This window comes from Desulfovibrio sp. UIB00 (assembly GCF_022508225.1).
In the GTDB taxonomy this organism is placed as follows: domain Bacteria; phylum Desulfobacterota; class Desulfovibrionia; order Desulfovibrionales; family Desulfovibrionaceae; genus Desulfovibrio.
Genome location: NZ_JAETXJ010000001.1, coordinates 460392 through 516748, shown reverse-complemented (window position 1 = coordinate 516748; position 56357 = coordinate 460392). Strand labels below are relative to the sequence as shown.

Here is a 56357-nt window from a genome sequence, read left to right as displayed (position 1 = left end):
CAGAGCCGCCAGCCCGTCTTCACGCCCGCCGTTGGGCGTCTGGGCCATTATTTTGCCAGTGGAGGGGTTCTCCACCTCAATCATTGCAAAGCCTGTAGGGGAAACCAATTTGCCGTTGATGAATTGTTGGTATGTACGCATGGTTGCTCCTTGGTTTGGGCAAGCATAGGCACACATGGCAGCAAAGGTAAAGATACTCCCTTTTTTACGTATTCAGCAAACACGCATGACCGCAAGGCGGGACCAGCCGTGCAACGGCTCCCACACCTTGCGGCCATGTGCAACAGACGCCACACAGGCGCTACGCTGTACGCGATTTTACATGCGCGAAATCACGGCCAATGCACCGTCCATAAAGTGCTGGTCAACATCCTCGATGGCGCCCTTGTCACAGGCCTGCGCAAGGGCAGGATCAATGGGCAGGCGGGCAAGCACCTTCAGGCCGTGCCGCTGGGCCACCGCATCAATATGGCTCTCACCGAATATATTGTATTCCTTATTGTTATCCGGGCATTTGAAATATGAATAGTTCTCCACCAACCCAAGGATGGGAATATCCATCTGGCGCGCCATATCAATGGCTTTCTGCACGATCATGCTCACCAGCTCCTGCGGCGAGGTCACAACCACAATGCCGTCCACCGGCAGGGACTGGAACACGGTCAGCGGCACATCGCCCGTTCCTGGAGGCATATCCACAAACATGTAATCCACATCGCGCCAGACCACATCCGACCAGAACTGCTTGACAGCGCCAGCAATGATAGGGCCGCGCCAGAGCACGGCATCGGAATCGCCGGGCAGCAGCAGGTTCATGGACATGATGTCCACCCCGCCCTTGCTGCGCTCGGGCACAAGGCCATCGCCCTCAACATGGGCCTTGCCCGTCAGGCCGAACACACGCGGAATGGAAGGGCCGGTGATGTCCGCATCCAGGATGGCGCAGTGTTTGCCCTGCTTAGTCAGAGCTACCGCCAGCAGGGATGTGACCAGCGACTTGCCCACGCCGCCCTTGCCGCTGACAATGCCTATAACCTTGCCAACGCGACTTTTGGGGTGCGGCTTGACGCGAAAATCCACCTGCGCATCCTGCCCCTCGCTTCGCTCGTTGCACTGCTCGCCGCAGGAACCGCACTGATGATTGCAATCACTCATGATTCTTTGCCCTCTCAAGATGAACTGCTTTCAGAAGCATTTTTTCAGACAAATTGGCCTTGCCTGATTTTTTGTTATTGACATATATCGTAAACACACATACTCCTGTTTATGACATATGTCAATAACAACAACTCAAGGAGGGCAATATGCCTCGTTTCGATCACACAGGGCCGGAGGGCAACGGTTCGCGCACAGGGCGCGGTATGGGCAAGTGCGGCGGCAAGTCCGCCCGCGCGGCAGGTCGCGGCATGGGCGCTACGTCCGATGCAGGCCAGACCGCAGATCAAGGAATGGACGCAAGCCAGAATATGGGCCAGAGCATGGGACGGAGCATGGGGCAAGGCCGCTGCTGCCGCCACGGACAACGACACGGCAACAGGGGCGGCAACTGCGCCATGAACGGGCAGGAAGCAGGCCAGGGCACAGGCCGTGGCGAAGGGCGTGGTATGGGTCGCGGCATGGGCCGTGGAATGCAGCAGGGCAACGGCCCCGCAGGTCAGGCCGAAAGCTGCGGCGCAGGCCCTGCGGCAGGCAGTGACGCGGCGGGCAATAACGGCTAAAGTACCCGCATATGAATGAGCAAGGCCGCCCGGCCAGTGTGCGCAGTTTGAACGCGCATTGCCGGACGGCCCAAAGAGGATTGCATGCCAAGACCAAAAAAATGGCGCAAAGTCTGCTGTTTGCCTGAAAACTGCAATTTTGGGCCGCTGCCGGGATTTGGCCAGAGCGCTCCGCAAGCGCGGCAGGAAGTCATCATGACCGTGGATGAATATGAGGCCGTGCGCCTCATTGATCTTGAGGGCATGAATCAGGAGGCCTGCGCTGAAAAAATGCGCATTGCCCGCACCACCGTACAGAGCATCTATGCGGAAGCTCGCAAAAAACTGGCAGACTCGCTGGTGAACGGCAAACTGTTGCGCATTGAAGGCGGGGATTATGAGCTGTGCGACGGGCACGGCACACGCTGCGGCGTGGGCGGCTGCCATAGACGGCGCGGAGGCGGCGGCTTTGGGCAATAATTATGCTGCACCAGACCAGCGCAATCTGCCTGTCGACACGGTAAAACATCTCTGAGGTCGCAGACGCGGCCTGCAAAGGGCATTGCACCCGCAGGTTCACGCACGGCCCGTGCCGCAACGCAGTATTATCCTACGGGCGCATCAGCAAAAAAAATCAGGCTTCTTCACTCTTGCACACGTCCACCCACACGCCGCCCGTGATCCGCTCCAGCTCCGCCAGGGTGAGCTTGGCGGCATTGTTGGGCGCGCCCGCAGCCGGATACACAGGATCATAGCGCCTGAGGCTTTCGTCCAGATACACGGCAACGCCCTCGGGCAGGGCAAAGGGGCAGACGCCACCCATGGGATGCCCCACCTGGGCCTCCAGATCTTCAGGCTTGATAAAACGGGCCTTGGCGTGAAAGGAGTCCTTGAACTTGCGGTTATCCAGCCGGGCCGTGCCCATGACCACCAACACCATCGGTGCGTCGTTGACGCTGATGGAGAGGCTCTTGGCAATGCGCCCCGGCTCGCAGCCAATGGCCTGAGCCGCCAGATCAACGGTGGCGCTTGAAACTTCAAACTCCCGGTATGCCTCTTCAAGTCCGTGACGGGCCAAAAACTCCCGCACTGCATCAACGCGCATTTCTTTCCCTTATTTTTGCTGCAACGCGGGGCTTCTGCCGCGCGCCGCAGGCTTTATCAGCGGCGCACCACAAGGGCAATGCCCGCCAGCACCAACACCAGCCCAAGCATTCTGCGCCAGTCAAAAGGGATGGCATTGAGGCCGAACCAGCCGTTGTGGTCAATAATGGCCGCCATAACAAGGTTGCCAAAAATCATGGCGACCAGCGTAGCCAGCACGCCAATACGCGGCGCGGCCAGGGTTGTGCTCACAACCATGAACGCGCCCAGCACCCCGCCAGCCCACTGCCATACAGGGGTTTCAAATACGCGGAACACATTGCCCCGCCCCATCAGCAGCACAGGGACAGCCAGAAAAACCGCGCCGATGGCAAAAGAAATAAGCCCGCTTTCCAGCAGCCCCACCGTGCGGCTCAAGGCCGCGTTGATGGGAGGTTGCAGGGCCACAATACAGCCCGCAAATACCACCAGCGCAATGTAGTACATGCCGCCTCCCTGATCAGGCCGTTTCCTCCGCCGAAGCCGCCTCGCGCAAAAAGGGCGTGTGCGTAACAGCCATGAGGATACCCTCCGGGCTGAGGAATCTGGTGACGGTCTGCCCCCATGGTTCTTCCTTCAGCCGGAGGAGCAGCTCATAGCCGTTCTGCTCAAGAATGCGCGTGGCGGAAACAATATCTTCCACATCAAGCTCTAGCCAGGCCTGCGGCACAGGCAGACGCTCCGGCCAGACCTCCTCGCCAAAGCAGGAGAGCGCGGCCTTTTCCAGCGGCCAGAGGGCGAAATGTTTTACGCCCTCCAGACACTGGGAATGCCAATAGCCTTCGTAACCTTCTTCATGGCGCAGGGGCAGACCCAGCACCTTTCTGTACAGCTTGCCGCTTGCGTCAGGGTCGGCCACTACCGGGCCGAAACCAGCCACAAACAGAACCCGTATACCATCAGGAAGCTTGTTCTGCATGGTTTACTCCCGGTTTACAGCCCGTTGGGGGCATCTGCCGCAGGGGCGGCCTGACGCTTAAGCCAGAATGCCTTCGGGCAGGGGGCCGAACACGGCCTCATACCGCTGACGGAAAACTTCCGGCGAATACTCGTGTTCCTGCGTGCCCATTTTTTCAAGGCAGAAGCTGGCGCTCACAGAGCCGAGCTTGGCGGCTTCGGGCATGGAAAGCCCGTGCAGCAGGCCCTTGAGCAGGCCCGCGCGGTGCGCGTCACCCGCGCCTGTGGGGTCGAGGATCTGACGGGGAGGTACCGCAGGAATGCGCGTTTCTGTGCCGTCTGCGCCGCGCACCAGCGCGCCGTCCGCACCGAGAGTAGTCACAAGCCACAAGGTGCGGCCCACCAGCTCGTCCTCGCTCTTGCCCGTGGCCTTGCAGATCATGTTCAGTTCATAGTCGTTGGTGATGCAGGCAAAGGAGCCTTCAATGGCTGCCAGCAGATCGTTGCCGGTGAGCACGGGCAACTGCTGGCCGGGGTCGAAAATATAGGGAACGCCCTTTTCGCGGTAAAATCCGGGCAGGCGGCGCATGTCTTCCACATTGCCGGGGGAGATAATGGCAATGTCCTTGTCCGCATCAATGGCGGGGAAGCTGTAGTCGGCAGGGAGGCTCATGGCGCCGGGATAAAAACCGGTGATCTGGTTGCTGTTGAGGTCGGTGGTGATGTAGCACAGGGCGGTAAAAATTTCTTCCGCCCGACGGATGCCTTCCAGCGGCAGCCCCATATTTTCCAGCACAATGGCGTAAGGGCCAAAGTCGCGCCCTGCGGCGGCGACAATGGTGGGCTTTTCGCCAAGCAGGGCCAGAGAATAGGCAATATTGCCCGCGCAACCGCCGCGCCGTTCATCCATGCCGTCCACCATGAAGCTCACGTTGATCATGTGCAGCTTGTCCATCAGGATGTGATCCTGAAAACTGCCGGGGAAGGTCATGATACGGTCAAAAGCCAGTGATCCTGAAACATAGATGGACATAGTTTCCTCTTGATGACGTGACGGATGAAGGTTGGTCAGGCCGTGGGCGGCAGACTGTTTTCTGTAATCCAGCGCAAAAAAGGCTGATGGCCGTCTGCAATGGGCATGGCGACCACGCAGGGAACTTCATAACTGTGCAGGGCGCGCACCTTTGCCATAAAACACGGCAATGCGGCTTCGCTCACCTGGGCCACCAGCAGGCATTCCTCGGCTTCGTGCACCTCGCCCTTCCAACGGTAAACCGACTGCGCGCCGGGCACAATGTTGACCCCGGCTGCCAGCCGCAGGCGCACCAGCTCGTGCGCGAGCGTCAGCGATTCTTCCTGGGTGGGCGTGGTCATATAGACCAGAAAAACCTTGCTGATTTCCTCATGTTCCATGAAGGCATGCTACACGTAGCTGGGGAAAAAACAAACCCTGCACCCATAGCGCAATACTGTGGCCAAACGGGGGCGGCACTGGCTCCAGTGCAAAGAACTATGTCATGCTCATTGCCAGTGCTCTTGCTTGCGGGCATGCGCGCCCTGTGGCATAAAGAGACATGAGCGTAAAATCATCCCCACAGGCAACGGCCCGGAACGTTCTTGCCGCCCTGCAAAAACGCTATCCGCACCCGCGCACCCATCTGGACGCCCAAAATGCATGGGAACTGCTGGTAGCCACCGTGCTGGCGGCACAGTGCACAGATGCCAGGGTGAATACCGTTACGCCGGAGCTGTTCCGCCGCTGGCCCACCCCTGCCGCCCTGGCAGAGGCCCCGCTGGAAGAACTGGAAAGCGTCATCCGGCCCACAGGATTTTTTCACAGCAAGGCCAAAAATCTGCTGGGGGCAGCGCGGCGTGTGCGTGATGTTTTTGACGGGCAGATTCCCAAAAGCATTGAAGACCTCGTCACCATCCCCGGCGTTGCCCGCAAAACAGCTAATGTGGTGCTGTTTGGAGCATACGGCATCAACGAGGGCCTTGCGGTTGATACGCATGTAAAACGCATTGCCTACCGCCTGGGACTGACGGACGAAACCGACCCCATACCTATTGAGCGCGACCTCATGAAACTTTTTCCGCGCGAGGAATGGGGAGATGTGAACCACCGCATGGTCTGGTTTGGGCGCGAAGTGTGCGATGCGCGCAAACCCCTGTGCGACACGTGCGAAATGCTGAGCTTCTGCCCCCGGCGTGAACCGCCCAAGGCAGCCAAGCCCGCTAGGGGCCGCAAATAGGTTTTTGAACAAAGGCCTTAAGGGAATGCATATCCTGCCGATACATCTCAACAGCGGTTCCCGTAAACGGAGCACACGATATCGGTGGAAAGCCACGCCTTCCGCAGCACAGGATGGAAAGCCATGTCGCAAAACAGCTTGCTGAACGTTAGCAATAACGAACTCGAAATTATTGAATTTATCATTGATGAAAAGCAGCCGGACGGCAAGGTTTACAGCGGGCATTACGGCATCAACGTTGCCAAGGTGCTTGAAATCATCCGACTGCCCAATATCACCAGTGTGCCCAGCAAGTGCGACCCTTCGGTGCTTGGCACGTTCAATTTGCGCGGCAGGGTGCTGCCCATATTGAACCTTGCCGCATGGCTGGGCAAAGAAATGGCCACGGAAGAAAACACCAAGGTCATTGTCACCGAATTCAGCGGCGTGCAGGCGGCGTTTATGGTCTCTTCCGTCACCAGCATCCACCGCATGACCTGGGATCGCATTGAACCGCCGAACCAGTACGTGCAGACATACTCGCGCGAAAGCATCACGGGCGTTCTGCGTATTCAGGATCGCGTGCTTTTTATTCTGGACATGGAAAAAATTCTCGCCAGCCTCGACAGCACGCTGGACATGTCGCAGGTTGAGGTGGACACCTCCCCCGTTGAAGGCGCCGGACAGTTCCACCTGCTGGTGGCTGACGATTCAAGCTCTCTGCGTAACGTCATGCAGTCATCGCTGGAAAAATCGGGTTTTCAGGTCACGGCTGTGGGCAGCGGGCGCGCCGCTTGGGATTTTTTGATGCGCACCCGTGAGGAAGCTCAGGCCAAGGGCAAGGAACTCACGGATGTGGTGCATCTGGTTATTTCCGACATTGAAATGCCGGAAATGGACGGACACATGCTCACGGCAAAAATTCGTGAAACCCCCGGCCTCAGCACTCTGCCCATCATCCTGTTCTCTTCGCTCATCACCGATGCGCTGTATGAAAAAGGCGTCAAGGTGGGGGCAGACAGGCAGGTTTCCAAGCCGGACCTCCCTGGCCTGAACAAGATCATACGCGAAGTTATTTCAGAAAAACTGAACAAATAAAAGGCCGGAGCAACCTTGCTCCAACCAGCTCACGCTCAAATTTGCCAGCGCCGCAGGAACATATCCTGCGGCGCTTTTTATATAAATGATGTCTATGCCCTGTGCACCGAGGCAAAACTCCGCTCAATACCCTTGTTATAGTGGATGCTCGGATATCCAAACAGCACGACCACGCCCTCGCGGCTTTTGCAGCGGATGCCATGCCGTTTGCGAAAACGCGCAGCGCTGCCGCCCCACTGCAACAAAGGATGTATGGAACCTATCATGCAGGTGCCAAGGCCCAAAGCCTCGCCCGCCAGCATGGCAAGGGATGCGGCCACCAGCGGATCAGCTGGGTCTGCCCAGGGCGAACCGTAAAAATATATTGCCAGAGGCGCATCATAGGTAACAATATTTTTTCCCGCATCCATTGAAGACGTGAACGCCGCCAGCGCAGGCTTCACAAAATTGCGGAACAGCCCGTCATTGGCCTTGCCCCAGAATGGGCGCATGAACGCGAGAAACCAGGGGGCAGTGAGCCAGCCAAGAGTTTTGAGGTGTGCGCAAAAATCACTGGCGAAGGCGCGGTTTTTCTCCCGGCTGTCCAGCACAAGCACATTGACGTCTGAGGGTGGTACGCCCATGGGCGCAGTACGGGCTGCGTCAAGGATGCGTTCAACCAGCTCCGGCTCCACCTCGGCGGGCATGAATTCGCGCGCACTTCTGCGCCGCCGCAGCAGGGCGTAATACGCAGCAAAACTCGCGGTGCTGCCCCTGGGCGGCAAGGCAAACATATTTTCCGGCCCAAGCGCCCGGCCCTGCACGGTTATGGCCCCGGCTGGGCATACAGCCATGCAATGACCGCAACCCACGCAGCCAAAAAGAGGTTGGGGGGCACGACTGGCCTTGCCGCCTTCAAGCCGCAGGCCAAAATCCTTGCACACGGCAACGCACTGGCCGCAGCCAGTGCAGAGTGCTGTTTCTATGCAGACTGTGGCCGCGCTTTGCGTGCGCGATGTGGGAATAGCCATAATGTCCCCTTGCAGCATTGATAGGAGATGCGTCACAGTAGTACGCAGGACAGAACGCTTCAAGCAAACCATACCGGGAGCCTTTCAGTGCAGGCATTACATAGCAGCCATTCCAGGCTGACCGCCCCAATCATTCCGCACTCTTGCCCTCCGGGCGTCAGCAGCGTGACGAAATATTTGGCAACTTTTTTGCAAATTGATCAGCATGGATGTTTATAACTACGATCCGGCCAGCGTGCTCAGCCTGCTGCTCACCATGATGCGCGTCAGCATAGTCATGTTCATGCTGCCCATTTTTTCCACCAACAACATCCCTACGCAGGTCAAGGCGGCCATAACCATCGTCTTTTGCCTGGGCGTATGGCCGCACCTCACGCTCCCAGCCACCGCACTGCCTGCGCATCCCTTTGACGTGGCGCTCATGATGCTGGGAGAAATGGTGCTGGGTCTGGTACTTGGCATGGCCGTCAATTTTCTGTTTATGGGCATTCAGGCGGGCGGTGAGCTGCTGGGCTTTCAGATGGGCTTTACCATGATCAACTTTGCCGATCCGCTCACCGGCAACCAGACGGGCGTCACGGCATTTTTTCTGTGGATGGTGTCCCTGCTCGTTTTTCTGAGCCTTGACGGGCATTTGTATATGATCAAGGGATTTGCGGCCTCATTTGACCTTGTGCCGCCGGGAGGGCTGTTTCTCGGGCCAGTGGTGCTGCGCCAGGTTCTGCACCTGGCCTCGCAGATGTTTGTGCTGGCCTTGCAGATCGCAGCCCCGGTCATGGTGGCCCTGTTCATGGTTGAAGTGTCGCTGGGCCTCATGGCCCGCACCTCGCCGCAGATACCCATTATGGAATTTGGCTTCCCCATCAAGGTGATGGTGGGGTTTTTCTTTCTGGGGCTGCTCATGGTCATCATGTCTGACCGCATCGCATCCTTTGTGCAGGGGCTGGACGGCCTGTTCATCAACCTGCTGCGGTCCATGAGTCCCCTGTACCAGTAAGCCTCAGACAAAAATCGAAGCAAGTCCCCCTGCTTCTCCTGTCGCCCCTATCCCAAAAATTGTCAGTGCAGAAGGCCCCAGTGACGCAGCCAGCCCCCCATCAGTTCCGGCGGCATGCAGGCTAGTTCTTTTTTCTGAAAAGAAAGCACCCGCAGCCGTACTTCTGTTGCTGCGCTTCCGCTTCTGAGGCATGCGCAATGAATTCTCCCCTGTCGGTGACAAGCGCGAATTCCTCAAGACACAGGGGACCAAAGGCCTCTAACACCGAGCTATATGTGTAGATACGGTGGGCGTTGTAGTGAATTTTTGCCACCCCGCCGATGGGAACAGCAAAGAGCAGACGCCCCCCCTTGCCAAGAACACGCATCAGTTCGCGCATGGCTGTAATATCCCCCTGCGGGGAAAAAGGATCGCCGTAGCGCTCAAGGCCAATATGCTCCACAACGTGCATGCACGACAGGGAATCCACACTTTCGTCAGCAAAGGGGAGGCTGGTAAGGTCGGCCCGCTTGCAGCGCAGGTTGCCAAGGGTAAGTGGGGCAGGGCGATAGTCGTAAAACGTGATGGGCACAAAGGCCGACGCAATAGACACAAAATAGAGGCTCGAAGAAATGTCTATATGGCTTGCAGGCCGCGTGCGAGCAAGGACGCGTGCCGCCCATGCCGTATGGTAGATATAATGAGCGTCAAAGGGGGTCGTGCCCTGCGCGTCATTCAGGCAGGGGTGCAGATCTTCCTTGCGACAGAGGAAACGCCCGCCATCTTGCAGCTGCTCCGCCACTTCCAGAAACCGCAGAAGAAACCTTTCTTTCAGCGCCATTTCTTCACTTTTCACACATCCCCCAGTATCTCTGATTGTTGCCGCAAAAAAACATGCGAAAGCAGGGTGCGCGCCCGTTATTCTACCGGGCACATATGCCAGCCTTCCACTCGCATGCATTCTCCCGGGATGGGGCTTTTGCCGCCACGCCACTTGCTGGGCATGATGACGGTTTTATTCTCCGCCCGCTGCGAAAGCCAGGCTCCCCACCAGCTCAGCGAAGAGTTTGAGATGATGAAGTGTTTACACTGCGTCATCAAAAAGAGATCCCCGGCGACATTGTCGTTGTCGTTGGCATCCACATAAACAAAATCGTAGGGAAGATCGGCGAAGGCTTTTTTTGTCCACTCCATGCCGTTGGAAAAAACAAAAAAAGTTGGCTTTGGCTGCAACGCCGCTGCCAGAATTTTGAAGGCGCGTTCAAAATACCGCACGGTGAGCACCTCATGCATCGAGCCGATGTAATCGCCGCGTCGTACGTGCACGGCTACCGGCATTGGTGCGGCATGTATGGTTTGCAGCATGGCCTGATTGCTCTCTTGCACCGCTGGCGTAAACACATAGGCCTCGCGGATTTCTTTTTCCGCGCTGGTTACATACTGCGCATTGACATAATAGCCGCCGAGGTACGTGGGCTGTTTTAAGGCAAGGATATCAGGATCAAAATTGCAAATACTGTCGGGATAGCGATTGAGAGCTATATGAAAGAACAGACGTTCATTTTCAGAAGGAAAGCGCAGATTGATATTGGCAAAAACGCGGTTAAGGATAAAAAGCCTGTTTTCGACCCCGCGTATATCTTTGCCGTAATGGCGAAACCAGGACAAATCGTGTTTTACCGTAAAGGAACTGTGCTTCCCCACAGCCAACGAAAGGGCGTATTGCCACATTTGACTGCCCAGGCCACCGTCCACCTTCACAAGCGCCATACGCTGGATAGCGGCTACATCGATCGAAAAAGACATTGCGGCTCCTTTATGCGCAATCACCGTGAGTTGCAGGGATAAGCATGGATGCAGTCAAAAAAGCTATCAGCCCTGCCATACCGACAGATCACCTTCCTCAATCAGAGCCGGTCCGCATGCGGTTCTGCACAGGCCTACCGGTTGTCAAACTGATGCCGCTGCACGCATAGAGCCACGTCTGCAAATGATACTGGCGTCTTGCGCACCAGAATGACGGCGGTATCGGCCTGCTCAACCACGTCAAAATATTCAAGCAGCACATGATAATACTCGCGGGGCGTAAAATCGTGCACCATGATCAGCGGAGTTTTCTCCCCGGTGCGCAGCAGCAGCTGCAAGGCGCAGGCAACCCGGAACCTTCCGTCCACAAGCACAAAATCCAGACCTGAGGCGTCAACGGCGTCCCATATGACCTGATGGTAGTTAAGCCACGCCACGTCAGGCTCATGCGACAGAGGAAACCCCCATTCGCCCGTAGCCCCTATCTCCACATGAAAGGGGCACCAGCGCCGCGCCTTGGCCCATTCCCGCAGAGTGCTGTTGCCCAGCAGCATGCGGTTTATCCACTCTCGATCAGATTCAACGCTGATCAGCTGCCGTATGCCTTTTTCTGCAAAAAAGGCCGAGCTTCCGCCAGCCCCGAATTCGAGAATGCAGCCATCCGGCGTATATTTGTCCATGAGGGCCACTTCGGCTTCGCTCATCTGGGGCTGCAGGCCTTCCTGGGGAGGAAGAGTGGTATCCATCTATTACCTCATTGCGCACGGTTGCGGCAGACGCCATGACTTGTTCTGGCCCGTGAGGTCCATCGGAGCAGCCCCGTCATTGCTGACAATTCCACTTTTGCAGCCGCCACATGTGGGGCTGTGCCAGATGAGGACTGCGCTGCATGGCGGCCTCCAGCCGATCACGCAACAGGGCATTGAACAGATCAGACGAAAAAAGTTTTCTGGTTGCGTTGGCCATGCGCAGGGTGACAGCCCAATCCACAAGCCCAGACATATCTTCAGCGGTTTCAACTGGGACGCCGCCATACAGATGGCGGTGATGCATCATCAGGCGGTTGCCAGGCGCAACACCCAGCGCCTGGAATACCTGCATCTGCGCCCTGAAGGCATATTGCGCCTGCTCTGTGCTGCGGGCCGTGGAAATCTGTGCGTCATGCCTGCGATAAAACCCGAGCACATCATCCACATTGGCAAAAGCCATCTGCGGATGACGCAGAAATATCCTGAGGTAAAGCTCGTAATCCAGAGCGCAGACCATTTTTTCAGAATACTGTATGCCGAGGCGGGAAAAAAGATCCCCGTCAAAGGTCACAAAAGGATGCGCCATCGGCGCTTTGAAGAGCAAGTTGGCCTTGATGTTTTCTGAATCAAGCGGCAGCCTGAAAAGCCCGCCCTCACCAGATGGCAGAAAGGCCACAAAATGACACCCACAGATACCAATATCGGGGTTTGCCTGCATGATCTGAAGCTGCTTTTCCAGGCGCTGTGGAGCGCAGATGTCGTCCGCGTCCATGTGCGCCCAGTACCGTCCCCGGCACTGGGACATAAGCCGGTTGAGACTGCGCGCGATGCCCTGCCCCTCCGTATTGCGCAATACCTGCACGCGCGGGTCCTGCACGCCCATCATGACATCGTAGGTTTTGTCGGTGGAGCCGTCATCCAGCATGAGCAGTTCAAAATCGTCAACCGTCTGCTCAAGCATGGAGCGCATGGCCTGTTCCACGTACTCCTGCACATTGCGGCCTGCCGCAAAAAAAGACACCAGCGGTCTGCTGCTATGGATCGGGCATGGCGCGCCCGCGACATCCTCGCCCTGTAGATCCGGCATTATTCCCCCTGAAAAGACGCAAGGCCGCAAAGGCACTCTTTTCCGCCTACTCTTTCATGCAATCTCGATACCAGCGCTGGTCCACAAGTTTGCTTTTCAGAAAAAGCGCCGCTTCAGACAACCAGCTTCAGACGCGCAGTGCATGGGGCACTTCGGAAGGCCCAGCCTGGGGGGGGACATGCCCCATTCTGCTGGACGAGGGTATCCGGCAGTAACAAACCGGATACCCTCGCCGTTCAAATCGTCCCAGGCACTCGTGGCAAAACTGCCCGGTGCGCGAAGTTTTGACTATAAAACGCCTGTTAGCCCATAGCCCGTTGCAGTCGGGCAAGGGTTTCCTGCTTGCCCAGAAAGGCCATGATTTCATTGAGGTGCGAGCCGCCCATAAAGCCCATGAGAGCCGTGCGCAGGGGCGGGGCCACTTCCTTGAACTTCAGCCCGTTGTCGGCAACATAGGCATTGAGCGCGGCCTCGAGAGCCTCAGCTGTAAAAGGCTCACACGCGGCAAAAACAGCCGAGAGGGCCTGCAAGTGCGCCTTGCCCGCATCGGTAAAATGCTTGGCCGTGTCCTTTTCCACATAGCTGAGTTCTGCGGCAGGCACCACCAGCGGGCGAAAGGCCTCGCCCAGCGCCTTGAGGTTGTTGGCCCGCTCGCGGAACATGGCGCACAAGGGCTCAAGCTTTTCCTGCGGCAGTGTGCCAAGCCCGGCCTCTTCCACAAAGGGCGCAACCAGCGCCGCCAGTTCTGGCAAGGGCAGCTCACGCATAAAATGGGCATTGCACCATTCCAGCTTGGCCGGATCAAAGGCCGCTGCGGCAGGGTTCAGGTTGGTGCCGTCAAAATATTCGATCAGCTCTTCCTTGGTGAACAGCTCCTGATTGCCGTGCGACCAGCCAAGCCGCACCAGGTAGTTCACCAGAGCCTGAGGCAAGAGGCCGTCCTGCTGGTACTCAATGACAGCCCGCGCGCCGTGGCGCTTGGAGAGCTTTTGCCGGTCCGGGCCAAGGATCATGGGCACATGCCCAAAACGCGGCACGGGCAGCCCCAGAGCTTCATAAATAAGAATCTGGCGCGGCGTGTTGGAAACGTGATCGTCGCCGCGAACAACATGGGTGATGCCCATTTCGTAGTCGTCCACCACCACGGCCATATTGTAGGTGGGCATGCCGTCAGCGCGCCGGATAACCATGTCGTCCAGTTCGGTGACATCCACGGCTATCTTGCCCTTCACCAGGTCGTCAAAAACCACCTTTCCCGCCACAGGCGCCTTGAGGCGCACACAGTGCCCCTCGCCGGGGCCGAGATTCCGTTCGCGGCAGCGCCCGTTATAGCGCGGTTTGAGGCCGTTCTGGCGTGCTTCTTCGCGCATGGCTTCCACTTCTTCCGGCGTGCAGGAGCACCAGTAGGCGTGGCCTGTTTCCAGCAGCTTGTCCACATAGCGGTTATACACATCGGCCCGCTGGGTCTGGTAGGTCAGTTCGCCGTCCCAGTCCAGCCCAAGCCAGCGCATGGAGGCCAGAATGGAATCGGTATATTCCTGCTTGGAGCGCAGCAAGTCAGTGTCTTCAATGCGCAGATGAAAACGTCCGCCGGAGTGACGGGCCAGAAGCCAGCAAAAAATGGCGGTGCGTGCGCCGCCTATGTGCAGATGCCCTGTCGGGCTGGGTGCAAATCGGGTTACCACTTGAGTCATGTTGCTTTCCTTGAAACTGGCGTTGGGGGGAAGGTCGCGCATGGGCGGCTGAGTGTCAAGGGCCGCTGCGCAGGTGAAGGCGGCTTTGCCGCGCACTGCAAGCCTGCTGCCGTCCGCAGAGCATCAGGCATTTCTACTCTGCCGGGTTGCGGCTGAAAAGTTTGAGGGTGCGCCGCAGATCGGCAAGGTTAACGGGCTTGGTCAGGTGCGCATCCATACCTTCCTGCATGCTGCGTTCCGCATCGCCCCGCATGGCATAGGCCGTCATGGCAATAATGGGCACAGTTTTGGCCCCTGGCCGATTGCTGGCCCGTATGTTGCGCGTGGCGGAATAGCCGTCCATAACCGGCATCTGCACATCCATGAGGATAATATCAACCTCCGCGCTCCGCTGATTCCAGATGTCCACGGCCTCCTGCCCGTTGACGGCAGAAATACAGGTTATGCCCATGTCTTCCAGTAGAACTTCCATGATTTCGCGGTTAATATCGCCGTCTTCGGCCAAAAGTACCCGCAGGCCCTGAAGCGCTGCGGCTTCCTCCCCGCTGCTTTCTTCTGCCTGCTCCTGCGCGCAATCCTGGCTGCAAACGGCAAAGGGCAGTTCCACACGAAAAACGCTCCCCTGCCCCGGCTCGCTCTGCACGGAAATACTCCCGCCCATGAGGGCAATCAGGCGGCGGCATAAAGAGAGGCCAAGCCCCGTGCCGCCAAATCTGCGGGTGATGGACGTATCCGCCTGCGAAAAGGGCGTAAATGCGCGGGCCAGTTCATCGGGCGACATGCCAATGCCTTCATCGCTCACAATAAAGGCCAGCCGCGCCTTGCCGTCACTTTGCTCCAGCAGCTCCACGGCCAGGCGCACCGTGCCGCGCTCGGAAAATTTTAAAGCGTTGCCGCCCAGATTCAGCAGAATCTGGCGCAGGCGCAGGGCATCGCCGGAAAGCACTTCCGGCACGCGAGTATCCATGCGGCTCTCAAGGATGAAATCCTTGAGCTTGTGCCCGACCTTGGGCCGCAGCAAGGACATGACCGACTCAAGTTCCTTGCGCGGCTCAAAGGGCAGATTTTCCAGCTCCAGATGGTTGGCCTCAATTTTTGAAAAATCCAGCAAATCGTTGATGATATCCAGCAGCGATTCGCAGGTTGCATGGATTTTTTCCACATAATCGCGCTGCTGGGGATTCAGGGGGGTGTTGAGCACCAGATGCGCCATGCCCATGATGCCGTTCATGGGGGTGCGTATCTCGTGGCTCATGTTGGCCAGAAAAATGCTTTTGGCGGCATTGGCTGCTTCGGCGGCCTCCTTGGCATCGCGCAGAATGCGCTCGTGCTGACGCGCCTCGGTCACATCGCTGACATAACCGGCAATGCGCAGCACTCCCGGCCCGCTCACAATCTCATAGGCCAGGGCATACCAACGCAAACCCTTGCGCGGGTGGGCCACCCGCAAATCCAGATGCTCCTGCCCGCCAGCCGTCCACCCTGCGGGGTCGCAGAGTTTGCGCCACTTGGGCTGATCCTCGCTCACAATGCGCGAACCCATGAGCTCAAGTCTGTCAGCCGCATTCGAGGCCGTATTGATGCCAAACTGCTCATAAAAAACATCATTGCCAGTGATGTCCAGACCGGAATTTTCAAGGCGCGCCATCTCAAAAACACCAAGCCAGCCCAAACGGCAGGCCAGCGAAAGCCGCACAAGCCCCTCGCGCAGGCTTTGGTGCGCCTCGTGCAGCTCCGTCATATCCTGATGATAACCGACAATCCGCACCACATCATCATGATCGGCGCTGATGCGCCGCCCGCCGCAGCGCACAGGCACCAGACCCCACGTGGGGTGGTTATACTGGTAGCGCACCTCGTGCATGGCTGCGTCTGCAATAAATTCGTCATGGATGGCCCAAAGATGGGGACGGGAACGGGCATCAACCCTGTCCACCCAAAAGTTGAAGCATTCTGCAGGGGTCATTTCTTCGCTTGCGCCGAGCAGGCGCAGGGTCACCGGATTGGCAAGCATGGATATATGACCGGTGTTTCTGTCGATATCAATGACCCACAGCCCCACATTGGCCGCAGCCAAGGCTTCGCTGTTCCAATCCTCGTTGCGGGATGCGTCTTTTGCAGCGCTTTTTACGGTCATAATTCCCCCGTTTTCCATTGTACTATCCATAGCCATTTTGCTGACCCAAGACAATGCCGGGGAGGGTTGCTCTGCCCGGAGTAGAGCGTAATTTGCGCACGAAAAAAATCAAAAAATATACGCATCGCCACACGCCTGTCACACAGGACTCTTGCGGGGCGGCGCACAGGGTGCTAGTGCTTCCAACTGTTAACTAAGTACGCAAAACAGATGAAAGGCCCGCGCCTGCGCCTGAGCGCGCATGTGGCGGAGCAGCCTTTCCGGCCAGACGGCCAAAGGATCAAACAGATGAAAAACGCTACAGTCGTTATCAAATACGGCGGTCACGCCATGGACAAGCCCGATCTCAGCTCTGCCTTTGCCACCGACCTTGCCCAGCTTTCCGAACAGGGCATGGGCTTTGTGGTGGTGCACGGCGGCGGCCCGCAGATTTCTGCCCTGCTCAAGCGCCTGAATATTGAGAGCCACTTTGTGGATGGCCTGCGCGTTACCGATGCCGCCACCATGGAAGCTGCAGAGATGGTGCTCTGCGGGCAGGTGAACAAGGCCGTGGTCAACGAATTTGCACGTCAGGGAGTACGCGCTGCGGGCATTTCAGGCCGCGACGGCGGCCTGCTGCGCGCAAGGGTGAAAAATCCCGCGCTCGGCCTGGTGGGCACGGTGGAAGCGGTCGATCCCGCCCTGCCCCGCTGCCTGCTGGAAGGCGGCTTTGTGCCCGTGGTGGCCCCTGTGGCCTCCGGCCCGGACGGCGAAGCCCTGAACATCAATGCCGACACCGCCGCAGGCGCGCTGGCAGGGGCCATCGGCGCGGAATATTTTGTGCTGATCTCTGATGTGCCCGGCGTGCTGGATGCTGACGGCAGGCTCATTCCCAGCCTCAACCGCAAGGAAATCCAGAAGCTGCGCGAGACCGGCGTCATCACCGGGGGCATGATCCCCAAGGTGGAAGCCTGCCTCAACGCTCTGGATGCTGGCTGCCAGCGTGCGCTCATTCTTGACGGGCGTTCGCCTTCAAGCCTGCGCCGCTACCTGCTTGACGATGCCCCGCTTGGGACGGTGGTCGCCAACTAGCTTTTTAACTGCCGGATGCAGTGCGGAGAAAAGGCAGACCGCCAGTTAAAAGGCATCTCTGCTCCTCAGCGCGTATCAAAAAAGGCCCGAGACCGGGTGACGCGGCAATGCGCCGCCCGGTTTCGGGCCTTTCATACTTTTGAAAATCTGTTTTTAACGACCGCGCCGCACCCACCATTCCCGCTCAACCTGTCCATACCACCAGCGGTTGTGATCCGCGCGCAGCACTGCCTCAGCCACCTGCTGCGCCGCAGGGCTGCGCAGACGTTTGACCGCACTTTCCAGCCACTGGGCGGCAAAGGCATTGCCCTTGTCCAGCTCGGCCTTGAGATTGCAGATAAGATCAAGCTGGTCGGCATCGTGCGCCAGAATGGCCTCACGGCTGGCTTCTTCCTCCAGCTCGTCCCAAAGGGGCAGCACGTCTCCCTCAAGCCCTGTTCCGTCCACGCAGTCTTCCAGCGCCTTGCGGGCCTGACACTGCGCATAGCGGTGGTTCACGTAGTTCAGATCGCCCGTGCGCGCCTCGTGCAAATCATGGAACAGGCAAAGATACGTCACACGCGCTGGATCCATATCGCACATGCGGGCCAGCACGTAGCCCATGACGCTCACCCGGTAGGAATGTTCGGCCACGTTCTCCTGCCCGGTGCCCAAAAAGGCGTAACCCGTGCGGGGCGTATGCCGCAGCATGCCGACTTCGTTAAAAAAATCCACAATCCGGTCAAGCCGATCCGCGCTCACGTCCATAGCCGGGAAATCGCCGTTGTTGCTCTTGGATTCACTCATGCCTGTTCAATACCGATCCCGGCGGCCTGTGGCAAGGATGCGCGGCGTAGATGGTGGGACGGATAAAAAAGGCATCCGGCGGCTCAAGCCCGCTCCCTTAAGAACCCCATTGCAGCTTGGCGCTGAGGCAAACGTATCAGCATGGAAAGATCGCAATACTGCCGCTGACCATGTCAGTTGCTGTAAACGGCTACACCATCCTTTACTTCAATGGTGACGATTTGCGATGTGGCGGCATTGTTCTGCACATCTGTCATTTCAAACATGAACATGAACTGCCCATCGCCCATGTCCGTATCTGCAAAAACAACTTTTTTGCCAAGGGTAAAGGTATCTACCTCCACCTCCTGAAACTCTCCATCTTCGTCATCCATCTGCATGGCGAGAAGAATTGTGGTCACCTTGTCGCCAGCCTTAAGCCTGATAAGCGCCTTGTCGGTCATTTCGCCTTCTTGCACACGGCGCGCGCCAAGGATTTTGTATTCCTTTTCCGCAAAATCATAGACGACAATAAGGTTGCAGCGCACTCCGTTCAGTTTGATAGGCACAACATAGTGGTTTACCCCGTCATCCTGATGCGTGATCTCAAGGAACACCAGGTGGTCGTCCAGAGCTGCCCACCTTCCCTGAAAATTATCCTTGAACACACCTGCGGTCCAGTCAGCTTCCATATCTGCATCCTTGCCCAGCAGCATGATCAGGTTGTCTTCGATGCTGTAGTAGGCAAGGTAAAACTGCACGCTATCCAGAAATTTGACACGCTCTGTGCCAAGATTGAGCAGCGCCTCGCCGCCATCGCCGACTGTTACCTCAAAATCCTCAAGCGCGGTGATATCCAGCGGCTTCAGGGGAGCCACCGATGCCACCACGGCGCTGGCCGCCTGCCCCAGCAAAGCCGCAACGCTGCCTGGGGATTGACCATCAGCACGCTGCCCGCCAAGGATGGCTGACAAGCCCGATTGCAAGGGCGCCCACAAGGATTGTGCGCTCCCCTGCGTCTGGGGCGCGGGCAGAGGCGTTGGTGCAGCAGGAGCAGATGTTCCTTCAGGGATGTTTTCTTCCCGTTCAAGGGCGGCAGAGATATCAGCAGAGATGCGTTCAAGGTGTTTTACGGCGCTGTCCGTATCCAGAAAACCCAACTGAAGCCCGCTCAGGACCAGAAAGGTGGTGATGTTGCCCGCCCGCATCATGCTGGAAAAACCAGCCTTGCCGCCGTCAAACGGATAGTAGCAGGACAGCCCGGAGGGCGACCGGTAGGGGCCATGAACCGTATAGACCACCGCTTCGCCCAGAGCATCCAGAAAATACGGAGCAAATTCGGGCAAGGCCGTTTTCAGCCGCCGCACAAGAGAACCAAGGTCCACCATATTGGTGTAACCTTCCGAACGCGAGTTCACATAGTTTTCAGAGGCCTTGGCCTGCCTGCCGTAGGCGGCGTAAAAGCTGTCGTCATCCATGGCGAGGGAAACAGCTTCAAGGCCGAGCGCGTTGTAAGCAAGATTAACGAACGGGATCCTGGCAAGATCAATGAGCGAAAGCGTGGCGTTTCCCGCTGTTTGCGCTTCCTTGCAGCCCTCAAGATAGGTATCACAGATAGCCTTGCCCAACGCTTCCGGGCCTATGGATGTGTTTGTCCCAAGAGCGTTCACCCATTCTGTGTACTGCCAGCCGTTGGCTGGCTCCACCTCTTGCGATGCCACCATGTATCGGCCAAAACCGCTTACAGCGCTGGCTGTGTCCAGCGTAGCCATCAGGCAGGCGTCAAAGCCGATGATTTCAAATGGCGGGCGGTCAACTGAGGCCGTATGTACCTGCTTGAAGGAATTATTGATTTCCCTGAGGGACAGGGCGTCAAATGCATAATTCTCGTCATTGGCTACGCCGCCGATGCTGCCGCCGCCGTGATCCCAAAAAATGAAAACCTGATGATCCGCGCTGTAATTTTCTTTGCAAAAGGCAAGAAAGGAGGTCAGCGTTTTTTCATCCCCCATGCTTGCCTGCGGCAGCTTTGCCACCAGCTCAAGTTTTCCTTTGTGGTAAAGGTAGCGGCTGATGTTTTTGGGGCTGATGTCGGGCCTGTGCCATTTGCTGGCCCCCCCGGTCTGAATGACCACCTTCACATTATCCGGCAGGCGAGCCTTGAGCAGCTCTGCCAGATCGGCAGAGGCCGCGCCGTCTTCTGACTCAAGGTTGCTGCCGCAAAGATACCAGTACACAGCCCACGTTTCTTCCGCACGGGCTCCATCGGGGCAGGTAAAGAGCAGCAGCATTGGCAAAATACAGACTGCGCAGCGGAGGTAACGGATACTGTTTTTCGGCATAAATATTGTACTGAAAATCAAGTTACAAGGTCACAGCGCCAGAAAAAATCTTCCGAGGCAGTCAAAAGGCATCAAGACGGGCCTGCGCGTCAGCATCACCCTGTCTGGCGGCCTTGCCATACCAGTAAAGGGCTTTTTCCCTGTTCTTGTCCAGGCCATCCCCGGTCTCGTAGCTGCGCGCAAGGTTATACTGGGCGGTTGCATACCCCTGTGCCGCCGCCCGCATAAACCAGCTGGCGGCGGCATGCGCATCACGGGGCACGCCTACGCCCTTACTGCAAAGAATGCCGAGCATGTTTTGCGCCTGGGGGTAACCAAGTGCGGCAGACATACTGTACCAATACACGGCTGCGGCCTTGTCTGCGCTTACCCCCAAGCCATCCTCAAGACAGCCTGCAAGTCTGTATTGAGCTTCGGCATGCCCCTGTTGCGCGGCCTTGTGCAACAGGGACGCCGCCTGTTCAAGATTCTGCGGAACGCCAAGCCCCAAAAAACAACGTATCCCCAGCGCAAACTGCGCTTCTGCCCGGCCTGCTTCCGCCGCTTTTTTAAACCAGACCACAGCCAGAGGGTCATCCTTGCACAGGCCGCACGAGCCACTCTCATACTGCCGGGCAAGCCAGAGCTGGGACTCGGCATCACCGCGCTGCGCATGCTCATAGACCTGCTCCAGGCTGTTGCACGATTTGGCGGAGCATTCTGGAGAGTGGACGGTTTGCTCCGTTCTCCAGCCAAGGGCTTTTCGCATTGGATCCATGGCTGCGAGCAAGGCACTGCCCCTGGCAGGAACCGAGGCCGCGCACAAACAAGCCGCAGGGCCAGCCGTCCCCAGAAAACAATAAATAACAGCAAGGCAAACCACGGTGCCGCGCATACGCATTACCGCTTACAAAAGCACCAGCGGAATGCCCACCTGAATCAGTACGGCCAACACTAGCGCCGCCCAGTGCAAAGGGCCAAGTGTGGCAGGCACAGTCCCCTTCCCAATGGACAAAATCCCCTGCAGCGTGCGCTTGAGAGTCCAGACAAGGTACAGCAGTGTGGAGCCGCACATAAAGCCAACCAGAGCCTTGCTGCCCGGGATCGCCCAGAACTGGCGCAGCATTTCCAGTGGAGGCTGATCCCCGGTGGAGAGTTCATCAAGCTTTGCCATTACTACGGGATCATTTCCCATCCAGCCGGCTACCCCGACAATGCCGCCAATCCCCACAAGAGCAAGCACCAAGGCCAGCCAGACGGTATTCACCTGCCATTGGGCATGGGCGTATTCTGCCTGTATGGCACCCTTGCGCGCCTGTCGGCGCTGATAATAGCCAAGGGCCAATGCGCCAAGGCCAGCCCACAACAACAGACTCCAATAGAGTGAAAAAGAAAAAAGAAGCAGCAGAACATAGCCCGCCCAGATCATGCCACTGACGTGAGTACTGGAATCTTTCATCGACTGTTCTCCATAACTAGATTTTCAATGCGTGCGGCATTGCCGCAGAATTCCAGCAGCTTTTTCCTCCAATTGGACGCAAAACGGTATCACCCGAAGAGGCCTTTGTGCAAAAAATTTTGTCACCCTTACGGATGATACGCCCTTTCAGCCACTCCGTCGACCGAATAAGCTGCCCGGCAAAAAGATCTGCCGGGCAGAGGCGTAAGCGCAAGACACAGATTATTGCATTATTCACTCTACAACTAGAACGCATTAACTATATTAAATTTAATCAAATTTTTATTCATCACGCCATTACTCACCCCCAGGGGTGAGCAGCAACCGGCAAAATCGAACATTAAGGTGATGTGCAGAACTCTGCCCAAAGTGTAGGCCTGATCGGGTTGTTGAGGCCATCAGGAGTTCGCGGCGGCCTGCACTGGAATAGGCTTTGCGTTCAGGCGCTGACATTCCCCAGCACCACACGGATATCTTCGGATACTTGGGCATGGTTAAATATCAATCGGAGACGGAGGAAGTAATGAAAAAGTATATGTTGGCTGCATTGACTGTTTTTATGCTGGGCGCTGCCCCCTTTGCAGCACATGCAGCAGAACAGGATGTGGCAAAAATCACCTGCAAAGACTTTCTGGCTGACAAGCAGAACATAAGCATGATGGTGATGTGGATTGACGGTTACATGAGCGGCAAAAGCGGCAATACCTCCATCAGCGATCAGTGGATGGAAAAGCTGGGTACCCATCTGGGCACCTACTGCGCGAAAAATCCTGCCAAAACCATTATGGACGCCATCGAAGCCGTACCGGAATAAAACCTGCCGACTCCAGTACACGGCATCCCATCACACCCTGGATCACATGGAGATATTTACATGAAACGCTTTATCCTTTCTTTTGCCGCAGCGCTGATGCTCTTTGGTTTCAGCGCCGGAGCAGCCCTTGCACAGGAAATCGTTGTCGCCAACGGCACAGGATTCACCATCCAGCGACTTGGCCTTGTTGACTCCAACGCAGGCGGCAATGCTCAGGATCTTTTGGGCAGCGACACGCTTGCCAGTGGCGAAGGCCTGAAGATCAACATCACCGGCAGCCCCAAGGGCTGGGAACTTATAGCCGTTGACAGCGACGGCGGTCAGGTGAACTGGCAAAACCTCGACCTGAGCGGCGTAAAGAAAATTACCCTGCGCGGCGATGGATCTGCAGAACTTGAATAAATGTGATGCCACATACGTGCCAGCATTCCAGTAATTCTTGCAGGTTTAGCTGATCCGCAGGCATGCACAGCCGGTGACAAAAGCCTATCAGCTTGAGCGGGCTATAGATGTTGCTTGGCTTGAAGAGGATGGTACCAGAACGCTTGTTCGGGTACCTTCCTCTTCGCTGTTTTCCTGTCAATCCCTATGGTTCTGCTGCCGCACTTCGCCGGAGGTTACTGGGGCCTCGCGCTGAAAAACTTTTCGGGCAACCTCCGCGAACGCAGGATGAAATAATGCGGCCAGCATCGAACTCTACATATACAAATTTGCTGTTGACCCACAATAAATGTGGTGTTCTTTTAAGGGGTAGTGCAATTGCAACTGACTATCTTATGACAAGCCACGCTGACATTTCGGAGAACCAATGGAATCAGGCAAAAAGGGATTGCCAGTCATTTCCGGCATGGGCATTGCCAGCCTGCTGGCAGCCCAATTTGTAGTTTTTCTGGAAGGCCGGGGACTTGGCATTGTATCTTTTTCCCTGCAAAACGCTGTTGCCGGATTTTGCGGCGGCATAATTCTGGGCGGACTGCTTTTTTCCACATGGCTTCCCAAACGGTTTGGCGCTCCGTGCGCAGTGGCCTTGACCCTGATGGGCGCGCTGCTGTGGACGGGCGGCATATTCCAGAACAATGCCATATACTCCTATGGAGCCTGCTTCTGGGGCGGGACGGTTCTGCCTCCGTTGCTCAAAAATTTTTTTGCGCGCAGTTCATCACCCGGCTTTCATCTGGGCATTGCCTTTGCTATTGGGGATTTTTTCTGGCTTTTTTTATACATCTTTCCCCTTTCAGATGAATCACTGCAATGGCTCATGCTGTGCCTTCAGTTCGTGAGCGGCTGCATGGCGGCAATTTGCCTGTTCAAAGCGCAACCGACAACAGAAGGATTGGAAATTGTACGCAAGTCAGACAGGCTGACAGTAATTTCACTCAGATATCTGACTGCCATCGCCTTTATATTTTTTCTGTTAAATGCCTTTGTGGACATTACCTTTTACAGGATTCACAGTCAGGCTTTTCCCATCCCCGCTCAGGTACACCTGTATACGTGGCTGGCCTATCCCCTTGTTGGCGTGCTGATTGACAAGTACGGAACAGATATGCGCCTGTTGCTCATCTGCATTGGCGGGGTAATTTTATCCCCAACTCTTGTGGTCATCACAGAGGGAACAGTCATCTACTGGATCATTTATGTGATTGACCTTGCGTGCCGTGGTATTGCGCAATTGTACTTTCTGCTAGTTTTCGCTCAGATCGGCAGGCACTCTCCCCGGCGCGGCCTGATTTCTGCCATTCCTTACCTCGTAATGCTTATGGCTTTCTTGTGCGTATACCGTTTTGTGGAGCACTTTCCTGGTACAGTGCCGGTTGCATTCTGGTGCCTTTTTCTCACTACGGCCTTCAGCTATGTGAGCTCCCGCATCCAGTACGCCCTCACGCTTACCGGGGTATCAAAAACACCCACTGCGGACAGCGAAGACAAAACAGAGCACAAAGCCTTCACCCCGCAGGAGTCACACAAAAACGAGCGCTGCCGGGCAGACAGCATAGCTGATTTTGCCCTGAAATACGGTATTTCTTTGCGAGAGCGGGATGTTTTGTGTCTGATTCTGGAGGGGTGCGATACGTCTGCCATTTGCGATCGGCTGCATATTTCTGAAAACACGCTTAAAACCCACATCCGGCAAATACTGCGCAAGACGGAAACACGAAACAGAAACGCTCTGCTGGTACTCTTTTTCAATGAAGAACATATGGAAAAAGAAGCAGAAACGGGCCTTGAGAGTTTTTAGCCCTCAGGCCATCGGGCGGCAGGAGCAGGCCGCCGGCATTATCCCTGCGGCGTACTGCCGTGGTGACAGGCGGGCTTGCCCTTACTGACCTGACTGACCTTCGTGCTGCAAAAATGAAAAATGCACCTGTCCCGCTGCGTAACGGACATTCGTAATGTCTGGCCGTAACCGCCTGAACAGCTTGTATGCCTGGAGCGCCCTGTAGCCATACTGGCAGTGCAACAGCACAGCAGAATCCTGCGGAATATTTTTTACCAAATGCTGAAAAGCATATAGCGGCATGTTAACGGCGTTTGGAATATGCCCATCTGAAAATTCTTTTTGACTGCGCACATCAATAATAATCAATTTTTCCGTTTTTAAAACATACTCGCGAGCCGCTTCTGGCGACAAGGCCACAGACTCGCCCGCACTTTTGCTCGTTGGCGCTGAAAACTTCCAATAGATATATGTTTCCGCACATGCAATAACAAGCAGAACTGCAATAACTTTCAGTAGCCGCCTTGTCCCATCAGTACCATGATACAAGGCAATGCCGACTTCTGCTGTTCTCATTGAAAACCTCTCTCCAATGCCTTACCGCGCGGCATTCGTCAGTGCAACTCGCCATTTCCACTGATTTTTCAGGCCAATCCACAAAGACGATCACAGAGGGGCACGCCGCCAGGGTGCAAAGCCCGCCCGCCATCCGCAACTGATGCTCGGAGGGGTGTCATACACTTCTTCCTTGCCCACGCGCAAAAGAATTCAGAACCCACATTCGTCTAGTGATCGGAGGAATTTTGTGCGCTGGCAAGGAAGAAGCACTTTTTTGTGAAGGGAGTGTACTCTAATGGCACTCGACCGGAACAAAAAAGTGCTACTGACGCAGCCAGCGCGCAAAAGAACCCGATCACTCCAGGCCGTACTTGCGGAGCTTGTTATGCAGGGTAGCCCTCGTAATTCCCAACTGCCGGGCCGCCTCGCTCTTGTTGTCGCCTGTCTGGCGCAGGGTTTCCTCGATGGCGCGGCGTTCCACGGCATCAAGGGGCAGGCCTGCCAGGGAGGCGTCCACCTCGGGCTGGCGCTCGTCGGGCAGGGCAGGGCCAGTGACCACAGAGGGCAGTTCGCGTTCGGTGATAAGGTCGCCGTTGCAGAGTATCACGGCGCGTTCCACGGCGTTTTCCAGTTCGCGCACATTGCCGGGCCAGCCATAGCGCAGCATGCAGGCCAGCGCCTGCGGCGAAAATCCGCGTACGCTTTTGCGGTTGCGGCTGGCGAAACGTTCCAGAAAATGCGCGGCGAGCACGGGGATATCCTCGGCGCGGTCGCGCAGGGGCGGCACTTCAATACAGATGACGTTGAGGCGAAAGTAGAGATCCTCGCGAAAACGCTTTTGGGCCACTTCTTCGCGCAGGTCGCGGTTGGTGGCCGCCAGTATGCGCACATCCACAGTTATTGCGGCATCGGCCCCCACGCGTTGCACCTCGCCCTGCTGCAAGGCGCGCAACAGCTTTGACTGAAGGGTAAGGGGCATCTCGCCGATTTCGTCCAGAAAAAGCGTGCCGCCGTTGGCTTGGGCAAAGCGCCCCTCGCGGCGGCGATCCGCGCCGGTGAACGAGCCCTTTTCGTGCCCGAACAGCTCGGATTCCAGCAGGTTTTCGGCCAGAGCCGCGCAGTTTACCGTTACAAGCGGTTTGTCCGCTCTGGCGCTGGCGCAGTGCAGGGCGCGGGCCACCAGTTCCTTACCGGTGCCGGATTCACCGGAAATAAGCACTGTGGCCTCGGTTGGAGCAACAGTGGCGATAATTTCCTGCATGGCGCGTATGGAGGCGCTGCGGCCAAGGATGCCGGGGCGTGAGGCGGCATCGCTGAGCTGACGGCGCAGCTCGCGGTTTTCCACGCTGAGGCGCGAATGCTCGATGGCTTTTTCAAGCGTATGCCTGAGAGCCTCAAAATCCAGCGGCTTGACCAGATAGTCGTATGCGCCGAGGCGCAGGGCCTCCACGGCTGTTTCCACTGAGGAGTAGGCCGTCATGAGCACCACGGGCAGAGCGGGATTATATTCAAGAATATTCTTGAGCGCGTGGATGCCGTCCATGCGCGCCATGCGCACGTCAGTCAGCACGGCGTCAAAGGATTTTTCGCGCACCAGGGGAACGGCCTCGTCGCCGTCCGTGGCTTCTTCCACAGCATAGCCCCAAGAACGCAACATGGTGCGCAGCATGCCGCGGTGGGCATCGTCATCGTCTACAACCAGTATGCAGTTGCTCACCGTATCCTCTCTTTATGCTTGGCAAAACCTGGAATCCCGGGCCGCTCCGCAGCTGCGCAGGTTATTTTTTGCGGTTGTCCTGCGCTACTGCGCCTTCTGCCGCGCGGGGCAGCCAGATGCGGAACGTGGTTTCCCCACGGCGCGCAGTTTGCGCGGGGCGCGAGGTAACGCTGATTTCGCCGTCGTGTGCTTCCACAATCTTGTGCACCATGGCAAGCCCCAGCCCCGTGCCCTGCCCCTTGGTGGTATAGTAGGGGTCAAAAATATGCGGCAGCTGGCTGGCCTCAATGCCGGTGCCATTATCGCGCACCATAAGGCACACGCGCCCCTTGCGCTCCACAATGGCAAGCGTGAGCTGCCCGCCTTCGGGCATGGCGTCCAGAGCATTGAGGCAGAGGTTCAACAGGGCCTGCCCCATGCGTTCTGGGTCGGCCAGGGCCAGCGGCACCCGCCGGGGCGAACGGCAGACAATCTTGACATTGCGTTTGTCCGCATCCTGATGGATGAGGCGCGTCACGTGATCCACCACAAGCTTGAGATCCGCCGGGTGCGGGCTCACATCGCTGGGACGCGAAAGCCCTATGAGATCCATAATTACGCGATTGAGTCGGTCAACCTCATGCACCATAACATTGGCGGCCTCGCGGTCTTCGCTGCCTTCGGGAAAGCGCTGGCCGAAGTAGGTGGCGTACCCCTTGATGGAGCTGAGAGGATTGCGGATTTCGTGTGCAACGCCTGCGGCCAGATTGCCCACAGCGGCCAGTTTTTCCTTGCGGCGCACTTCTTCTTCAAGCCGGCGCACCTTGCCCTCGGCCATGCGCTGACGCTGACGCGACTCCCGTGCCCGCTCGGCATAGTACAGGGCCACCAGGCAGGCCAGCCCCACCAGCAGGGTCACAGCGGCCAACATGGCCACGTAGTCCCGGTTCTGGCTGCGCGTTATTTCAAAGGGCGAAAGATCAAGACCGAGAAAAATCACCGGCAGCGGGAAACCCCTTGGCAGATCGCGTATACCCGGCGAAAATTGCCTGTACACGGCAAACACGCGCCGCCCCTCCATGCGCATGATGCCCCAGTGGGGCAACATGTCGGGGGCAAGATCGCGCATGGTTGCCTCATCGGCTTCGTGCGATCCCACCTGCAAAATTTCGCCAAGGCGGGCAGGGTTGCTGTGCGCCACAATGGTGCCGTCAGGCATGGTCACGGCCACGAAAACAATGCCGGGGCTTTCACCCATTTCTTCCAGCAGCACCTGAAGGCGGACGCCAGCCTCGCTGCGCATGCCCGAACGCAGAATGCTCTCAAAGGCAATGATCAGCGATGAACCCTTTTCCGCCAGCAGACGGGCCATGGCTGCCTCGCTGCGGTCAATGGAAATAAGGGTCAGCAGCGTCACCATGAGGGCCAGCACAACGGCGGCCCCGCCCAGCAGCAGGCCGAGCGGCGTATGCGCGCCAACAGCAGCGGCCTGCGCTGTCCGCGACTTATCTGTGGAGCTTGCGGGGCTTGTGGGGTTTGCTGTTGCGCCCGGTTGCGCAGCTTCCTGCCCGTTTTTTTCAGCCGTGCTGTTTTCCACGTTCATACGGCACACTCTGTATTGCGCGCGGCACCGCCAGAGGCGCACCACGAGTAAAAAAATTTGCACGCTTTTTGCAATAAAATAATCATTCCTAGTGCCCACAAAGCCGGGAACCTTGCCACCCCGCTCAGTGATTGGTATGAGGGCGGGACGAGTTTATTCTTCAGAAGGTCTTTTATGATGAAACCCCTTCTTTCCATTTGTGTTCTGGCCAGTCTGTGCCTCCCCCAGCCAACGGCGGCGGATCAGACCGACTATGCGGAATATACACCTTCGCCGGGAAGCCCCGCAGCCAACCACGCCGCAGATATGCGGACATGGCTGCAACAGCTTTCGCCCGCGCAACGGGCCAAAGCCCAGGCCGTCATTGACGAATACTCCCCCAAGGTGAACGAACTGCGCAAAAGCATCATGCTGAAAAAAAACGAGCTTGCCCACCTGAGCTACAATCAGACCACCTCGCCGGAAACGCTGCCCCGTCTGGGGCATGAATTGCAGCAATTGCGAGATGAACTGCGCGCCCTTCTGCAACGAGCAGACCAGCGCATGGGTACTGAGGTAGGCGTTCCGCTTGGCAGCCCGCAAACGCGCGGGTGCAGCATGGAATATCCCGGTCTGTCCACTTCCGCCAGCAAATAACCGCGACAATCTGCTCGCAGCAACACGCGTCCGCCCTCAAGGCGGGCGCGTTTTTTATTCAGTTTTGCCCGACAGCCCCTGTAAGAAAATTATGCAGATGTACAAATTTTATACAGAGACAAGGCCCGAATGTATAAAAAACATACGCTTCTCTGCCCCGGGGCGCAACGGTAACGGGAAATATGACATTAACATATTAATTTTATTAATTAAAATTTAATTGGCACACGCATTGCTACATAGCAAGCAAACGTTGCAGGAACAACGAAACCATATACGAGAAAAAAGACTACGAGGTAGCCTTCCATGAAATCCAAAAACATCGCCATCGCAGCCATACTTGCAGCAACCCTGATGGGTAGCGCCATAACTGCATACAGCCAGCCTGGCCCCGCAGGCGACATGCCCGAAGGCATGCGGGAAATGGGCGGCTGCATGGGTGAAATGCCCTGCCCCGGAATGCAGGGACACGGCATGATGGGACGTGGGGCGTATACCCCCGAACAGCAGCAGAAGTATGACGCCATTGTGGCCGAGTTCGTCAAACAGATGGAACCCGTAAAGGACCAGATGTTTATCAAGAGACAGGAGCTGCGCGCCCTGCAAAATGCCTCCAACCCCGATATTGCGGCTGTGCGCGCCACTGCCACCGAATTGCTGCAACTCAGAAAGCAGCTCGGTCAGATGCACGAAACAATGACCCAGCGCCTTGAAAAGGAAGTGGGCAAGCCTGCTGCGGCCCCCATGCCCAAAAAGGACGCTCCCGCTGCGGCGAAACATCAGCACGGCGCGGCCCAGTAACCACAAACTAACCGAATTTGCCGCTCCCAATTCGTCCGCCCAAGGCGGTTGACATATACAGGATCACTGAGAACAAATTTCCGTCCTGTCCCCTACCCCCAAGGGGGGCATTACGGAGCCTCCAAGAACCTCCTCCTTTGAACAGAACCTTATAACCATCAACACCCTCCCTCCCTTCTCGGCCGCCGGTTCCCCCCCGGCGGCCGCCTCCTTTTTCAGGGCTGACAACAAACGCACAGAACCCGCCGTGAGGCGGGTTCTGTGCGTTTGACCTGCGCGATGTCACTCTGGCCGCGCTTGAACTTTAGTAACTGAGCGTGGGGAAAAACCTTTTTACAAAAGGCGTCTCCCTGCAAAACATTTCGCTTCCAACCAGACCTAGATGAAAACAAGCTGCGGCGAGGTGTTATCCTCAAAAGATACCGTGCGCAGCCCCAGCGCCGCCCATCTGGCGCGCAGTTCACCCTTCGCGCCCCAAAAGAAACCCTGGGCTGACCGGGGTAGCTGCAAATCAAACTGCGCGGCTGGTGTTGCCGCATTCTCGCCAAGGATATCCCTTACCGCCAGCAGCAAGGCACGACCCTTGACCCTGCCGCCAAGTTCCCTGTCCACCGGCCCGGCAAGCACGGCACTCTCCAGCCCCGGCTCCGGGGCAAGCCCCATACGGATCACGGGCACGTTGGCCCGCGCTGCCATGAGCCAGCCGTGAGCAAGGCTTTCAAGCGTATTCTCCAGCGGCCAGGGTTTGTAGCTCCCCTCGCGCCACATGGCGGCAAGGCCGGTGCCTTCAAGCACAAGGCAGGGATAGAACCGCAGCATTTGCGCGCCCGCAGCAAGGGCCGTTGGCACATCGTCCTTAAAAAACTGCGGACTATGCCCCGGCATGCCGGGCAAGAGCTGCACCACCAGTTTGAGACCCGCAGCCCGCACAAGGGCGCAGGCCATCTGGGCAGTGCCGCCGGTATAGCCACGGCGGGAGGCGGCAAGGGCACTGTCGGCAAAACTCTGCACGCCCAGTTCCACCACTCCGCAGCCTGCAGCGCGCAACCTTTCAAGTATCGCGGCATCCACCCTGTCCGGGCGGGTTGAACAGCGGAAGGAACGTATCCAGCCTTTTTCCTGCGCCTCACAGGCCATATCAAGGCAGGCGGACAGATCTTCTTCAGGTAATGCGGTGAATGTGCCTCCATAAAATGCCAGTTCCGCCGCAGGGTGCCCGCTCTCATGGCGCAAGCGCAGATTCTCCCGTGCGGCGAGCAGCAGGCCCTCCACGCTTGCGGCGTGCGAACTTTCCGCCCTGTCCGGATTTTGGCAACCGCCAATACCGGTCTGCACATCCTGCGCACAAAAAACACAGCGCACAGGGCAACCCCTGAATGGCAAAAAAACCGGCACAACGGCCTGCCTCTGTGCCGCACTGCGCCGCAGCCATGCAAAGTCCAGCGCCACTGCGCGCCCTTTGCCCCCAATCTGCGGTGAGTGTTGCACACTATTCAGGTTCATATCCATATCAGCCCCACATATATGAGGTGCGGCGGCTTCACAGCAGGCCTGCTCACAATGAGATTGCCTATAAAGGGGCGAAGAAATGTCCATAAGGGTCACGGACAAAAACTTTTTTTGGGGGGGCATAGGGGGCTCGCTGACTGTGAAACGGTATGTAGAGCGCATTGGACGGGAAATAACATGCAGGCGATTTTTTTAAAAAAACCTTGCTCTGTCTGTAAGTTGCGTGTATTTTACACAAAAGTTCCGTTTGTGTGAAGCTGACAAACATTGCTGCGGGGCATTAGGAACACTGGGTTCCACTCAGCCATACCAGCGCACTGCGCCGGAGAGCACTATGAAAAAAACACTGACCAAAGCGGACATCGTGGAGGCCATCTACGAAGAAACGGACAAAAACCGCGTAGATGTCAAGAACGTGGTAGAAAAACTGCTGGAGATCATGAAGGTCGCCATCAAAAAAGACCGGGCCCTGCTTATCAGCGGCTTCGGCAAGTTTGAGTGTTATGACAAGGCCTCCCGCAAGGGCCGCAACCCCAAGACAGATGAAACCATCACCCTGCCGCCGCGCAAGGTTATGGTGTTTCGCCTCTCGCGCAAGCTTCGCGCAGAGCTGAACCCCTAGGCAAGCTCGGAGCCTCGGCAACCTTGGCATGCCGGTGGGGGCGCGTGTGACGCGTTTCTTGTCGTGCGCGCTTTTTCTTTGCCATTTGGCCTACAAAAAAGTGCACAGCCCGGCACGGCAGACATGCATGCCGGGCTTGAGCAACCGCCTTGCCCTGCTGTGCGGAACGCAAGGCGGCACTGGGGATCAAAGCAGGGTGCCCGGCATTTCGGCGGCTCAGCCGCAGAGTGCGGAGCACCCCACACCGCAAACTCGGAAGAATCCAGGCTGACGCCAGCGCGGCGGGCATGTCCACGCCGTCCAACGGGAGTCGCACATGCTTTTCAACTCGTACACATTCCTTTTCGCCTTTCTACCCCTGCTGCTGGTATGCTGGCGGCTGGCCCAGGGCTACGGCCCCACGGGTCTTGCCCTAGTGCTGCTGGCTTTTTCCGTAGTATTTTACGGTTTGTGGGGTTTGCCCTTCCTTATACTGCTGGCTGTGATTCTGGGCATGAACTATGCCTTTGCCCTTGCCCTGGCGGCGCCGGAGCCAGAGCACAAACAGGATGCCGCCCCCGCTGAAAATGCGGAAGGCGATGACGAAAAGGCCTGCCTGTGCGGTTCGCGCAAGCAGGCTGGCTGCCGGTTCCACCTGAGCCGCAAGAGCCTGCTGATCCTTGCCCTGGTGCTCAACCTGCTGCCCCTGCTGTGGTTCAAGTATTCCGCCTTTCTGGCCCAGAATCTTGGCGCGCTGCTGCATGCGCAGTGGCATTTCACCCCGCCCGGGCTGCCCTTGGGTATTTCTTTTTATACCTTCATCCAGATCGCCTGGCTTGTCAGCGTATACCGTGGGCAGGTAACGCCGCAGGGCTTTACGCGCCATGCGCTGTTCTCCGCATGTTTTCCCTATGTGATTTCCGGGCCAATAGTGCGCTATGAGCAGATAGGCCCGCAGTTTGACACCCTTGCCCCCACCAATGCAGAGAATCTGGCTCAGGGTTTCACGCTTTTCACCTTCGGCATGGTCAAAAAGGTTTTGCTGGCCGACAGTATTGCCATGTACGCCGACTCTGTCTTCAATGCGGCTGAAAAGGCCTTTCCACTCAGCGGGGCCGAGGCATGGCTGGGTTCACTGTGCTATACCTTCCAGCTGTATTTCGACTTTTCGGGCTACACTGACATGGCCATTGGCCTTGCCCTCATGCTGGGCCTCAAGCTGCCGGAAAACTTTGATTCGCCCTACAAGTCCACAGGTATTGTGGACTTCTGGCGGCGCTGGCACATCACGCTCAGCTCGTGGCTGCGCGATTTTCTGTACATCCCCCTTGGCGGCAACCGCAAAGGGCGGCTCATGCAGTACCGCAACCTGTTTCTGACCATGCTGATCGGCGGCGCGTGGCACGGCGCTGGCTGGACCTTTATTGTCTGGGGCGCGCTGCACGGTTCCATGCTGGGCATCAACCACTTTTTCCGCGCCTGCATCAAGGGCAAAACGCTGGAACGCGTACTGGCCCTTGCGCCGCTGCGCATCTGCTCCATCCTGTTTACATTTTTCTGCATCAATCTGTGCTGGGTTGTGTTCCGCGCGCTGACAATTGAAGGCGCGGGCCGCATGTTCAAAGCCATGTTCACAGGGCCGTTTACGCGTGAAGCGGCGGGCCTGAGCGCAACAACCGACGGACTTACGGGCTTTGCCGCCCTGGTGGCCCGTTGGCTGCCCAACAACTACATTCAGGGATGGGTTCCCTTTGCGCTGCTGCTGGTGAGCTTTCTGGTGGTCTGGGCGCTGCCCAACAGCCACGAGATTCTGCACGGCAGACGCGATGGCAGCCGCCCGCGCCTGAGCTGGCGGCCCACCGCCGCCTGGGCCACAGGGCTGGCCGTTATGGCCTTCCTGACCCTGATTCTGGTTTCGCGCAAGGCGACCTTCCTGTACTTCCAATTTTAACCACGCGTGAACGCCATGAACAACACAGAAACCGCCTTTTTGAAGCGTTATTTTCTCGTGCTGCTGGGCCTTGTCCTGGCGGGATGCCTGCTGGCCGTTCCCTATACCGCGTGGTGGCTGCACAGCAGCGGCGACGTGGCCGTGGAACGGGCCGTCACCGAACAGTCCAAGGGGAATTTTGCCGTGTTTGGTTCCGGCGTTTCCCAGGATTTTGTGGACTACAAACTGCAGCTTTATGCCAAGGTGAAGCCCGAAATTGCCGCCGTGGGTTCCTCGCGGGTCATGCAATTCCGGGGCGCATACTTCCGCAAGCCCTTCCTCAATGTGGGCGGCACGGCGGGCAATCTGCCCGTGCTGCGCTCCACCATTGACGCCATGCTGCGCATCCACAAGCCGGATGCCATCATCATCGGGCTGGACTTCTGGTGGTTCATGCCCCAGTGGAATGCCGATCCTTTCAAGGAAGAACCGCCCACCAGCGGATCGTACAACTACGGATTCGACAGCCTCAAAAAGCCGTGGACATGGCTGCTTGAAGGCAAGATTTCGTTCAAGGACTTTATTGCCCCCATGCTGCCGCAGTCCATGGGTGGATTCCGCAATGCCCGTTACGGCATCATGGCCCAGCAGTACAACGACGGTTTTGGCTCTGACGGCTCATGGTATTACACTGGTGAAAGCACCGGGCAAAAGCGGCCCTTTGACTACCAGTTCGAGGATACCCTCAAACAGGTACGCTACGGCACCAAGGCCTTTTTCCACGCCAAGCCGCTGGCTGACAGCCGCGACCCCGGCGGTATCAGCAGCGCCCATCTGGACGCTTTTGCAGAAATTTACTGCCGGCTCAAGGCCAGGGGCATTGCCACCTTTGTTTTCATTTCGCCCCTTTCTGTCCGTGTGCTTGACGCCATGCGCGAACGCGAGGCCGATTATCCGCACCTCTTCAAGCTGCGCGACGCCCTGCTTGCCCGTGGCATTGATGTTATGGAATTTACCGACCCGCGCACCTTTGCTTCTGGCGATTGCGAGTTCTTTGACGGCTTCCACGGCGGGGAAGTCACCTATGCGCGCATGCTGCGCGATATGGCCGACCGCTGGCCCGCCTTGCTGGCTTACGTGAATATGGATAGGATCAATGCCACCTTGCGCGACTGGCGCGGCTATGCCCTGGTGCCCGATGAGCGCCTCACAAGCCGCCCGGAAGTGGACTTTATGAATTTTAACTGCCCCAAACGTAAACCGTAAGGAACACCAGCATGTTTCTTCGATGGGGCGCGGTATACAGCCGCGCCCATCTTATTTCAGCCATCCGGGCCGTATTCGTATACAGTCTGTGCGTGTCCTTGGCTCTGTCGGGCGGCACGGCTTTTGCCGCGTCAGACTCCGTTTTTGTTCAGGGCACTGGCGCGCCCAATGCTTCTATGAGCGGAAGCAATACGCCCAGCCCCAACGGCATGGGAGGGCAACCCTTCGTGGGAGGTACTTCGCCCACGCTTTCGCAGCCGATGCCAGCGGCCCCAATACAGACGCCTACGGTTCAGGTGCCTACCGTGCAGACACCCACGGTGCAAACCCCAACCGTCGCAAGGCCATCCGTACCCACGCCGCAGCAGGTCAGTCCTCCGAGCGCACCGGGAGCGAATCCCCCCGCTCAGGCCCAGCAACCGCAGGCCCCTGCGGCACAGGGCGCATCTGCCCCAGCAGTTCCTGCCCAGCCTGCAAGCCCTACCCTCGAAGCGCCCAAAAAACCAGAAGCTCCAGTGAAGGAAAAGGGTTCAAAAAACCCCAGGGATAAAAAATCAAAAAAGGGCAAGAAGGAAGAAGCAGCCGAGCAGGATAAAGCCGCTCCCGCAGTAGAAAGTGCGCCCACCAAGGCACCTGTGCCTGTTCCGCAAAGGACTTCGCCGCCCACACAGGCGGAAGAAGCCGCAACAGCCTACGCCAAGGGCGATTATGCCACAGCGGAGAGCATCTGGAGCAAACAGGCCGAAGCGGGAGATGGGCAGGCCATGAACAATCTTGGGGTACTCTACGACCTCGGGCAGGGGGTGGAGCCTGACCTGGGCCGCGCCCTACACTGGTTTGCGGAGTCAGCCAAGACAGGGCACCCCTCGGGCATGAGCAACTACGGGCGCATGCTGGAACAGGGGCGCGGCATAGAGCCAAACCCCGAGGAAGCAGCACGCTGGTTTGATCTGGCTGCGCGGCAGGGTCAGCCTGAGGCCCAGTATAATCTGGGCATGCTCTATGAGCTGGGGCGCGGGGTGCAGCAGGATTTCACAGCGGCGGCGGCATGGTACAGCCGCGCTGCTGCGCAACAGCAAACCGAGGCTCTGTTCCGCCTTGGGCATTTTTATCGCATCGGTCAGGGCGTGACCAAGAACCCCTCGCGGGCGGTGCTGCTGCTCTATGCGGCTGCCATGAACGGCGATGCCAACGCCATGAAGGAACTGGAAGATATGGCCCGAGCCGAATCTTCCCGCCCCGAGGCCGTTCTGTTTGGTCAGCGGCTCGACAATACCGACAGAAATTCCATGCGCGAGGCTTTGCGACAGTACGGGGCAACGGTTATTCGCGAGGATGACGCCTATATCTGCGATCTGTACGATGCGGCCAAGGTTGCCCCCGGCGCGCGCCAGATGGCGATCTGTTACGGCCCCGGAAACCCTGGCCCTCTGGGCTTTCTTGAGCTGGATTACACTGCGCCGAACAATACGGTGGAAGGCATGATACTCAAGATGGTTACTGACCGTTTTGGCAAGGCCTCCGCCGGGGAAGGCGATGACGCACACCTCTGGAATCTGGGTTCTGTGGTGGTTGCCACGCGCTATGAGCCTACGCGCGGGCAGTTGAGCCTCATGTACATGGTTCCCCGCGTGTACCACCTGACGCGCCAGCGTTAGCTGCATAGGGGGCTTTGCGTAGCGCTATCTGTTGAGCGGCGACCATGCCCGGCAAAAGCGGATAAACGTGTCCATGCCCGCAGAGTGGTATTTTGACTCGTGCCAGCAAAGGGAAAACGTGCGTGAAAACGTCTGCGTCAGCCGGATTATTGAAAAACGGCTGCTGAAGCCCGGCAGCTCTGCCATGAGCCGCGAGGCGAAGGTGATGCCCAACCCCTGTTCCACCATGCCCAGCACCGCCTCGGTGGAGCTGAGGCTCAGCGCCACCGTATAGGGCGCAATGAGCGCGCCAAGGGTGTGCGCAAAAAACGCTCTGGTGCCGGAATCCGGCTCCCGCAGAATCCAGCGCTGGCCTGCCAGTTCTTCCGGCGCATGGGCCTTGCCATCCGCCAGAACATGCCCCTTGCACGCCACCACCGCCATTTCATCCTTCAGCCATTCTTCCGCCACCATGTCGGGCCGATGCTGCTCACCCTCCAGCAGCACCACGTCCAGAACGTAGCCTTCCACCAGTTCAAGCAGTCGGTTGGTGTTGGCTATCTGCGCCTTGGGCAACCAGCCGTGGTCCTTTTCAAAATCGTGCATCAGTTGCGGCAGCAGATAGTTGCCAATGGTCTTGCTGGCCCCAATGCTCAAAAAGCAGGCCCCGCCAGCCTGAAATGTCCGCTCGATGGCTTCGGCCCTTTGCAGCATTTCGTCCGCCAGCGGCCACAGGCGCGCCCCCTCATGATTCAACCGCAAATGCGGGTGCACCCGGTCAAACAGCCGCACGCCGAGGTGCCGCTCCAGTTCCTGCAAGGCCTGGGAAACCGCACCCTTGGTCAGAAACACAGCCTCTGCGGCCTGTGTGAGGTTCTGAAACCGCGCCACAGCCAGAAAAACCTGCAATTGCTTGAGTGTCATATCAGTATTTAATTTTTTAATATGCTACGTTAAATTCATTTCGATTTTCTTAATGCACGATCCGTGGCAAACACGCAAGCAGACCACAACCGAGGATAGCTCCATGTTGCTGAGTGTTCGCAATTTCTTTCGTGCTGTTCCCACGCCCCTTGCGGGGTTGGCCCTTGGCATTGCCAGCCTGGGCATCGGGCTTGAAAAAAGCCTGCCCCTCCACAACGTTGCGCAGGTGCTTGGCGCCCTGACATCCATGACGCTGATTCTGCTGCTGGCGGGCAAATTTGCCCTGAACCCAAGGCAGTTGCTCGAAGAACTGCGCCACCCCGTGCTTGGCAGCATCTTGCCCACCACATCAATGGCCCTGATGCTCCAATCCAAGAGCCTGAGCATTCTGGACGCGCAAGCGGCCCAGTGGCTCTGGCTGTTTGCCGTAGGCCTGCACCTCTGCCTTTTGTTGGCCTTTGTGGCCTTCAGGGCACGGCAGTTCAGCCTGCACCACATGCTGCCGAGCTGGTTTGTCCCTTTTGTGGGCATCAGCGTGGCGGCCATGACGGTTCCCGGCCCGGCATACTACCAGCTTGCCTATGTTCTGATGGTTTTTGGCATGGTCAATTACGCGGCCCTGCTGCCTGTCATGTTGTATCGGCTCATATTTTCCCGAGAAATTGAAGACGCATCCAAGCCAACCATAGCTGTGCTTGCCGCTCCTGCCAGCCTTTCTCTGGTGGCCTATCTGAGCCTTGAGCCAACCCCCTCCCTGCTCTTGTGCAGTCTTTTGCTCGGGGTGGCGGTGCTGATGACCAGCATCATCTATGTGGCCTTTTTCAAACTGCTGCGGTTGCCCTTCAGCCCCGGCTTTGCGGCCTACACATTCCCCATGGCGGTGGGGGCAACAGCGCTGTACAAAGTTTCCGAACTGCTGACCGCGTACCCTGCAACGCTGGAGTACGCCCTGCAACTCAAAATGCTGGCAGTGCTGGAAATGATTATAGCAACCCTCGTTGTGGCCTATGTGTGCTGGCGCTACCTGATCTTTTACGTGCGGGCGTGGGATACGCTGCTGCGTGCGCAAAGGGCGGCGCACGCCTGACCTGCCGAATGGGGGAAAATACCCTTGCGCGCCGCACCCGGTAGAGCTAGCCTGCCAGAACTGCGCGACGATTTCTGCCGCCGCATGTAATTGCTCCACTCTACGCCGCCTCTGAGGCGGCCCGCGCAGCAGGTGATCTATGTTTGTTTTTGCCGCCATGCTTTTGTTGGGGATATTGCTGGGCTTTGTGGGCGCTGGCGGCGCCGGGGTTATGATCACCATGCTCAGCGTGGGCTTTGACATCCCCATGCAGGTTGCTCTTGGCACCTCGCTCGCGGCCATGGCTTTTACATCCCTCTCCGGCTCTGTCAGCCACTTTCGCGAGGGCAACGTCAACCGCAGGCTGGGCTTGCTGCTGGGCGCGTTTGGCGCCGCCGGGGCTTTCTGTGGCGCGCACATTTCGTCCGGGCTTGCCTCCGCCACGCTCAAGCCGCTGACGGGCGTGGTGCTTATGTTCTCTGCCTTCCTCATTTATCTGCGGGTTTTTCACCCGGCCAATCCGCTGTTCAGCTTTCGTTTCACCAGTACCCGAGGCGTGAAGTTCTGGCTGCTGACAGGCATGGTGGGCGTATTCAACGGACTGGTTTCCGGAGCCTGCGGCGTGGGGGCAACGCCCTTTATCCAGATGACCCTGCTGATTATCTTCAATGTACCGCTCTATCAGACAGTTGGCACAACCATGTTGGTCATTTTGCCCATCGCGGCCTTTGGCAGTTTGGGTTTTCTCGCCGCCGGGCATCTGGATCTTGTGCTGTTCTTGCAAGTTCTGGTTGGTCAGGTCATTGGCGCGTATGTGGGCGCAAAGTTTACCCGCATGGCCCCGCAATTGCTGCTCAAAAGCTGCATGGTCGCGCTGCCGGGGCTGGGCGGTCTGATTCTGCTGCTTGCCCGCTAAAAAGCCCCCGGCGGGATCCGACGGAGGCTCAATATCGCTGGCTGTCAGCGGCCCCCATGCACGGGGGGGATGTCTGACGTTAAACGACTATTTAACTAGATAAGACAGCATCTTGGCAACTATGGGCGAGAGCAAAACAATGGCATAGATCCGCACCAGATGGTACACCATCACCATGGGGGCTTCAGCCCCAGTGCCGCCAGAAAGTGCCACCACCGCATTGAATCCACCGGGGCTGGTCGCCAAATACGCTCCGCCCACAGAAAGCCCGCCCCAACGCACGGCAATCCATGTGCACAAAAGCCCCGCCATCAGAATAATGCCTGTTGAAAGCAGCATCATGGGCCAGGTGTCGCGCACGGCATTGAGCATGCCGGGATTATACATGTTGCCCACAAGCACGCCCACGCACCCGTAGACAATAAAGCGCACCCAATGCGCCATGTCGGGGGAGGTAATGGATCCGCAGCTTTTAAAAATCACCACGGCGATCATGGCCCCTGTCATGGCCCCGCCGGGCAGGTGAAAACGGTCAAAAACAAAACTTCCTGCAAGCCCCACGGCAAACAGCATTATTGTTGTACCCATATCGTGTCCTTCGCGTCGCGCAATGCGCGGCTGCCTACTGATCTGTAGCCGCACCTGCGCGGCGTTAGACCTGCTTACGCCCTTTTTTGTCACCTCTCAATGAGGCTTGTGCGCCGTATCCTGCCAAGTATGGAGCAACGTTTTGCGTCTGTTTTTCAGCTGAGGCACGAGTTGAGCCGTGGGTTTGACGTGCCGCGCCCCCGCCGCTAGTCTGCTGCAATGCCACGGCTTACCCACTGCATGCCATTTGGGTCAGATTTGCACCCTTTTGGCGGCACCTATGCGACACCTAGCCACCCCACACAGGAAGCATCATGAATTTTGCAGCCAGCCCCTATGCGGAAACGGAATCCCAACGTTTTGACCCCATGACCACGCGGGGCATGGTCACCTCGCCGCACTACCTGGCCACACAGGCAGGCGTGGATATTCTGCGTAAGGGCGGCACCGCCCTTGACGCCGCCGTGGCCGTGGCAGCAGTGCTGGCCGTTGTGTACCCGCAGATGTGCAGCATCGGCGGCGATAACTTCTGGCTGGCGCACGAGGCCGCAACTGGCGCGCTGCACGGCATCAACGCCTGTGGGCGCTCTGGCGAAAATGTCACGCGGGATTTCTTTGCGCAAAAGGGCCTTGTGTCCATTCCTCTGCGCGGGCCGCTGTCTGCCTGCACTGTGCCCGGTGTGGTTTCTGGTTGGGATGCCGCGCATACGCTCAGCCGCTCATGGGGCAGCCCTCTTGCCTTGGGCGACCTGCTGCAAGAGGCCATCAGCCTTGCGGCAGAAGGTTTTGCCGTAACGCCCTCCCTGGCCCACTGGCTGCATGAAGACTGCAAGCCAGACACGACGGGCTATCGGCAATTGCAGCGGTTTCCCGGCTTTGCCAGCACGTTTTTACCCAATGGCACGCCCCCCCCAACTGGGGCGGTGCTGCGTCTGCCCGAGCTTGCCGCGACTCTTGACCTCATCGCCCGCGAAGGCGCGCGCGTATTTTATGAAGGCGAACTGGCCGAGCGCCTGACCCGCTGGCTTGCCAGCAACGGCGGTCTGCTCACAGCGCGGGATTTCGCCGCACATCAGGCAGAAACCGTCACACCCCTGCGTGTGCGCTACCGAGGCCTTGAGTGCTGCAACCTGCCGCCCAATACCCAGGGTCTGGCTTCGCTCTCCATACTCAACATCCTTGAGCATCTGGATATCCAAGGCATGGGAGAGGGCAGCGCCGCATACCTGCATACTATAGTTGAAGCCACCAAGCTGGCCTTTGCCGATCGCGATGCTCATGTGACTGATCCCGACTTTGCCGACATTCCTGTAGATTATCTGCTGTCTCCGGAGCATGGGCGCGAGCTTGCCCGTCGCATTGACCCTGCCCGCGCGCTCTGCCCTACCAACCCTCTGGAACCCAAGGGCGACACCTGCTGGTTCGGCGTGGTGGACGCTGAGGGGAACGCTGTTTCTGCCATTCAGAGCATTTTTCACGACTTTGGCTCGGGCCTTGTGGCGGGCGACACGGGCATCCTGCTGCAAAACCGAGGCAGTTTTTTTTCACTTGATCCCAGCCACGTTAACAGGCTGGAACCGCGCAAACGCACCATGCACACGCTCAACCCGCCCATGCTGCGCAAAAACGGCAAGCCCTGGCTGGTTTACGGCACCATGGGCGGCGAGGGGCAACCCCAGACGCAGGCGGCCATAGTCACCAGAATGGTAGATTTTGGCCTGAGTCCGCACGATGCTGTGGCCGCACCGCGCTGGCTGTATGGCCGGAGCTGGGGCCTGCCGATGAACAATCTTCGGCTTGAGGGCCGCTTCAGCCCCCAATTGGCCCAAGCACTCACCAAACAGGGACATTCGGTGGAACGCATCGCTGACTTCAGCGACCTGATGGGCCATGCCGGAGCCATTCTTTGTAATCAGGATACCGGGATGTTGTTTGGAGCAACTGATCCGCGCAGCGACGGGCTGGCTGCTGGTTATTGACCCAGGCAATCCAGGCAATCTTTTTCTGTGGCTTTTGCCGCTGAATCGTGCTTATATACCGCAGGTTTTTTTAGTCTGTCAGGGTGCTCTGCCATGTCTGACGCAACGCAGAAGCGGCGCAGAAAACGTAGCTGGCGGCAGTGCTGCGAACAGGGGTTCATCAGGCTCCGGCAGCGGCGCGTTTCACAAGGCCTACCAGTTCGTAGAATATGATAACAAGCTAAAATAATTTTATATTTTTTGATTTTCCAGGCACAATACCGACAATGCGGGCGCAACCCTCCCACAAAATCGACAAAAAAGTATTTTTCACTTTAAAAACAATTTCACCTTAATAAACAGATGGTTGCATATTTAAGCGATATAATTTCCTAGCCGCAAAGCGTATGCTCACGGTCAGAAGGCCCGCAGGACTGAAATGTCACCGGGCTGATAACTCAAAAAAAGATTTTTTAATTCAGCATATTACTATAATATCTCACAGAATAATCTAATGGCTCCCCCCGTCATGGTATCATATTTGACTTGCGATACCACATATGCGACAAGATTCATGCTCTGGTTATCGTTTTATTTTTTCACTGTTTTGTGGTGTTTACGCATAAAAAGCTACCAAAACGTATTTTTTGTGTAGCTAAATTTTACAAATTGTGTTCTTTTCCAGCAACTTAGCAAAACGGAATATTTTTTGCTTTGTTCAGCCTTACCGTATTTTTGGTACACCCCTGTAACTGCACATAAAACTCGGGAGGCCTTCATGAATTTGCTGAAAGTAGCGTCAGTTTGCGCCCTGTCTCTCTTTGTGGGGCAAGCGGCCATGGCCGCAGAAGCTCCGATCAAAATCGGGTTCCCCATCCCGCTTACTGGTGAAATCCCCAAGGTGGGCGAAGGCTCCAAGTATGCGGCTGAAATGCTGAAGGAAGAGATCAATGCCAAGGGCGGGCTGAAAGTGGGCGACAAGATGTACCCGCTTGAATTCATTTATGAAGACAATGAATCCAAACCCGAGTCTGCCGTTAACGTGACCCTCAAGCTCATTGAGCGCGACAAAGTCATGGCCATCGTTGGCCCCCAGTCTTCCCGCCAGGCCGTGCCTGCGGGCGCTGTAGCCAATGACGAGCAGGTGCCCATGATCACCCCCTGGTCCACCAACCCCGACGCCACCAAGGATCGCCCCTGGGTCTTCCGTGGGGCCTTCCTTGACCCCTTCCAGGCTCCTGTGGCCGTGGACTTCACCACCAAGAAGTTCAACGCCAAAAAGGCCGCCGTTCTGTTTGAAGTATCCAACGACTACTCCAAGGGACTTGCCGACAACTTCAAGGAAGCCTTTGAAAAGACTCACGGCAAAGGTTCTGTGGTGGCCATGGAATCGCACGGTCCCAAAGACCAGGATTTCTCTGCCCAGCTGACCAAGATCATCGCGGCAAAACCCGACTTCATATTTGTGCCTGAAAACTACAGCTTTGCGGCCCTTATCGTGCCTCAAGCCCGTGACCTCGGCTACAAGGGGCCCTTCATGGGTTCCGATGCATGGGGTTCCGCCGAGCTTTTCAACCTTTGCGGCAAAGACTGTGTGGATCAGTTCTTCTCCACCCACTACACCGCCGAGGGCGCGACTGGCAAAACCAAGGAATTCATCGACAAGTACAAGGCCAAGTACGGCTATGTGCCTGACGACGTTGCCGCTCTGACCTGGGACTCCATCAATATCGTGCTTCAGGCCATCCAGAAGGCTGGCAAGATTGATCCCGACCTCAAGAAAGAACGCAAGATCATTCGCGACAACATGGCTGGCATGGCTAACTTTGACGGCATCACCGGCAGCATGAAGTTTGACGAAAACCGCGACCCCATCAAGTGCGCGGTTATCGTGCGCGTGACGGAAACCGGCGCGTTCGCCTTTGTGGAATCTGTCTGCCCCAAATAGCAGACATCAGCAGGTAATTGGCTCTGCCGCGCGGCCCAACCACAGGGGGCCGCGCGGCGGCAAAACAGCCGCTGCGGATAAAATCTGCGCACAGATCAGATCGATATTTTTTTGCCTTTGACTGAACCCCATTACGAATCAGGAATGGTTTTTTGCGTTTTTGGGGATTAAAAGTATGCAGAGGTGAGGCTTGCCTTGCACCGCTGCCGTAAGCCCCCTTGGAGCAAAGTGTTTTTTGCTTGAACGGGCGGTTCAGGGGGCACATACGCGCACTGCCGCTCAGCATTCGGGTTTTGACCAGGAATTAACAAAACTGCGCCACAGGATTTGCACACTGTAACCGTCAGCATTTTTGGGTAGCCTATGGACTTTCTGCTGCAACAGACCCTCAACGCCTTGCAATGGGGCAGCTTTTACGCCCTCATCGCCTTGGGCTACACCTTGGTTTACGGGGTTCTGCGCCTCATCAACTTCGCCCACGGCGATATTTTTATGGTTGGGGCCTACATTTCCTTTTTTGTGGCCACGTATCTGGTTTCTTCCGATGGCCTAGCCCTTTCAAAGCCAATGACGCTGTGGCTGACCATTGTTCTGACAATGGGCCTCACAGCCCTTGTGGGCGTTACGCTTGAGCGCATTGCCTATCGGCCCCTGCGCCGCAAGGGCGCGCACAGGCTCTATGTGGTCATAACCGCACTGATGTGCGGCCTTATTCTTGAAAACGGCAACCTTGCTCTGCTTGGGGCAACCAAGCGCAAGCTGCCCGAGCTTATCGACAAAACCGTGTACTCCATCGGGCCGCTGGTCATCACAAACCTGAAAGTATGGGTTATTGTGGCTGCGGTGCTGGTATTCCTGTTCTTGCAGACCATTGTCACGCGCACCAAGGTGGGAATGGCCATGCGCGCGGTTTCCTGGGACCGCTTTGCCCTGCCGCTCATGGGAATACCGCTCGACAGCGTCATTGTGGTCACCTTTGTGCTTGGCTCGGGCATTGCCGGGCTTGGCGGCATGCTCTTTGCCATGTGCTACCCCAACCTAGAGCCTTACATGGGCGCCATGATCGGCTGGAAGGCCTTTATCGCGGCGGTTGTGGGCGGCATTGGCGACATACGCGGCGCATTTGTGGGCGGCTTTATGCTGGCATTTGTAGAAATCATGGTGGTGGCCTTCTTGCCGTCCACCTACATGGATCTGTTTTCCTTCACCATCCTGCTGCTCATCCTGTGGGTGCGGCCCACGGGCATTTTCGGCATGCCGCAAACGACCAAAATCTAGCCGGAGTGTCTGAATGCTGCCTCTTTTTGTACAAACGGTTCTTGCGATTCTGGGCGTGCTCTGCTTCGGCTATGCCATCAAACGGGCTGTCAAACAGAGGAAGATAGACTGTCTTCTGTTCCTGATCGGCGGGCTGGTGCTTGTTTTTGCCGAATATTTTTCGTGGATTGACGGCTACTGGCTTTCGGTCATCAAGTTCATGGGCCTCAACGTTATTTTTGCCACCAGCCTGAACCTTGTGAACGGCTACATGGGCGAATTTTCCTGTGGTCACGCGGGTTTTATGTGCGTGGGGGCCTATGTGGGCGGGCTTATCTCCATCATTCTGTTCACCAAGAACAAAATGTTGGGCGCGCCCCTGCTGCCGCCGGAACTCGCGCCCCTGCTCTTTCCCCTGGTGCTTGCCGCAGCGGGCGGCGTGGCGGCCCTCTTTGGCCTGCTGGTGGCCCTGCCTTCGTTCAAAACCCGTGACGACTATCTGGCAATCATCACCATTGCCGCCAACTACATCATCATTTCGCTTATCATCAATATTGACTTTGTGGGCGGCCCGCGCGGCCTTACGGGCATGCGCGGCGTGGTGCGCGCCATGGAGAACGTGGCCGACATCCCCTGGATGATGATCTGGATGCTGCTTGGCGTTATGATCACCACCATGATGCTGTACCGTCTGGTAAACAGTACCCTTGGCAAGGGCATACCTGCGGTGTGCCAGAACGAAGTTGCCGCAGAAATCATGAGCGTCAACACCAAGCGGGTGAAGCTCGTGGCCTTTATGGTCTCGGCGGGCATTGCCGGTGTGGCGGGCGCGCTTTATGCGCACATGTTCAGCTCCATCTACGCCAACAGCTTTGGTATCATGAAGTCCACCGAGGCCATGGTCATGGTGTACCTGGGCGGCATGGGTTCACTTTCCGGCTCGGTGCTCGCCGCCGTGATGTTTACTCTGCTGATCGAGCTTTTGCGCTTCGCCCTGCCCGCCATGAGCGACCTGGCCCACATGCTGCCCTTTGTGCCCAATTCGTTCAACATCAGCCAGGAATGGAAGTGGGTCATCATCCCGCTGATTCTCATTCTGCTCATGCAGTTCAGGCCCGAGGGCCTCTTGGGCAACAGGGAACTGACCGATGTGTTCCCCAAACTGAAACGGCTGGTAAGCTTCGGCAAGCGCGACTAAAGCAATTCCGGCCCCAGGGCGGCGCGTCCTGAAAGCGCCATTGATACAGATACAACCAGAACGAGTGGGGGCTGACCTTGGCACTGCTTGAAATGAAAGAAGTCACGCAACGCTTCGGCGGGCTGATTGCGTTAACGGATTTTTCCATCGCCGTGGAAGACCACTCCCTTGTGGGCCTTATCGGCCCCAACGGCGCGGGCAAAACAACGGTGTTCAATCTGGCATCCGGCTTTTATCACGCCACTGAGGGGCAGATTGTCTTTAACGGCCATACATACGATACACGCCTTGAGCCGCATCAGGTGACGGCCATGGGCATGGCCCGCACCTTTCAGAACATCCGCCTGTGGAACGACATGACAGTGCTCGACAACATCTGCGTGTCGCAATACCACAGGCTGGGATACGGGCTGCTTGACGCCTGGCTCTGCAACGAGCGCTACAGCCGCGAGGAAAAACGCGTGCGGCAAAAGGCCTCTAAGATTCTTGAAATCATGGAGCTGGCAGATGTGGCCAATGAATTTCCCAAAAACCTCCCCTACGGCCTGCAACGCCGGGTGGAGCTGGCCCGCGCCCTTTCCACAGACCCCAAGCTGCTGCTGCTTGATGAACCCGCCGCTGGCCTGAACTCCTCGGACGTGGACGGCCTCATCAAGCACATCCGCTGGATATTTGACGAATTCAAAATCGCCATCTGGATGATCGAGCATCAGATGAAGGTTGTCATGTCGCTGTGTCAGCACATTACCGTGGTGGAATTTGGCAAGACCATTGCCAAAGGCACGCCGCAGGAAATTCAGTCCAACCCCGATGTCATCAAGGCCTACTTGGGCGACGAGAACGTGTGATGCTACTGGAAGTTGAAAATCTCTACGCCGGCTATGGCAAGATTGAAGCCCTTCACGGCATTTCATTTCACGTGAACAAGGGCGAAATAGTCACCCTCATCGGGGCCAACGGCGCTGGCAAATCTACCACGCTCAAGGCCGTCATGCGCCTCACTCCGCCGGAATCGCCCACTGTTATCAGCGGCGACATCCGCTTTAACGGCGAATCCATCCTGAAAACAGAGCCGCACCATGTGGTGGCCCGCCTCAAGATGGATCTTGTGCCCGAAGGACGCCACATTTTCGGCAACCTCACGGTGAACGAAAACCTCAAGCTGGCTACCTGGACACGCAAGGACAACAATATCCAGCGGGATGTGGACAAGGTTTTTGAGCTTTTTCCGCGCCTTAAGGAACGCATGCACCAGCGCAGCGACACGCTCTCTGGCGGCGAACAGCAAATGCTGGCCGTGGGCCGCGCGCTCATGACCAACTGCTCGGTGCTCTTGCTGGATGAACCCTCCATGGGGCTTTCGCCCCTGCTGATGTACGACATGTTCCGTACCTTCAAGCAGCTCAACAGCGAAGGTCTGACCGTTGTGGTTGTGGAGCAGAACGCCCGCCTGGCGCTCCAGGTGGCAGATCGCGGCTACGTGCTCGACACAGGCAGCATCGTGGCAGAAGGTTCCGCCGCCCATCTGGCCGACACGCCGGAAATCAAGGCAGCCTATCTGGGCGCATAAGCCTGCTCTAGCATAACTATCAGCAATGACAAAGCCCCCGTTGAAAAACGGGGGCTTTGTGTTTTGCCGTGGGCAGTACGGAAGCTATCTGGCGGCGGCAACCATTGCAGCGCCTATGCGGCGGGCCTGCTCCAAATCTTGTGGGAAATGCGCATCGCGGTAAGCGGCTTTTTCCGGCTCGGAGAACCGCTCGCACTTGTACTTGCTGTAGTCGGCAAACTGATAGGTATTGTGCACATGCTGCACTTGCGGCTCGCCAAAAAGACGGCCCACAAAGGTTTCCATGCCCTTGAGGTTCTGGAGGTAGCCGTACTGCTCCATTTCTTCGCTGCTCACGTTCATGGCGTAAATAAAGGCTGTGGGCATGCGCTTGGGAGCGAGCGAACTGTACTCTTTGTCATACACAAAAAAGGGAAACATCAGGCGTTCCAGGAAACTGCGCATCATACCCGTGACATTGCCAAAATAAATGGGGCTGCCAAAGATAAGTCCGTCCGCCCGCGAGAGCTTTTCCAGCACAGGAGGCAGATCATCCTTGACTGCGCAGTGGCCGTAGCTCTTGCCGCCCACCCGCTTGCACGAAAAACAGCTCACGCATCCCTTGTAGTTGAGATCGTAGAGGTGGATCATCTCGGTTTCGACTGTTTCGCTACAGGGTGCGGCGGCGGCTCCATCCAGAGCTGCCTGAAGCAACTTTACGGTATTGAACTTCTTTCGCGGGCCACCGTTTATGGCGTAAATTTTCATTATATCCTCCTGTGGGAATGGGTTGATGGCAAGGGACTTCTTGACCACCATGTATACATGCTTTAATATTATTATCACAAGTACGCATTTTTTTCTTCCCTACTTTTTGCGAGCATACCATGACAAAATCTTCTTCACGCGCCGCCAGCTGCCTGTACGATAACAAGGCAGAATGCCCCATCCTGCACGTTTTCAAGTGCATCGGTGGCAAGTGGAAACTGCCCGTTCTGTGGCATTTGGCCGAAAAAGAGACCCTTCGTTACAATGAGCTGAAACGCACTGTGCGGGGCGTCACCAACATGATGTTGACCAAGTGCCTGCGCGAGCTGGAAGATTTTGATCTTGTGCATCGCATGCAATACAACGAAATTCCACCCAGAGTTGAATACTCCCTCACAGAGCGCGGCAAAACACTACTCCCGGCGCTGGAGGCGCTGTACGCCTGGGGCCGGGAGCATCTGGATTTTGAAAAAAATGCGGAAAAGCTAGAAGCAGAAGATTGCGGCTGTCAGCCCCGCGCCTGCCCGGATAGTTTGGTAGACGTTTCGGCGGATACTTCCAAGGGCGGCTCGGCTGCCTGAGCACATCCGGCCCCGCTACGGCAGTTTTCCACCACAATGCCGGTGATAATCAGCGCGCCACCAAGCAGGGTCGCCAGGGTCATCTGTTCACCCAGCAGGGCCGCGCCAAACAGCACCGCCGCCAGGGGATTGAGCGCAATGAATACGCCAGCGCGTGCCACGCCAATTTTCTGGATGCCGTCATAGTACCATATATAGGCCACGGCGGAGCCAACTATGCCCAGATAGAGCAGACTGAGCATCTCGCCGCTGCTGAACAGCGCCACAGCGGCAAAATCCAGTGCGCCTGTGCAGGCGGTATAGGCCGCCAGCATGAGGGTTCCGGCATAGATGGAGTACGTTACTGTGTGCAGCGGCCCAAGCTGCCGCACCACTGATTTGCAAAACACGCTGTAGGCGCTCCAGCTCAGCACGCAACCGCCTATAAGCGCCTCGCCCAGCCAGCCGCTGCCGCCAGCCCCTGCCCGCTGGGGATCGCCGCCGCCGACCACCAGAGCCACACCGCCGAAACACAGGGCAATGCCAAGCATTTTCAGCGCGCTCACGCGTTCACGGTAAAAAAGGTAGGCGATAAGGGCCATGACCGCCGGGTTCAAGGCCACAATCAGCGCCGCGCGCGAAGCGCTGATGTGCTGCAAGCCGCTGAAGAAGAAAAAACTGTACGAAAATATGCCGCAAAACCCCAGCAGGGTCACCACCAAGGCCTGCCCCACCGTCACGCGGCGAAAACCCTTGCCGGAAACCACAAGGAACAGACTCAGCGCCGCCGAGGCCAGCAAAAAACGCAGGCTGGCCGAAAACATGGGCGCAACGCCAGCCAGGCTCCTGCCCGCAATGAAAGTCCCGCCCCAGGCCACGGCCACAAGAGCCAGCCGCACGTATACGGCGGCGTCCCCCGCGCGTTCTTTTGCAACACTCATTTAATCCCTGACTTTGCTGAAATTCTGCGGTCAAAAGCTGTTCACAGATTGCACCCATTGCACCCGCGAGCCAATATGCATACACTTACGAGCATGTTTATTCATAGAGAAATGAGCAATAACTCATGGTAAATCGCAATGACGCTGACCCAGCTTGAAATATTTTCCACCGTGGCCGCGCGCCGTGGCTTCACTGCCGCCGCCCTGCAACTGGGCATTTCGCAATCGGGCGTATCCCACGCCATTGAAGCGCTTGAGCAGGAGTTTGGCGTGGCCCTGCTGCGACGCGGCAAAAATCTGGAACTTACAGATGTGGGCGCTCGCCTGCTGCGTCAGGCTCAGGCCATGCTTGGGTTGGCGGAATCCATGCGGCAGGAGGCCTCGGACGCACGCGGCATGAAGCGTGGCACGTTGCGCATCGGTTCTTTTGGCCCCACAGCTTCGCTGCGTCTGCTGCCCCCGGTGCTTGAAAAATACCGCGCGGTTTACCCCGGCATTGAAATCCATGTGGATGAAGGCCCTGACGGCGAGGTGGCCCAATGGCTCACAGACCACCGGGTGGATATTGGTTTTGTGACCTTGCCGGATGAACGGTTTGACACCTTCCCCCTCATGGAAGACCAGCTGGTGGCCTTGCTGCCGCTGGCGCACCCGCTGGCGAAGAAAAACGCCGTCACCCTTGAGGAACTCTGCGCCAGCCCCTTTGCCATGACCAGAGCCGGATCTGAAGACATTATCGGAGGTCTGTTCCGCGCGTTGCGCCTGCACCCCACTATCCGTTGGCGCTCGTTGCAGCTTGTGAGCACCATTGCCGCTGTGGCGCGGGGCGAGGCCGTGAGCATTGTGGCGGAATCCGCCCTGCCGTCAGATAAAGCACCGGGCTACGTCAAAAAGCCTCTCCGTCCAGCGGCCCGGCGTCAGGTAGCTCTGGCAGTGCCGGACGCGCGCCGCATGTCGCCCGCTGCGCGGGAGTTTATCCGCATGGCGCAGGAGGTTTTTCCGCATCCCGAGCAATCAGCCGCTAGACCGACGAAACGATAAAATTGCCTGTTCCCCGGCAAAAGGTATAGACTGCTTCAAACGCACGGCTTCGCACAACAGAGGGGGTTCACCATGCATGTTCTCATTCTGGGCGGCACAGGCTTTGTGGGGCGATACATGGCAACGGCACTCATGCGCCAGGGCCTCACCGTAAGCGTGGTTTCACGCAGGGCGGGCAAGGACGGCAACGGCCCGAGACGCGTGGTTTGGAACGGCTGGGATGGAGCGGCTCTGGCCGGATTGCTGGACGGCGTGGACGCCATCATCAATCTACAAGGCGAGAATATCGGGGGAGGCCGCTGGACGCCGGAGCGCAAGCAGGCCATTGTGAACAGCCGGGTAGAAACCGGGCAAGCCTTGTGCGTTGCCCTGCGCCTGCGCAAGGAACAATCCCACCACGCGCCTGCGACCCTCTTGCAGGCTTCGGCCAGCGGATACTATGGCCTGTGGCAAAACAACGCGCCGGCCTGCGATGAAGGTGCACCCTCCGGCACGGGATTTCTGGCCGAAACATGCCGCCAGTGGGAGCAAAGCACCGTGCCCGTTGAAGCATTGGGCATCCGCCGTTGCGTAATGCGCTTTGCCCCGGTGTTGGGCAAAAAGGCGGATGGAACCCCCGGCGGATTTCTGGAGCGCATGCTGCCGCCCTTCCGCATGTTCGTGGGCGGGCCGCTGGGCTCAGGCAAACAGCCCTTCTGCTGGACGCACCTTGAAGACGTAGCCGGAGCCGCCATCCTGCTGCTGCAAAGGCCCGACCTTGTGGGCACGTTCAACATCTGCGCGCCGCGCACCCCCCGCATGAGCGAATTTACCCACGCCCTTGGCAAGGCCTGCGGCAGGCCCTCGTGGCTGCCCGTGCCCGCACCGATACTGCGCCTGATGCTGGGGCAGATGGCCGATGAACTGCTGCTCGCAGGGCAAAACCCTGTTCCGGCGCGGCTACAGGCTGCTGGCTACGCCTTTCGCCAGCCAGATCTGGGTTCAGCCCTGCGGAGTGTGCTTATATAGAGCAGCTAACACATTCTTCGTAAACAGCGATCGGGCAGTTTCACTGGCAATCTGCGTCTAGAAAGCCACCTGTTTTTGCGCGTTCCAGAGCGTTCGGTAGCCGAAATAGAGCGAACAGAAACAGCACAGGCACACGCAGGCGCAAATAGCCACCATGATGGTTATCTGGTACAGGATGGCAGTGGTGGGCGCGGTGCCGGAAAGTATCTGGCCTGTCATCATGCCGGGCAACACCACGATACCCATGCCCAGCATGGAGTTGAGCGTGGGCACGAGGGCGGTTTCCAACGCCTGGCACACAAAGGGAAAGAGCACCTTCTCCGGTGTGGCCCCTATGTTCAGCAGCGCCTCCACACGCGCCCGCTGCCCCTCAAGGCCGTTCCAGAAGGACTTGAGGCCCAGCGAAACACCCGTAAGCGCATTGCCCATGAGCATGCCGCTGATGGGGATGAGGTATTGCGGATCAAACACGCTTTGCCCCACAATACAGGTTACGAAAAATATGATGATGCCCAGACCGCAACTGGCAATGGAAACAGACACTATTACCCTAAAGCGCGGGTTGAGCCTTTTGTTGCGCGAAAGCACCAGATAGATGGTAAAAAATACCAGTATGAGCAGATAGCCCATGGTGAGCAGCGGGTGCGGATGTTCGAAAAGAAAAGTCAGCGCATAGCCTGCGGCAATGAGCTGCAGGGTCATGCGCGCGCTTGCCAGCACCAGCAGTTTTGCCTGATTGATGCGGCATTTTTTCATAACCGCCAGCACCACCAGCAAGAGCACATAGACGAGCAAAAACGAGCCTAACTGAATCTGGGCAACGCCGTTCATGGTTATTCTGCCTCTGCCCGAAGGCTGATGATGTTTTCCGCATGCCGTTCTGTCAGGGCGGGATCATGGCTCACGGCTACCACGGTCATGCCGCGCTCGCGACAAAAGGCCAGCACCTGCGCCATAAAGCGCGCTGCCGTTTCCTGATCCAGAGCCGAGGTGGGTTCATCCAGCATCAGCACCTTGGGCAGAAATGAAAGGCAGATTGCCAGAAACACACGCTGGCGTTCGCCGCCGGAAAGATGCACGCAGGGCGCATCCAGCGGGAAATTGGCGCAACACAGACGCAGGAATTTCAGTTTGTCTTCCGCCGCAAGGTTGGCGGATTCCCTGGCTTCGCAAAAGGCGTCAAAATTCTCGCCCACTGTGCCTTCAAAAAGAAATACGGATTGCCCTGCCAGCAAAACCTCGCGCCTCAGGGCAATACTGTCGATGTCGGCCATGTCCTGCCCCTGGTACAGCACAGCGCCTGCCGTAGGGGCCAGCATTTTGTTGAACAGCCGCAGCAGCGTACTTTTGCCGCAGCCGCTGGGGCCGCTGATAAATGTGGCCTTGCCCTCTTCTATGTCCAGATCCTTGTAGGATATCTGGCCGTAGGCAAGACCGCGTGTCTGTATACAGGACATGGTTTCTCCTGATGGCTGACGTGGTGCAGGACTATTCCGGCGTAGGCCATCCTACAGAGGAGCGCGGCAAGGTCAACAGCCTGTAAACGGTTTGTGCCGCACAGCAGATTTTTTTTGCATCTGCGCCAGAATCATCATCCCTTGCGCGGGGCGGCTTCTGGGCGGTTTTTTTCAATCAGGCCGCCGTCTGCCGCAATCTGGGGCTGATGGGGCATTGTGCATTGGCGTGTATGAGGCTATGGTACGCTACCAAGTAATTTTTTATGTACAGGAACAGCATGTCCCCATCGTTCGAAGATTTTCATTTGTCCCCGGAATTATTGCAGGCCGTCAAGGATATGGGTTTTGAAGAACCCTCTCCTATTCAGGTGCTCGCCGTACCCTTCCTGCTGACTGGCCGCGACGCGGTAGGTCAGGCCCAGACCGGCACCGGCAAAACAGCCGCCTTTGGCATGCCCATTCTGGAAAAGCTCACCCCCACAAGGGCGGTGCAGTCGCTGGTACTTTGCCCCACGCGCGAGCTTGCCATTCAGGTAGCCGAAGAACTCAGCAAACTGGCCGCCCGCATGCGCGGCGTTGCCATTTTGCCCATATACGGCGGTCAGGCCATTGAACGCCAGCTCCGCGCTCTTGAACGCGGCGTGCAGGTGGTGGTAGGCACCCCTGGTCGCGTTATGGACCACCTCCAGCGCGGCACCCTCCGCCTGGGCGGCGCAACCACCATTGTGCTTGATGAAGCCGACGAAATGCTCGATATGGGCTTTCGCGAAGATATAGAAGCCATTCTGGAGCGGGTACCCGCTGAATGCCAGCGCGTACTCTTCTCGGCCACCATGCCCCCGGCCATTTTGCAGTTGAGCAAACGCTTTCTGCGTGAGCCGGAAATGCTGGCCATTGCCCAGAAAACCCTGACCGTGCCCGCCATTGAGCAGGTCTATTACGAAGTGCGCCCCCATCAGAAGATGGACGCGCTGTGCCGCGTGCTGGACGCCCAGGGATTCCGCAAGGCCCTTGTGTTCTGCTCCACCAAGCGCAGCGTGGACGAAGTGACGGCCCACCTGCAACAGCGGGGCTATCAGAGCGATGGCCTGCACGGCGATCTTGCCCAGTCGCAGCGCGACAGGGTCATGCAGCGTTTTCGCGGTGAGGGGCTGGACATTCTGATCGCCACGGACGTTGCCGCGCGCGGCATTGACGTGGACGATGTGGATGCCGTGGTCAACTACGACATTCCCCATGACGCTGAGCGCTACGTGCACCGCATTGGCCGCACTGGGCGCGCTGGTCGCGTGGGCAAGGCCTTTACCTTTGTGACCCTGCGCGAGCAGCACAAGCTGCGCGACATTATCCGGCATACCAAGGCCCGCATCCAGCAGGAACGCCTACCCTCGTTGCGCGACGTTGCCAACATCCGCACCTCGCGGCTGCTGGATGAAGTGCGCGCCACGCTGACCGCCGGAGCGCTGGAAAGCTGCATGCAGATGGTGGAAGACTTTTTGTCCGAACAGTTTGCCGATGATGTCATCACCAGCCGAGATGTGGCCGCAGCCCTGCTCAAGCTGCTGATGCAGCGCGATTTTGGCGATGCCACCAACGTGCCCGAAGAAGACCCTCTGGCCGAAGCGCCGCGCCGCTTTGGCCGCGACGGTCGCGATGGCCGTGACGGATTCCGTCAGGGCGACCGCGATGGCGCGCGCCCGCGCCGTAACGATGCGCCCATGACACGCCTGCACATCAGCGTGGGCCATGCCCACAAGGTTTCGCCCGG

Annotated in this window: 57 protein-coding genes (2 of these 57 cut by a window edge); 29 read left to right on the top strand and 28 right to left on the bottom strand. The window is 57.5% G+C overall.

The window, feature by feature from the left end:
• A protein-coding gene (gene aldA / locus JMF94_RS02310) for an aldehyde dehydrogenase (protein ID WP_240823584.1) crosses the window boundary here: on the bottom strand, positions 1-141 show its 5' end (the start). The gene continues 1293 nt to the left of window position 1, outside the view; 141 of the gene's 1434 nt are visible here — the first part of the coding sequence; the start codon lies at positions 139-141; its stop codon lies beyond the left edge, outside the window.
• Positions 142-318: 177 nt separating this feature from the next.
• Positions 319-1155: an Mrp/NBP35 family ATP-binding protein gene (locus tag JMF94_RS02305; RefSeq protein ID WP_240823583.1), complete on the bottom strand. Its 837-nt coding sequence runs from the start codon at positions 1153-1155 to the stop codon at positions 319-321.
• 149 nt (positions 1156-1304) lie between these two features.
• Here JMF94_RS02305 and JMF94_RS02300 point away from each other — a divergent pair, with 149 nt between their 5' ends.
• Positions 1305-1718 carry a DUF5320 domain-containing protein gene (locus JMF94_RS02300; protein ID WP_240823582.1) on the top strand — a complete coding sequence of 138 codons (414 nt, stop codon included), beginning with the start codon at positions 1305-1307 and terminating at the stop codon, positions 1716-1718.
• A gap of 84 nt (positions 1719-1802) precedes the next feature.
• Positions 1803-2177: a DUF134 domain-containing protein gene (locus JMF94_RS02295; RefSeq protein WP_240823581.1), complete on the top strand. Its 375-nt coding sequence runs from the start codon at positions 1803-1805 to the stop codon at positions 2175-2177.
• A gap of 154 nt (positions 2178-2331) precedes the next feature.
• Here JMF94_RS02295 and JMF94_RS02290 read toward each other — a convergent pair whose 3' ends face one another.
• From JMF94_RS02290 to cutA, 5 genes are read right to left on the bottom strand one after another with little or no spacing between them, the layout of a single operon-like run.
• A complete protein-coding gene (locus tag JMF94_RS02290) occupies positions 2332-2802 on the bottom strand; it encodes a YbaK/EbsC family protein (RefSeq protein ID WP_240823580.1) in 471 nt (156 codons plus the stop codon).
• Positions 2803-2858: 56 nt separating this feature from the next.
• Positions 2859-3287: a DMT family transporter gene (locus JMF94_RS02285; RefSeq protein WP_240823579.1), complete on the bottom strand. Its 429-nt coding sequence runs from the start codon at positions 3285-3287 to the stop codon at positions 2859-2861.
• 13 nt (positions 3288-3300) lie between these two features.
• Positions 3301-3759 carry a VOC family protein gene (locus tag JMF94_RS02280; RefSeq protein ID WP_240823578.1) on the bottom strand — a complete coding sequence of 153 codons (459 nt, stop codon included), beginning with the start codon at positions 3757-3759 and terminating at the stop codon, positions 3301-3303.
• Positions 3760-3816: 57 nt separating this feature from the next.
• Positions 3817-4770, bottom strand: coding sequence for a carbohydrate kinase family protein (locus JMF94_RS02275; protein WP_240823577.1), 954 nt, complete (start codon positions 4768-4770; stop codon positions 3817-3819).
• A 35-nt stretch (positions 4771-4805) separates the two neighbouring features.
• A complete protein-coding gene (cutA, locus tag JMF94_RS02270) occupies positions 4806-5150 on the bottom strand; it encodes a divalent-cation tolerance protein CutA (protein WP_240823576.1) in 345 nt (114 codons plus the stop codon).
• A gap of 161 nt (positions 5151-5311) precedes the next feature.
• Between cutA and nth the strand changes: the two genes are divergently transcribed.
• Entirely contained in the window at positions 5312-5989 is a 678-nt protein-coding gene (gene nth, locus JMF94_RS02265; RefSeq protein WP_240823575.1) for an endonuclease III, read from the top strand.
• Positions 5990-6112: 123 nt separating this feature from the next.
• Positions 6113-7066 (top strand): chemotaxis protein, encoded by a 954-nt coding sequence (locus JMF94_RS02260; RefSeq protein ID WP_240823574.1) that lies wholly within the window; start codon positions 6113-6115, stop codon positions 7064-7066.
• 92 nt (positions 7067-7158) lie between these two features.
• Here JMF94_RS02260 and JMF94_RS02255 read toward each other — a convergent pair whose 3' ends face one another.
• Positions 7159-8076 carry a nitroreductase family protein gene (locus tag JMF94_RS02255; protein WP_240823573.1) on the bottom strand — a complete coding sequence of 306 codons (918 nt, stop codon included), beginning with the start codon at positions 8074-8076 and terminating at the stop codon, positions 7159-7161.
• Positions 8077-8281: 205 nt separating this feature from the next.
• Between JMF94_RS02255 and fliR the strand changes: the two genes are divergently transcribed.
• Positions 8282-9073 (top strand): flagellar biosynthetic protein FliR, encoded by a 792-nt coding sequence (gene fliR / locus JMF94_RS02250; protein ID WP_240823572.1) that lies wholly within the window; start codon positions 8282-8284, stop codon positions 9071-9073.
• A 121-nt stretch (positions 9074-9194) separates the two neighbouring features.
• Here the strand turns inward: fliR and JMF94_RS02245 are convergent, their stop codons facing one another.
• From JMF94_RS02245 to JMF94_RS02230, 4 genes are all read right to left on the bottom strand, one after another.
• Positions 9195-9908 (bottom strand): DUF268 domain-containing protein, encoded by a 714-nt coding sequence (locus JMF94_RS02245; protein WP_240823571.1) that lies wholly within the window; start codon positions 9906-9908, stop codon positions 9195-9197.
• Positions 9909-9970: 62 nt separating this feature from the next.
• A complete protein-coding gene (locus JMF94_RS02240; RefSeq protein ID WP_240823570.1) occupies positions 9971-10882 on the bottom strand; it encodes an alpha-1,2-fucosyltransferase in 912 nt (303 codons plus the stop codon).
• A gap of 110 nt (positions 10883-10992) precedes the next feature.
• Positions 10993-11604, bottom strand: coding sequence for a hypothetical protein (locus JMF94_RS02235; protein WP_240823569.1), 612 nt, complete (start codon positions 11602-11604; stop codon positions 10993-10995).
• A 76-nt stretch (positions 11605-11680) separates the two neighbouring features.
• Positions 11681-12694 (bottom strand): glycosyltransferase family 2 protein, encoded by a 1014-nt coding sequence (locus JMF94_RS02230; RefSeq protein ID WP_240823568.1) that lies wholly within the window; start codon positions 12692-12694, stop codon positions 11681-11683.
• A 56-nt stretch (positions 12695-12750) separates the two neighbouring features.
• On the opposite strand from JMF94_RS02230, the gene JMF94_RS02225 reads away from it, so the two are divergent.
• Positions 12751-12909: a hypothetical protein gene (locus tag JMF94_RS02225; protein ID WP_240823567.1), complete on the top strand. Its 159-nt coding sequence runs from the start codon at positions 12751-12753 to the stop codon at positions 12907-12909.
• Positions 12910-12996: 87 nt separating this feature from the next.
• Here the strand turns inward: JMF94_RS02225 and gltX are convergent, their stop codons facing one another.
• Positions 12997-14388, bottom strand: coding sequence for a glutamate--tRNA ligase (gene gltX / locus JMF94_RS02220; protein ID WP_240823677.1), 1392 nt, complete (start codon positions 14386-14388; stop codon positions 12997-12999).
• 133 nt (positions 14389-14521) lie between these two features.
• Positions 14522-16525 carry an ATP-binding protein gene (locus JMF94_RS02215; RefSeq protein WP_240823566.1) on the bottom strand — a complete coding sequence of 668 codons (2004 nt, stop codon included), beginning with the start codon at positions 16523-16525 and terminating at the stop codon, positions 14522-14524.
• A 288-nt stretch (positions 16526-16813) separates the two neighbouring features.
• On the opposite strand from JMF94_RS02215, the gene argB reads away from it, so the two are divergent.
• Positions 16814-17596, top strand: coding sequence for an acetylglutamate kinase (gene argB / locus JMF94_RS02210; protein ID WP_240823565.1), 783 nt, complete (start codon positions 16814-16816; stop codon positions 17594-17596).
• 153 nt (positions 17597-17749) lie between these two features.
• On the opposite strand, the gene JMF94_RS02205 is transcribed toward argB, so the two are convergent.
• The 4 genes from JMF94_RS02205 to JMF94_RS02190 all read right to left on the bottom strand — a co-directional run bounded on the left by JMF94_RS02205 (position 17750) and on the right by JMF94_RS02190 (position 22141).
• On the bottom strand, positions 17750-18382 hold the full coding sequence (locus JMF94_RS02205) for an HD domain-containing protein (protein ID WP_240823564.1): 633 nt from the start codon (positions 18380-18382) through the stop codon (positions 17750-17752).
• 173 nt (positions 18383-18555) lie between these two features.
• Positions 18556-20703, bottom strand: a complete 2148-nt coding sequence (locus JMF94_RS02200) for a clostripain-related cysteine peptidase (RefSeq protein WP_240823563.1) — start codon at positions 20701-20703, stop codon at positions 18556-18558.
• 61 nt (positions 20704-20764) lie between these two features.
• The gene (locus tag JMF94_RS02195) at positions 20765-21460 is read right to left on the bottom strand and encodes a sel1 repeat family protein (RefSeq protein WP_240823562.1); all 696 of its coding nucleotides are present in this window, start codon (positions 21458-21460) and stop codon (positions 20765-20767) included.
• A gap of 129 nt (positions 21461-21589) precedes the next feature.
• On the bottom strand, positions 21590-22141 hold the full coding sequence (locus JMF94_RS02190) for a hypothetical protein (protein ID WP_240823561.1): 552 nt from the start codon (positions 22139-22141) through the stop codon (positions 21590-21592).
• Between the two features lie 523 nt (positions 22142-22664).
• Here JMF94_RS02190 and JMF94_RS02185 point away from each other — a divergent pair.
• The 3 genes from JMF94_RS02185 to JMF94_RS02175 all read left to right on the top strand — a co-directional run bounded on the left by JMF94_RS02185 (position 22665) and on the right by JMF94_RS02175 (position 25194).
• On the top strand, positions 22665-22955 hold the full coding sequence (locus JMF94_RS02185; RefSeq protein ID WP_022657584.1) for an HdeA/HdeB family chaperone: 291 nt from the start codon (positions 22665-22667) through the stop codon (positions 22953-22955).
• A gap of 60 nt (positions 22956-23015) precedes the next feature.
• Positions 23016-23357 carry a hypothetical protein gene (locus tag JMF94_RS02180; RefSeq protein ID WP_240823560.1) on the top strand — a complete coding sequence of 114 codons (342 nt, stop codon included), beginning with the start codon at positions 23016-23018 and terminating at the stop codon, positions 23355-23357.
• Between the two features lie 406 nt (positions 23358-23763).
• A complete protein-coding gene (locus JMF94_RS02175; protein WP_240823559.1) occupies positions 23764-25194 on the top strand; it encodes a helix-turn-helix transcriptional regulator in 1431 nt (476 codons plus the stop codon).
• A gap of 81 nt (positions 25195-25275) precedes the next feature.
• On the opposite strand, the gene JMF94_RS02170 is transcribed toward JMF94_RS02175, so the two are convergent.
• The 3 genes from JMF94_RS02170 to zraS all read right to left on the bottom strand — a co-directional run bounded on the left by JMF94_RS02170 (position 25276) and on the right by zraS (position 29030).
• On the bottom strand, positions 25276-25749 hold the full coding sequence (locus JMF94_RS02170) for a rhodanese-like domain-containing protein (protein ID WP_240823558.1): 474 nt from the start codon (positions 25747-25749) through the stop codon (positions 25276-25278).
• A 337-nt stretch (positions 25750-26086) separates the two neighbouring features.
• On the bottom strand, positions 26087-27448 hold the full coding sequence (locus JMF94_RS02165) for a sigma-54 dependent transcriptional regulator (RefSeq protein WP_240823557.1): 1362 nt from the start codon (positions 27446-27448) through the stop codon (positions 26087-26089).
• 61 nt (positions 27449-27509) lie between these two features.
• The gene (gene zraS, locus JMF94_RS02160) at positions 27510-29030 is read right to left on the bottom strand and encodes a two-component system sensor histidine kinase ZraS (RefSeq protein ID WP_240823556.1); all 1521 of its coding nucleotides are present in this window, start codon (positions 29028-29030) and stop codon (positions 27510-27512) included.
• A gap of 174 nt (positions 29031-29204) precedes the next feature.
• Here zraS and JMF94_RS02155 point away from each other — a divergent pair, with 174 nt between their 5' ends.
• Entirely contained in the window at positions 29205-29666 is a 462-nt protein-coding gene (locus tag JMF94_RS02155; protein ID WP_240823555.1) for a periplasmic heavy metal sensor, read from the top strand.
• A gap of 306 nt (positions 29667-29972) precedes the next feature.
• Entirely contained in the window at positions 29973-30467 is a 495-nt protein-coding gene (locus tag JMF94_RS02150; protein ID WP_240823554.1) for a periplasmic heavy metal sensor, read from the top strand.
• Between the two features lie 378 nt (positions 30468-30845).
• On the opposite strand, the gene JMF94_RS02145 is transcribed toward JMF94_RS02150, so the two are convergent.
• Positions 30846-31862, bottom strand: a complete 1017-nt coding sequence (locus tag JMF94_RS02145; RefSeq protein WP_346770004.1) for a radical SAM protein — start codon at positions 31860-31862, stop codon at positions 30846-30848.
• A gap of 448 nt (positions 31863-32310) precedes the next feature.
• Between JMF94_RS02145 and JMF94_RS02140 the strand changes: the two genes are divergently transcribed.
• From JMF94_RS02140 to JMF94_RS02125, 4 genes are all read left to right on the top strand, one after another.
• Positions 32311-32598 carry an integration host factor subunit alpha gene (locus JMF94_RS02140; protein ID WP_022657574.1) on the top strand — a complete coding sequence of 96 codons (288 nt, stop codon included), beginning with the start codon at positions 32311-32313 and terminating at the stop codon, positions 32596-32598.
• A 316-nt stretch (positions 32599-32914) separates the two neighbouring features.
• Positions 32915-34528, top strand: coding sequence for an MBOAT family O-acyltransferase (locus JMF94_RS02135; protein WP_240823552.1), 1614 nt, complete (start codon positions 32915-32917; stop codon positions 34526-34528).
• A gap of 15 nt (positions 34529-34543) precedes the next feature.
• Positions 34544-35773: a hypothetical protein gene (locus tag JMF94_RS02130; RefSeq protein WP_240823551.1), complete on the top strand. Its 1230-nt coding sequence runs from the start codon at positions 34544-34546 to the stop codon at positions 35771-35773.
• An 11-nt stretch (positions 35774-35784) separates the two neighbouring features.
• Complete coding sequence (locus tag JMF94_RS02125) at positions 35785-37431, top strand: sel1 repeat family protein (protein ID WP_240823550.1); 1647 nt, start codon at positions 35785-35787, stop codon at positions 37429-37431.
• A gap of 24 nt (positions 37432-37455) precedes the next feature.
• Here the strand turns inward: JMF94_RS02125 and JMF94_RS02120 are convergent, their stop codons facing one another.
• Positions 37456-38334: a LysR substrate-binding domain-containing protein gene (locus tag JMF94_RS02120; protein ID WP_240823549.1), complete on the bottom strand. Its 879-nt coding sequence runs from the start codon at positions 38332-38334 to the stop codon at positions 37456-37458.
• 103 nt (positions 38335-38437) lie between these two features.
• On the opposite strand from JMF94_RS02120, the gene JMF94_RS02115 reads away from it, so the two are divergent.
• Both JMF94_RS02115 and JMF94_RS02110 read left to right on the top strand, forming a co-directional pair.
• Positions 38438-39421 (top strand): TDT family transporter, encoded by a 984-nt coding sequence (locus JMF94_RS02115; protein ID WP_240823548.1) that lies wholly within the window; start codon positions 38438-38440, stop codon positions 39419-39421.
• A 139-nt stretch (positions 39422-39560) separates the two neighbouring features.
• Positions 39561-40316, top strand: a complete 756-nt coding sequence (locus tag JMF94_RS02110; protein ID WP_240823547.1) for a sulfite exporter TauE/SafE family protein — start codon at positions 39561-39563, stop codon at positions 40314-40316.
• Between the two features lie 87 nt (positions 40317-40403).
• Here JMF94_RS02110 and JMF94_RS02105 read toward each other — a convergent pair whose 3' ends face one another.
• On the bottom strand, positions 40404-40958 hold the full coding sequence (locus JMF94_RS02105) for an AbrB family transcriptional regulator (protein WP_346770003.1): 555 nt from the start codon (positions 40956-40958) through the stop codon (positions 40404-40406).
• A 260-nt stretch (positions 40959-41218) separates the two neighbouring features.
• On the opposite strand from JMF94_RS02105, the gene ggt reads away from it, so the two are divergent.
• From ggt to JMF94_RS02070, 7 genes are all read left to right on the top strand, one after another.
• The gene (gene ggt, locus JMF94_RS02100) at positions 41219-42883 is read left to right on the top strand and encodes a gamma-glutamyltransferase (RefSeq protein WP_240823545.1); all 1665 of its coding nucleotides are present in this window, start codon (positions 41219-41221) and stop codon (positions 42881-42883) included.
• Complete coding sequence (locus tag JMF94_RS02095) at positions 42837-43112, top strand: hypothetical protein (protein ID WP_240823681.1); 276 nt, start codon at positions 42837-42839, stop codon at positions 43110-43112. Before ggt ends, JMF94_RS02095 begins: the two co-directional genes overlap by 47 nt.
• Before the next feature lie 528 nt (positions 43113-43640).
• Complete coding sequence (locus JMF94_RS02090; RefSeq protein ID WP_192112143.1) at positions 43641-44810, top strand: ABC transporter substrate-binding protein; 1170 nt, start codon at positions 43641-43643, stop codon at positions 44808-44810.
• Between the two features lie 363 nt (positions 44811-45173).
• Complete coding sequence (locus JMF94_RS02085) at positions 45174-46088, top strand: branched-chain amino acid ABC transporter permease (protein ID WP_240823544.1); 915 nt, start codon at positions 45174-45176, stop codon at positions 46086-46088.
• Between the two features lie 13 nt (positions 46089-46101).
• Positions 46102-47265 (top strand): branched-chain amino acid ABC transporter permease, encoded by a 1164-nt coding sequence (locus tag JMF94_RS02080; protein ID WP_240823543.1) that lies wholly within the window; start codon positions 46102-46104, stop codon positions 47263-47265.
• A gap of 77 nt (positions 47266-47342) precedes the next feature.
• A complete protein-coding gene (locus JMF94_RS02075; protein WP_192112140.1) occupies positions 47343-48113 on the top strand; it encodes an ABC transporter ATP-binding protein in 771 nt (256 codons plus the stop codon).
• Positions 48113-48835: an ABC transporter ATP-binding protein gene (locus tag JMF94_RS02070; RefSeq protein WP_209819340.1), complete on the top strand. Its 723-nt coding sequence runs from the start codon at positions 48113-48115 to the stop codon at positions 48833-48835. Before JMF94_RS02075 ends, JMF94_RS02070 begins: the two co-directional genes overlap by 1 nt.
• 84 nt (positions 48836-48919) lie before the next feature.
• On the opposite strand, the gene JMF94_RS02065 is transcribed toward JMF94_RS02070, so the two are convergent.
• Positions 48920-49582, bottom strand: coding sequence for a flavodoxin family protein (locus JMF94_RS02065; protein ID WP_240823542.1), 663 nt, complete (start codon positions 49580-49582; stop codon positions 48920-48922).
• Between the two features lie 119 nt (positions 49583-49701).
• Here JMF94_RS02065 and JMF94_RS02060 point away from each other — a divergent pair, with 119 nt between their 5' ends.
• Entirely contained in the window at positions 49702-50163 is a 462-nt protein-coding gene (locus JMF94_RS02060; RefSeq protein ID WP_240823541.1) for a helix-turn-helix domain-containing protein, read from the top strand.
• Here the strand turns inward: JMF94_RS02060 and JMF94_RS02055 are convergent.
• Positions 50091-51083 carry a DMT family transporter gene (locus JMF94_RS02055; protein ID WP_240823540.1) on the bottom strand — a complete coding sequence of 331 codons (993 nt, stop codon included), beginning with the start codon at positions 51081-51083 and terminating at the stop codon, positions 50091-50093. The two genes, JMF94_RS02060 and JMF94_RS02055, sit on opposite strands and share 73 nt — an antisense overlap.
• 138 nt (positions 51084-51221) lie before the next feature.
• Here JMF94_RS02055 and JMF94_RS02050 point away from each other — a divergent pair, with 138 nt between their 5' ends.
• Both JMF94_RS02050 and JMF94_RS02045 read left to right on the top strand, forming a co-directional pair.
• A complete protein-coding gene (locus JMF94_RS02050; RefSeq protein ID WP_240823539.1) occupies positions 51222-52124 on the top strand; it encodes a LysR family transcriptional regulator in 903 nt (300 codons plus the stop codon).
• Positions 52125-52196: 72 nt separating this feature from the next.
• Entirely contained in the window at positions 52197-53132 is a 936-nt protein-coding gene (locus JMF94_RS02045) for a TIGR01777 family oxidoreductase (protein WP_240823538.1), read from the top strand.
• 57 nt (positions 53133-53189) lie between these two features.
• Here JMF94_RS02045 and JMF94_RS02040 read toward each other — a convergent pair whose 3' ends face one another.
• A complete protein-coding gene (locus JMF94_RS02040) occupies positions 53190-53963 on the bottom strand; it encodes an ABC transporter permease (protein WP_240823537.1) in 774 nt (257 codons plus the stop codon).
• 2 nt (positions 53964-53965) lie between these two features.
• A complete protein-coding gene (locus tag JMF94_RS02035; RefSeq protein ID WP_240823536.1) occupies positions 53966-54589 on the bottom strand; it encodes an ABC transporter ATP-binding protein in 624 nt (207 codons plus the stop codon).
• A 278-nt stretch (positions 54590-54867) separates the two neighbouring features.
• Between JMF94_RS02035 and JMF94_RS02030 the strand changes: the two genes are divergently transcribed.
• On the top strand, positions 54868-56357 hold the 5' portion of the coding sequence (locus tag JMF94_RS02030) for a DEAD/DEAH box helicase (protein ID WP_240823535.1). Its footprint extends 367 nt past the window's final position; 1490 of the gene's 1857 nt are visible here — the first part of the coding sequence; the start codon lies at positions 54868-54870; the stop codon falls past the right edge of the window.

Coding starts and splice junctions, on each gene's coding strand:
- JMF94_RS02305 (WP_240823583.1), bottom strand. CDS start 1,155: ATGAGTGATTGCAATCATCAGTGCGGTTCCTGCGGCGAGCAGTGCAAC.
- JMF94_RS02300 (WP_240823582.1), top strand. CDS start 1,305: ATGCCTCGTTTCGATCACACAGGGCCGGAGGGCAACGGTTCGCGCACA.
- JMF94_RS02295 (WP_240823581.1), top strand. CDS start 1,803: ATGCCAAGACCAAAAAAATGGCGCAAAGTCTGCTGTTTGCCTGAAAAC.
- JMF94_RS02290 (WP_240823580.1), bottom strand. CDS start 2,802: ATGCGCGTTGATGCAGTGCGGGAGTTTTTGGCCCGTCACGGACTTGAA.
- JMF94_RS02285 (WP_240823579.1), bottom strand. CDS start 3,287: ATGTACTACATTGCGCTGGTGGTATTTGCGGGCTGTATTGTGGCCCTG.
- JMF94_RS02280 (WP_240823578.1), bottom strand. CDS start 3,759: ATGCAGAACAAGCTTCCTGATGGTATACGGGTTCTGTTTGTGGCTGGT.
- JMF94_RS02275 (WP_240823577.1), bottom strand. CDS start 4,770: ATGTCCATCTATGTTTCAGGATCACTGGCTTTTGACCGTATCATGACC.
- cutA (WP_240823576.1), bottom strand. CDS start 5,150: ATGGAACATGAGGAAATCAGCAAGGTTTTTCTGGTCTATATGACCACG.
- nth (WP_240823575.1), top strand. CDS start 5,312: ATGAGCGTAAAATCATCCCCACAGGCAACGGCCCGGAACGTTCTTGCC.
- JMF94_RS02260 (WP_240823574.1), top strand. CDS start 6,113: ATGTCGCAAAACAGCTTGCTGAACGTTAGCAATAACGAACTCGAAATT.
- JMF94_RS02255 (WP_240823573.1), bottom strand. CDS start 8,076: ATGGCTATTCCCACATCGCGCACGCAAAGCGCGGCCACAGTCTGCATA.
- fliR (WP_240823572.1), top strand. CDS start 8,282: ATGGATGTTTATAACTACGATCCGGCCAGCGTGCTCAGCCTGCTGCTC.
- JMF94_RS02235 (WP_240823569.1), bottom strand. CDS start 11,604: ATGGATACCACTCTTCCTCCCCAGGAAGGCCTGCAGCCCCAGATGAGC.
- JMF94_RS02230 (WP_240823568.1), bottom strand. CDS start 12,694: ATGCCGGATCTACAGGGCGAGGATGTCGCGGGCGCGCCATGCCCGATC.
- JMF94_RS02225 (WP_240823567.1), top strand. CDS start 12,751: ATGCAATCTCGATACCAGCGCTGGTCCACAAGTTTGCTTTTCAGAAAA.
- gltX (WP_240823677.1), bottom strand. CDS start 14,388: ATGACTCAAGTGGTAACCCGATTTGCACCCAGCCCGACAGGGCATCTG.
- JMF94_RS02215 (WP_240823566.1), bottom strand. CDS start 16,525: ATGACCGTAAAAAGCGCTGCAAAAGACGCATCCCGCAACGAGGATTGG.
- argB (WP_240823565.1), top strand. CDS start 16,814: ATGAAAAACGCTACAGTCGTTATCAAATACGGCGGTCACGCCATGGAC.
- JMF94_RS02205 (WP_240823564.1), bottom strand. CDS start 18,382: ATGAGTGAATCCAAGAGCAACAACGGCGATTTCCCGGCTATGGACGTG.
- JMF94_RS02200 (WP_240823563.1), bottom strand. CDS start 20,703: ATGCCGAAAAACAGTATCCGTTACCTCCGCTGCGCAGTCTGTATTTTG.
- JMF94_RS02195 (WP_240823562.1), bottom strand. CDS start 21,460: ATGGATCCAATGCGAAAAGCCCTTGGCTGGAGAACGGAGCAAACCGTC.
- JMF94_RS02190 (WP_240823561.1), bottom strand. CDS start 22,141: ATGAAAGATTCCAGTACTCACGTCAGTGGCATGATCTGGGCGGGCTAT.
- JMF94_RS02185 (WP_022657584.1), top strand. CDS start 22,665: ATGAAAAAGTATATGTTGGCTGCATTGACTGTTTTTATGCTGGGCGCT.
- JMF94_RS02180 (WP_240823560.1), top strand. CDS start 23,016: ATGAAACGCTTTATCCTTTCTTTTGCCGCAGCGCTGATGCTCTTTGGT.
- JMF94_RS02175 (WP_240823559.1), top strand. CDS start 23,764: ATGGAATCAGGCAAAAAGGGATTGCCAGTCATTTCCGGCATGGGCATT.
- JMF94_RS02170 (WP_240823558.1), bottom strand. CDS start 25,749: ATGAGAACAGCAGAAGTCGGCATTGCCTTGTATCATGGTACTGATGGG.
- zraS (WP_240823556.1), bottom strand. CDS start 29,030: ATGAACGTGGAAAACAGCACGGCTGAAAAAAACGGGCAGGAAGCTGCG.
- JMF94_RS02155 (WP_240823555.1), top strand. CDS start 29,205: ATGATGAAACCCCTTCTTTCCATTTGTGTTCTGGCCAGTCTGTGCCTC.
- JMF94_RS02150 (WP_240823554.1), top strand. CDS start 29,973: ATGAAATCCAAAAACATCGCCATCGCAGCCATACTTGCAGCAACCCTG.
- JMF94_RS02140 (WP_022657574.1), top strand. CDS start 32,311: ATGAAAAAAACACTGACCAAAGCGGACATCGTGGAGGCCATCTACGAA.
- JMF94_RS02135 (WP_240823552.1), top strand. CDS start 32,915: ATGCTTTTCAACTCGTACACATTCCTTTTCGCCTTTCTACCCCTGCTG.
- JMF94_RS02130 (WP_240823551.1), top strand. CDS start 34,544: ATGAACAACACAGAAACCGCCTTTTTGAAGCGTTATTTTCTCGTGCTG.
- JMF94_RS02125 (WP_240823550.1), top strand. CDS start 35,785: ATGTTTCTTCGATGGGGCGCGGTATACAGCCGCGCCCATCTTATTTCA.
- JMF94_RS02120 (WP_240823549.1), bottom strand. CDS start 38,334: ATGACACTCAAGCAATTGCAGGTTTTTCTGGCTGTGGCGCGGTTTCAG.
- JMF94_RS02115 (WP_240823548.1), top strand. CDS start 38,438: ATGTTGCTGAGTGTTCGCAATTTCTTTCGTGCTGTTCCCACGCCCCTT.
- JMF94_RS02110 (WP_240823547.1), top strand. CDS start 39,561: ATGTTTGTTTTTGCCGCCATGCTTTTGTTGGGGATATTGCTGGGCTTT.
- ggt (WP_240823545.1), top strand. CDS start 41,219: ATGAATTTTGCAGCCAGCCCCTATGCGGAAACGGAATCCCAACGTTTT.
- JMF94_RS02090 (WP_192112143.1), top strand. CDS start 43,641: ATGAATTTGCTGAAAGTAGCGTCAGTTTGCGCCCTGTCTCTCTTTGTG.
- JMF94_RS02085 (WP_240823544.1), top strand. CDS start 45,174: ATGGACTTTCTGCTGCAACAGACCCTCAACGCCTTGCAATGGGGCAGC.
- JMF94_RS02080 (WP_240823543.1), top strand. CDS start 46,102: ATGCTGCCTCTTTTTGTACAAACGGTTCTTGCGATTCTGGGCGTGCTC.
- JMF94_RS02070 (WP_209819340.1), top strand. CDS start 48,113: ATGCTACTGGAAGTTGAAAATCTCTACGCCGGCTATGGCAAGATTGAA.
- JMF94_RS02065 (WP_240823542.1), bottom strand. CDS start 49,582: ATGAAAATTTACGCCATAAACGGTGGCCCGCGAAAGAAGTTCAATACC.
- JMF94_RS02060 (WP_240823541.1), top strand. CDS start 49,702: ATGACAAAATCTTCTTCACGCGCCGCCAGCTGCCTGTACGATAACAAG.
- JMF94_RS02055 (WP_240823540.1), bottom strand. CDS start 51,083: ATGAGTGTTGCAAAAGAACGCGCGGGGGACGCCGCCGTATACGTGCGG.
- JMF94_RS02050 (WP_240823539.1), top strand. CDS start 51,222: ATGACGCTGACCCAGCTTGAAATATTTTCCACCGTGGCCGCGCGCCGT.
- JMF94_RS02045 (WP_240823538.1), top strand. CDS start 52,197: ATGCATGTTCTCATTCTGGGCGGCACAGGCTTTGTGGGGCGATACATG.
- JMF94_RS02040 (WP_240823537.1), bottom strand. CDS start 53,963: ATGAACGGCGTTGCCCAGATTCAGTTAGGCTCGTTTTTGCTCGTCTAT.
- JMF94_RS02035 (WP_240823536.1), bottom strand. CDS start 54,589: ATGTCCTGTATACAGACACGCGGTCTTGCCTACGGCCAGATATCCTAC.